Source organism: Paludisphaera sp. (genome assembly GCF_037189885.1).
Classification (GTDB): Bacteria; Planctomycetota; Planctomycetia; order Isosphaerales; family Isosphaeraceae; genus Paludisphaera.
This window is the reverse complement of sequence record NZ_JBBCIR010000030.1, coordinates 1-57,671: the sequence shown is the minus strand read 5'-3', so window position 1 is coordinate 57,671 and position 57,671 is coordinate 1. Positions and strand designations below refer to the sequence as shown.

46 protein-coding genes and 1 tRNA gene (1 of these 47 running past the window's edge) are annotated in these 57,671 nt (G+C 70.1%); 17 read left to right on the top strand and 30 right to left on the bottom strand.

The features are described from left to right. Positions 1–654, top strand: the 3' portion of a protein-coding gene (locus tag WG209_RS10835; RefSeq protein ID WP_337175055.1) for a MoxR family ATPase. Its footprint begins 357 nt before the window's first position; the window shows 654 of its 1,011 coding nt (coding positions 358–1,011); the start codon falls outside the window, past its left edge; it ends in the stop codon at positions 652–654. 12 nt (positions 655–666) lie between these two features. On the opposite strand, the gene WG209_RS10830 is transcribed toward WG209_RS10835, so the two are convergent. After that, positions 667–1,479 (bottom strand): NAD-dependent protein deacylase, encoded by an 813-nt coding sequence (locus WG209_RS10830; RefSeq protein WP_337175054.1) that lies wholly within the window; start codon positions 1,477–1,479, stop codon positions 667–669. Between the two features lie 911 nt (positions 1,480–2,390). After that, positions 2,391–2,813: a hypothetical protein gene (locus WG209_RS10825; RefSeq protein ID WP_337175053.1), complete on the bottom strand. Its 423-nt coding sequence runs from the start codon at positions 2,811–2,813 to the stop codon at positions 2,391–2,393. A gap of 189 nt (positions 2,814–3,002) precedes the next feature. Here WG209_RS10825 and WG209_RS10820 point away from each other — a divergent pair, with 189 nt between their 5' ends. After that, positions 3,003–3,569 carry an NUDIX hydrolase gene (locus WG209_RS10820; protein ID WP_337175052.1) on the top strand — a complete coding sequence of 189 codons (567 nt, stop codon included), beginning with the start codon at positions 3,003–3,005 and terminating at the stop codon, positions 3,567–3,569. Between the two features lie 305 nt (positions 3,570–3,874). Here the strand turns inward: WG209_RS10820 and WG209_RS10815 are convergent, their stop codons facing one another. After that, positions 3,875–4,288, bottom strand: a complete 414-nt coding sequence (locus tag WG209_RS10815) for a hypothetical protein (protein WP_337175051.1) — start codon at positions 4,286–4,288, stop codon at positions 3,875–3,877. 201 nt (positions 4,289–4,489) lie between these two features. On the opposite strand from WG209_RS10815, the gene WG209_RS10810 reads away from it, so the two are divergent. The 3 genes from WG209_RS10810 to WG209_RS10800 all read left to right on the top strand — a co-directional run bounded on the left by WG209_RS10810 (position 4,490) and on the right by WG209_RS10800 (position 9,221). Beyond that, positions 4,490–6,820, top strand: coding sequence for a PHB depolymerase family esterase (locus tag WG209_RS10810; RefSeq protein ID WP_337175050.1), 2,331 nt, complete (start codon positions 4,490–4,492; stop codon positions 6,818–6,820). Between the two features lie 137 nt (positions 6,821–6,957). After that, positions 6,958–8,421 carry a glycoside hydrolase family 13 protein gene (locus WG209_RS10805; RefSeq protein WP_337175049.1) on the top strand — a complete coding sequence of 488 codons (1,464 nt, stop codon included), beginning with the start codon at positions 6,958–6,960 and terminating at the stop codon, positions 8,419–8,421. Next, entirely contained in the window at positions 8,418–9,221 is an 804-nt protein-coding gene (locus WG209_RS10800; protein WP_337175048.1) for a class I SAM-dependent methyltransferase, read from the top strand. Before WG209_RS10805 ends, WG209_RS10800 begins: the two co-directional genes overlap by 4 nt. 40 nt (positions 9,222–9,261) lie before the next feature. Here the strand turns inward: WG209_RS10800 and WG209_RS10795 are convergent, their stop codons facing one another. The 4 genes from WG209_RS10795 to epsC all read right to left on the bottom strand — a co-directional run bounded on the left by WG209_RS10795 (position 9,262) and on the right by epsC (position 18,343). After that, complete coding sequence (locus WG209_RS10795) at positions 9,262–9,984, bottom strand: hypothetical protein (protein ID WP_337175047.1); 723 nt, start codon at positions 9,982–9,984, stop codon at positions 9,262–9,264. Positions 9,985–10,013: 29 nt separating this feature from the next. Beyond that, positions 10,014–12,389: a di-heme-cytochrome C peroxidase gene (locus tag WG209_RS10790; protein ID WP_337175046.1), complete on the bottom strand. Its 2,376-nt coding sequence runs from the start codon at positions 12,387–12,389 to the stop codon at positions 10,014–10,016. Positions 12,390–12,391: 2 nt separating this feature from the next. Further along, complete coding sequence (locus WG209_RS10785) at positions 12,392–16,918, bottom strand: patatin-like phospholipase family protein (protein ID WP_337175045.1); 4,527 nt, start codon at positions 16,916–16,918, stop codon at positions 12,392–12,394. Positions 16,919–17,359: 441 nt separating this feature from the next. Beyond that, positions 17,360–18,343 (bottom strand): serine O-acetyltransferase EpsC, encoded by a 984-nt coding sequence (gene epsC, locus WG209_RS10780; RefSeq protein ID WP_337175044.1) that lies wholly within the window; start codon positions 18,341–18,343, stop codon positions 17,360–17,362. Positions 18,344–18,550: 207 nt separating this feature from the next. Here epsC and WG209_RS10775 point away from each other — a divergent pair, with 207 nt between their 5' ends. Both WG209_RS10775 and WG209_RS10770 read left to right on the top strand, forming a co-directional pair. Then, the gene (locus tag WG209_RS10775) at positions 18,551–19,984 is read left to right on the top strand and encodes a sigma 54-interacting transcriptional regulator (RefSeq protein WP_337175043.1); all 1,434 of its coding nucleotides are present in this window, start codon (positions 18,551–18,553) and stop codon (positions 19,982–19,984) included. Between the two features lie 298 nt (positions 19,985–20,282). Further along, positions 20,283–21,425, top strand: coding sequence for a VWA domain-containing protein (locus WG209_RS10770; protein WP_337175042.1), 1,143 nt, complete (start codon positions 20,283–20,285; stop codon positions 21,423–21,425). Positions 21,426–21,428: 3 nt separating this feature from the next. Here the strand turns inward: WG209_RS10770 and WG209_RS10765 are convergent, their stop codons facing one another. Further along, positions 21,429–22,712, bottom strand: coding sequence for a hypothetical protein (locus WG209_RS10765; RefSeq protein ID WP_337175041.1), 1,284 nt, complete (start codon positions 22,710–22,712; stop codon positions 21,429–21,431). Positions 22,713–22,914: 202 nt separating this feature from the next. On the opposite strand from WG209_RS10765, the gene WG209_RS10760 reads away from it, so the two are divergent. Then, positions 22,915–24,621 carry a glycosyltransferase family 39 protein gene (locus tag WG209_RS10760; protein ID WP_337175040.1) on the top strand — a complete coding sequence of 569 codons (1,707 nt, stop codon included), beginning with the start codon at positions 22,915–22,917 and terminating at the stop codon, positions 24,619–24,621. Here the strand turns inward: WG209_RS10760 and WG209_RS10755 are convergent. From WG209_RS10755 to WG209_RS10745, 3 genes are read right to left on the bottom strand one after another with little or no spacing between them, the layout of a single operon-like run. Continuing rightward, a complete protein-coding gene (locus WG209_RS10755) occupies positions 24,577–25,746 on the bottom strand; it encodes a glycosyltransferase family 4 protein (protein ID WP_337175039.1) in 1,170 nt (389 codons plus the stop codon). The two genes, WG209_RS10760 and WG209_RS10755, sit on opposite strands and share 45 nt — an antisense overlap. Further along, on the bottom strand, positions 25,743–26,537 hold the full coding sequence (gene truA, locus WG209_RS10750) for a tRNA pseudouridine(38-40) synthase TruA (RefSeq protein ID WP_337175038.1): 795 nt from the start codon (positions 26,535–26,537) through the stop codon (positions 25,743–25,745). The genes WG209_RS10755 and truA overlap by 4 nt, the downstream gene beginning before the upstream one ends. Beyond that, entirely contained in the window at positions 26,534–27,550 is a 1,017-nt protein-coding gene (locus WG209_RS10745; RefSeq protein ID WP_337175037.1) for an aspartate-semialdehyde dehydrogenase, read from the bottom strand. The genes truA and WG209_RS10745 overlap by 4 nt, the downstream gene beginning before the upstream one ends. 263 nt (positions 27,551–27,813) lie before the next feature. On the opposite strand from WG209_RS10745, the gene purD reads away from it, so the two are divergent. Further along, positions 27,814–29,325: a phosphoribosylamine--glycine ligase gene (gene purD, locus WG209_RS10740; RefSeq protein WP_337175036.1), complete on the top strand. Its 1,512-nt coding sequence runs from the start codon at positions 27,814–27,816 to the stop codon at positions 29,323–29,325. Here the strand turns inward: purD and WG209_RS10735 are convergent. After that, positions 29,322–31,022, bottom strand: coding sequence for a hypothetical protein (locus tag WG209_RS10735; protein WP_337175035.1), 1,701 nt, complete (start codon positions 31,020–31,022; stop codon positions 29,322–29,324). The genes purD and WG209_RS10735 overlap by 4 nt on opposite strands. Positions 31,023–31,429: 407 nt before the next feature. Between WG209_RS10735 and WG209_RS10730 the strand changes: the two genes are divergently transcribed. Together WG209_RS10730 and ilvD are read left to right on the top strand one after the other, a co-directional pair. Next, on the top strand, positions 31,430–31,810 hold the full coding sequence (locus WG209_RS10730; RefSeq protein WP_337175034.1) for a hypothetical protein: 381 nt from the start codon (positions 31,430–31,432) through the stop codon (positions 31,808–31,810). Positions 31,811–31,971: 161 nt separating this feature from the next. Further along, positions 31,972–33,873 (top strand): dihydroxy-acid dehydratase, encoded by a 1,902-nt coding sequence (gene ilvD / locus WG209_RS10725; protein ID WP_337175033.1) that lies wholly within the window; start codon positions 31,972–31,974, stop codon positions 33,871–33,873. A gap of 319 nt (positions 33,874–34,192) precedes the next feature. Here ilvD and WG209_RS10720 read toward each other — a convergent pair whose 3' ends face one another. Next, positions 34,193–35,308: an aminopeptidase gene (locus WG209_RS10720; protein WP_337175032.1), complete on the bottom strand. Its 1,116-nt coding sequence runs from the start codon at positions 35,306–35,308 to the stop codon at positions 34,193–34,195. Between the two features lie 188 nt (positions 35,309–35,496). On the opposite strand from WG209_RS10720, the gene WG209_RS10715 reads away from it, so the two are divergent. After that, a complete protein-coding gene (locus tag WG209_RS10715) occupies positions 35,497–36,264 on the top strand; it encodes a glucose 1-dehydrogenase (RefSeq protein ID WP_337175031.1) in 768 nt (255 codons plus the stop codon). A gap of 25 nt (positions 36,265–36,289) precedes the next feature. On the opposite strand, the gene WG209_RS10710 is transcribed toward WG209_RS10715, so the two are convergent. The 10 genes from WG209_RS10710 to WG209_RS10665 form a co-directional block, all read right to left on the bottom strand. Next, a complete protein-coding gene (locus tag WG209_RS10710; RefSeq protein ID WP_337175030.1) occupies positions 36,290–37,456 on the bottom strand; it encodes a cupin domain-containing protein in 1,167 nt (388 codons plus the stop codon). A gap of 163 nt (positions 37,457–37,619) precedes the next feature. After that, positions 37,620–38,354 carry an ATP-grasp domain-containing protein gene (locus WG209_RS10705; RefSeq protein WP_337175029.1) on the bottom strand — a complete coding sequence of 245 codons (735 nt, stop codon included), beginning with the start codon at positions 38,352–38,354 and terminating at the stop codon, positions 37,620–37,622. Between the two features lie 56 nt (positions 38,355–38,410). After that, positions 38,411–39,325: an urease accessory protein UreD gene (locus WG209_RS10700; protein WP_337175028.1), complete on the bottom strand. Its 915-nt coding sequence runs from the start codon at positions 39,323–39,325 to the stop codon at positions 38,411–38,413. Next, positions 39,322–39,960 (bottom strand): urease accessory protein UreG, encoded by a 639-nt coding sequence (gene ureG / locus WG209_RS10695; RefSeq protein ID WP_337175027.1) that lies wholly within the window; start codon positions 39,958–39,960, stop codon positions 39,322–39,324. The genes WG209_RS10700 and ureG overlap by 4 nt, the downstream gene beginning before the upstream one ends. Before the next feature lie 12 nt (positions 39,961–39,972). Beyond that, a complete protein-coding gene (locus tag WG209_RS10690; protein ID WP_337175026.1) occupies positions 39,973–40,662 on the bottom strand; it encodes an urease accessory UreF family protein in 690 nt (229 codons plus the stop codon). 59 nt (positions 40,663–40,721) lie between these two features. Then, positions 40,722–41,294 (bottom strand): urease accessory protein UreE, encoded by a 573-nt coding sequence (ureE, locus tag WG209_RS10685; protein ID WP_337175025.1) that lies wholly within the window; start codon positions 41,292–41,294, stop codon positions 40,722–40,724. A 20-nt stretch (positions 41,295–41,314) separates the two neighbouring features. Next, positions 41,315–43,033 (bottom strand): urease subunit alpha, encoded by a 1,719-nt coding sequence (locus tag WG209_RS10680; protein WP_337175024.1) that lies wholly within the window; start codon positions 43,031–43,033, stop codon positions 41,315–41,317. 16 nt (positions 43,034–43,049) lie between these two features. After that, the gene (locus WG209_RS10675; RefSeq protein ID WP_337175023.1) at positions 43,050–43,538 is read right to left on the bottom strand and encodes an urease subunit beta; all 489 of its coding nucleotides are present in this window, start codon (positions 43,536–43,538) and stop codon (positions 43,050–43,052) included. Between the two features lie 22 nt (positions 43,539–43,560). Continuing rightward, a complete protein-coding gene (locus WG209_RS10670; protein ID WP_337175022.1) occupies positions 43,561–43,863 on the bottom strand; it encodes an urease subunit gamma in 303 nt (100 codons plus the stop codon). Positions 43,864–43,898: 35 nt separating this feature from the next. After that, positions 43,899–44,807 (bottom strand): urea transporter, encoded by a 909-nt coding sequence (locus WG209_RS10665; RefSeq protein ID WP_337175021.1) that lies wholly within the window; start codon positions 44,805–44,807, stop codon positions 43,899–43,901. Between the two features lie 208 nt (positions 44,808–45,015). On the opposite strand from WG209_RS10665, the gene WG209_RS10660 reads away from it, so the two are divergent. After that, positions 45,016–46,737 (top strand): porin, encoded by a 1,722-nt coding sequence (locus WG209_RS10660; protein WP_337175020.1) that lies wholly within the window; start codon positions 45,016–45,018, stop codon positions 46,735–46,737. Between the two features lie 7 nt (positions 46,738–46,744). On the opposite strand, the gene WG209_RS10655 is transcribed toward WG209_RS10660, so the two are convergent. The 3 genes from WG209_RS10655 to WG209_RS10645 are packed head-to-tail and all read right to left on the bottom strand — an operon-like array spanning position 46,745 to position 49,523. Continuing rightward, positions 46,745–48,100: an erythromycin esterase family protein gene (locus WG209_RS10655; RefSeq protein WP_337175019.1), complete on the bottom strand. Its 1,356-nt coding sequence runs from the start codon at positions 48,098–48,100 to the stop codon at positions 46,745–46,747. 47 nt (positions 48,101–48,147) lie between these two features. Beyond that, positions 48,148–48,813, bottom strand: a complete 666-nt coding sequence (locus WG209_RS10650; protein ID WP_337175018.1) for an alpha/beta family hydrolase — start codon at positions 48,811–48,813, stop codon at positions 48,148–48,150. A gap of 35 nt (positions 48,814–48,848) precedes the next feature. Next, positions 48,849–49,523 carry a phosphoribosyltransferase gene (locus WG209_RS10645; protein WP_337175017.1) on the bottom strand — a complete coding sequence of 225 codons (675 nt, stop codon included), beginning with the start codon at positions 49,521–49,523 and terminating at the stop codon, positions 48,849–48,851. A 265-nt stretch (positions 49,524–49,788) separates the two neighbouring features. On the opposite strand from WG209_RS10645, the gene WG209_RS10640 reads away from it, so the two are divergent. Continuing rightward, entirely contained in the window at positions 49,789–50,400 is a 612-nt protein-coding gene (locus WG209_RS10640; RefSeq protein ID WP_337175016.1) for a phosphoesterase, read from the top strand. Positions 50,401–50,411: 11 nt separating this feature from the next. On the opposite strand, the gene WG209_RS10635 is transcribed toward WG209_RS10640, so the two are convergent. Then, positions 50,412–51,035, bottom strand: a complete 624-nt coding sequence (locus tag WG209_RS10635) for a transglutaminase family protein (protein ID WP_337175015.1) — start codon at positions 51,033–51,035, stop codon at positions 50,412–50,414. Positions 51,036–51,114: 79 nt separating this feature from the next. Continuing rightward, positions 51,115–52,311 carry an alpha/beta fold hydrolase gene (locus tag WG209_RS10630; RefSeq protein ID WP_337175014.1) on the bottom strand — a complete coding sequence of 399 codons (1,197 nt, stop codon included), beginning with the start codon at positions 52,309–52,311 and terminating at the stop codon, positions 51,115–51,117. A 240-nt stretch (positions 52,312–52,551) separates the two neighbouring features. Between WG209_RS10630 and WG209_RS10625 the strand changes: the two genes are divergently transcribed. Together WG209_RS10625 and WG209_RS10620 are read left to right on the top strand one after the other, a co-directional pair. Next, on the top strand, positions 52,552–53,154 hold the full coding sequence (locus WG209_RS10625) for a LemA family protein (protein WP_337175013.1): 603 nt from the start codon (positions 52,552–52,554) through the stop codon (positions 53,152–53,154). A 76-nt stretch (positions 53,155–53,230) separates the two neighbouring features. Continuing rightward, positions 53,231–53,301 (top strand) — tRNA-Gln (locus WG209_RS10620). 136 nt (positions 53,302–53,437) lie between these two features. Here WG209_RS10620 and WG209_RS10615 read toward each other — a convergent pair. Together WG209_RS10615 and WG209_RS10610 are read right to left on the bottom strand one after the other, a co-directional pair. After that, a complete protein-coding gene (locus WG209_RS10615; RefSeq protein WP_337175012.1) occupies positions 53,438–54,223 on the bottom strand; it encodes a WD40 repeat domain-containing protein in 786 nt (261 codons plus the stop codon). Between the two features lie 350 nt (positions 54,224–54,573). Then, complete coding sequence (locus WG209_RS10610; protein WP_337175011.1) at positions 54,574–55,854, bottom strand: hypothetical protein; 1,281 nt, start codon at positions 55,852–55,854, stop codon at positions 54,574–54,576. Between the two features lie 295 nt (positions 55,855–56,149). Between WG209_RS10610 and WG209_RS10605 the strand changes: the two genes are divergently transcribed. After that, positions 56,150–57,511, top strand: a complete 1,362-nt coding sequence (locus tag WG209_RS10605; protein WP_337175010.1) for an SGNH/GDSL hydrolase family protein — start codon at positions 56,150–56,152, stop codon at positions 57,509–57,511. Positions 57,512–57,671: the final 160 nt, after the last annotated feature.

Sequence of the window (57,671 nt, the reverse complement as noted above, 5' to 3'; positions counted from 1 at the left end):
ATCAACCGCGCGCCGGCGAAGGTCCAGAGCGCGCTGCTGGAGGCGATGCAGGAGGGCCAGGTGACCGTCGGCGACGAGACGATCCTCCTGCCCGAGACCTTCTGGGTCCTCGCCACCCAGAACCCGATCGAGCACGAGGGGACGTACCCGTTGCCGGAAGCCCAGCTCGACCGCTTCCTGCTCAAAATCCTGGTCGGCTACCCCGACCGCGCGGCCGAGATCGCCATGCTCGACCTCCCCAGCGTCGCGGGCGGCCCGCGTCCCGACGCCCCGCCCGTCGGCGATGCCCCCCTGCTCCATCCCGCCGACGTGATCCGGCTGCGACGGCTGACGGCCGCCGTCCGCGTGGCCGACGCGATCAAGGAGTACGTCGTCGACCTCGTCCGGGCGACCCGCGACCCGGAGGCCTTCGGCCTGGGCCTCGCGCCGCTGATCGAGCTGGGCGCCAGCCCCCGCGGGACGATCTCGCTCGTCCGCGTCGCGAGGGCTCGCGCCCTGCTCTCCCGCCGAGACTACGTCACGCCGCACGACGTCAAGTCGCTGGCGCTGGATGTCCTGCGGCACCGGGTCATGGTCAGCTACGAGGCCGACGCCGAGGGCCTGTCGGTCGATGACGTGCTGCGGAAGATCCTCGACCACGTCCCCGTCCCGTGAGACCGGGGCCGCCTAGGTGTGGGGCCACCACTCCAGGTGGCCGTCCCAGATCGCGTCGAGCGCCACGGCCGCGCGGGCATGCAGCTTGACCTCGACCAGCCCGGACATGGCGGTCTGGTCGGGGTTGATCTCGACGGTCGTCTTGCCGGCCGCCTGCGCGATCCGCAGCGGGGCGACGATGTAGTCGAACAGGTTGCTGGTGCCGATGCTGAAGACCACGTCGAAGCCCCGCGCCATCTCGGCTTCCAGCCGGCGTAGCTTCGCCGGGTCCAGGCTCTCGCCGAAGAGGACGACGTCGGGCCGCATCACTGCCCCGCAGTCCGGGCAGAGCGGGGGCGTCCCCAGGCCGTCGTAGTTCCCGACGCGCTCGCGGCGAGTGCAGGCCGTGCAGCGGATGTCGTGCAGATCGCCGTGGATTTCCAGCACGTTCCGCGACCCCGCCGCGGCGTGCAGGCCATCGACGTTCTGGGTCAGGATCCAGATGGCGTCGAAGTGCTCCTGCATCTCGGCCAGGACCTGATGCCCGCGGTTCGGCCGCGCGCCGCGGCTGGCGCGCTCGATCTCCTTGAGGTACTTCCACGTCACCTCCGGGCGCGCCTCGAACATCGGCCCGGAGAGGATCTCCTCGATCGCGACGCCGGCCGGCGTGAGGCGATCCGACCGATAGAGGCCGCCGACGCCGCGGTAGGTGGGGAGGCCCGAGTCGGCCGACATCCCGGCCCCCGTCACCGCAAGGACTCGCCTCGCCTTGCGCAGCTTCTGGACGACCCGGGCGACGCCGCGCGTGTCGTCGGCGGAGAGTTCGTCGGGATGGACGGGGTCCATGCTCGGCCTCGCGTGCGCCGCGCCGGGGGCGGCCGTCGGTCGGGGTGTCGGGAGCCTCCAGTATGCCACGACGCCCCCCGCCGCCGCCATCCCGACGACACGCGAAGCTTGGGTTCGTTCGCGCGCCGCGTCTCCCGCCTCCGTCTCCACAAGTTGTTGACTGACTATTGGTTAATGATGAACTCAGTTGGCTTCGTTCGTCGGTTTCGTGGTGATATTTCCCCGACGCCGCGTCCGTCGGTCATGCTAGAGTCGGTGCCACCCCGACCCGACGTGGCTCGCCCGAAGGACTGGCATGAAAGTCGTCGGATCGTCCGTGGCGAGGGCATGCGAAAGTTGGCTTCGTTCGCGCGCCGCGGCAACCGCCGCGGTTTACACAAACCTATAACCAAAATGGACTTAACCCCTTTTCGCGTTGGCTTCGTTCGTCGAACTCCATTCTATTTTTCGGCCCGACGCCACATCCCTCGACACCGCCACGCGCGTCCCTCCTTCGCCGCGCGCGGGAGGACCGGACGACAGGGGGAAATAGTCGGGCCGTGGCAACCGCGAGGGTTCACGACCGACGCGGCAACCCCCTCTCGGAAGCGCGGAGGTCATCCACCATGGCCCGCGTAACGAATCTCTCCTGGGGAGGCCGGGTTGACGTACGTCGTGAGCCACGGAGACCGTCGCTCCCTCGATCTTGAAGTGCTTCCGGGTTGTCAAAGAGCACCTTCATCAAACAACCGTATGGTCCGCGTCCGCGTCCGGGAGATTTCAAGAATCTCGGAAATTTCTCCGGGCATTCGGATAACGGCCGTCGGCTCGCGAGTCCATTCTTTTCGCCGGCGCATCGGAAATCCGATCTCCGGGTTTCGCCCCGAGACGGCATGCGGCCTCACTCCGACGGTCGGCGGGGCGAACCCGACCTAGGTCGCATGCCGTTCGAGGAGCCCTTGTGCCGTCCCTCGGATATCCGGCGCGATCTCTTCATTGTCCTCCACTTCACGCAGCAGCGATGTCAACCGGATTCCACCGACCTCCGCCGCCCCAGCGTTGAGCAGCCGACCAATCATGACCAGGGAAAGAGCCGCCGGTGCTCGCCGGACGGATTCAACAAGGGCCGGCTCGTAATCGGGCAGGGATTCGAGTCCATGGACGATCGACCAGAACACGCCCGCGCCATCCTCCGTGGGGTTCCGCTCCAGGAGGGCGAGCATGGCCTCGATCCCCTCCCGACCGACCCCAGTCTCGAACAGCTTGTCTAGCAGTACTTCCAGACCCAACCAGTTGCCGTCCTCCGACTCGAAGTCCCGGATGGCAGCCATCACCTCCTCGCTCGATCTGGCCATGAAGACCTCGAAGCTATTTCCGCGGCGGGAAAGTCCGTGCCTGCTGGAGAGACCAGGCTAGCGTCCCCCAGGCCTCGAATCGCCTTGACCTCCCGGACGCGCCGGGCCTACAGTCGCTCCCTCGCGACGGCCGCGCCGGCGGCCCGCGTTCATCGCCGCAAGGAAGAAACCGTACGAAGGGGCCGCGGCTTGCTGAAGGAAGACGACCAGGACCCGCGCCCGTGGGACGTGCTGGAATCGCGCCACCTAATTCAGCGTCCATGGCTGACCGTCCGCCAGGACCGCGTCCGGCTGCCCAACGGCGCGATCATCGATGACTACAACATCCTCGAGTATCCCGACTGGGTGAACGTCGTCCCCATCACGCCGGACGGACGCGTCGTCCTGATCCGCCAGTACCGGCACGGCTCCCGACGGGTCCACTACGAACTCCCGGCCGGCGTCGTGGACGCCACCGACGCCGACCTTGAGCAGACCGCCCGCCGCGAACTCCTGGAGGAGACGGGGCACGGAGGCGGCGAGTGGTCCCGCCTGACGACGCTCTCGGCCAATCCCGGCACCCACACGAACCTCAGCCATACGTTCCTGGCTCGCGGCGTCGTCCCGTTGGGGGAGCCCGCCCCCGAGGAGACCGAGGAGATCCGCGTCCATGCCGTCGGCCTGGACGAACTGCGCGAGATCCTCGCGTCCGGCGGCGTCCTCCAGGCCCTCCACGCCGCGCCGCTGTATCGATATCTCCTGACGCTGGGGGAATAGCCCGGCCATTGGACCTGTAGAAAACGACGCCAAGGAGATGAGCGTCCCCCCTCCTCCCCCCGTGGGAGAAGGGGGCCGAAGGCCGGATGAAGGGGGCGTAACAGAGGGATTGTTGTGGTGCGGCCTTTTCGGCCGCGCGCGCCGGCCCGCGACGCGCTGGCGGGACGCCCGCGCCACGAAAGACGCTCCGACGCTCCCCGGTCGCGTCCCCCCTCATCCGCCCCTCCGGGGCACCTTCTCCCACGAGGGGAGAGGGGATGCTCGTCACCGCTATCTCGTCCGGTTTTCCACAGAGCGCCGGCCATTCACTTCCAGATGAAGTGACCCACGAGCAGCCCCGCCACGAAGGCCATCGGGATCGCCATCAGCACCAGCAGGGACCACGCCATCACCACACCGGGGGGCAGGATCACGTCGGCGGGCCGTGGCGAGGGAGGGGTCGGCGCCAGCGCGGGGGGGTCGGCGTCGATCCGGATCGGCGGGATGTCGGGCTCGACGGTCGTCGTCCCCACGATCGCCGAGAAATCGGGCTCGACGGCGACCTCCTCCTCGCCCGCCGTCGTCGAAGTCGCGGGCCCCGGCTCCTGATCGGAGGGGGCGGGCACTTGCAGCTCGGCGCGGCAACGCGGGCAGGATACCACGGCCCCCACGCGCCGAGGCGAGGCGCCCAGCAGCTTGCCGCAGCGATAACACCGGAACTTGATCGGATCGTCGTTCATGCTTACCAGAATAACGGCGGGCGCGCGAACGTCTAGATAACCGCCACGACCGCGACCCCGGTGGGCCTCGCGCCCGCTTCGCCGCGCCCCCGCCGGGGGCCGTCGGGTATGATGGAGGTCGCGGCGGCGCGCGATGGACGCGGGTCATGCTCGGATTTGGATCGGTTCGATCGACCCAGCTCAGGGAGGCGGCGGAGCCTGATGCAAGACTCGATGCGGTCCCGCACTCGGGGGGGGCTCGCCTTCGCGCCGGCGTGCCTCGCGATGATCTCGGCCTTCGCCCTCGGGGCGGGCGCCGACACCGTCATCATGAAGAACGGCGTCTCCTACCGCACCGTCGCCGCCCCCGACCGCGACGGCGAGACCCTGCTCTACCTCTGGGACGGCACCAAGAAGATCGTCGTCCGGGACTCGAAGGTCGACCGGGTGATCGCGGACAACTCCCTGCGGACGGGCGAGAAATTCTCCCTGGTCCAGCCGCTGACCGTCCACGCCGGCGCCATGCCTCGCGAGGTCGTGAGCGTCGCGGCGGAGCCCTGGGACGAGAAGGGCCGGCGGAAGTTCCGCTACATCGGGCGGTCGTCCAAGCCCGTGGTCATGGAGCAGGCCATCAACGAGATCGGCCCGCACGTCGTGCGCTTCCGCGGCGTCGACGGCTTCTGGCAGGGCCAGGCCGCCACCCGCGCCATCCCGCGCGACGTCCTCCTCAGCCTCCTGCACCGGGTGGAGCGGGACAACCAGGCCGAGCGCGAGCGCGTCGTCCGGTTCATGATGGAGGCCGGCTGGAACGCCGAGGCCAGGGCCGAGTTGGAGCAGGTCGTCAAGGAGTTCCCCGACGGCGACCTCGCCGAGCGCGCCGCCAACGCCCGACGGTTCATCATCCAGGCCGAGGCCACCCAGCGCCGCTCCGACGTCGACGTGTTCCGCCGCGCGAAGCGGTTCAAGGCCGCGGCCGAGCTGCTGAAGACCTTCGACGACCCCGAGATCGACACCGACATCCAGGTCGAGGTCCGCGAGCAGATCCGCCGCGAGGACGACCAGCGTCGCGACGACCGGGAGACCGCCCACGACCTCCTCCGCCTGCAACTGGGGCTCTCCCCCTCGCTCCGCGAGACCTGGAAGGGGCGGCTCGCCGAGGTCCGCAAGGCGCTCGACGAGGCGCCGGACGCCGTCCGCGACCGCCTCGCCGCCTGGCGCCGGGCCAAGGCCGAGTCGAGGCCCAGCGTCGAGGCGCAGCTCGCCCTGGCGATGTCGGGCTACGTCGTCGGCATCGAGTCGGCCGTCCCCCACCTGGCCGAGGCCGACGCCCTCTGGACCGCCCGCGACCTCATCGCCCGTTACCTCCGCTCCGACGACGAGCCGACCCGCGAGGCGATCCTGGCGGATCTCGACGCCCTCAAGTGGCCGCCGGGCCCGCCGGAGTCCCCGGAAATCCCGAGGCTCGAACTGGCCCAGAAGCTCTGCCGGCTGATGCCCCCCCCATTCCGCCGCCCCTCCGACGAGGCGGCCGAGGGCGTGATCGTCAACCACGTCGAGGCCGAGGACTCCATCCCCACGACGTACCACGTCCAGCTCCCCCCCGAGTACCACCCCCTGCGGTCGTACCCGGCCGTGGTCGTGATGCACTCCGGGGACGGCCCCGAGGCGGCCGTCGCGGCCTGGGGCGGCGAGGCGGCCCGGCGCGGTTACATCGTGATCGCCCCCGAGCACCGCGCGACCGACGGGACGTCGCGATACCAGTACACCCCGGGCGAGCACGCGGCCGTCGAGCTGGCCGTCCGCGACGCCCGCCGCCGCTACGCCGTCGACTCCGACCGCGTCTTCGCCGTCGGCCAGCTCGGCGGCGGCGAGATGGCCTGGGACGTGGCCCTGGGCCATCCCGACCTGTTCGCAGGCGTCGCGGTCGTCTCCGGCCTCCCCGGCAAGTACGTCCCGCGCTCGATGGGGCAGCACGAGCGCCTCCCCCTGCTCTGCGTCATCGGCGACCTCGCCCCGGCCTCCACCGAGGTCGTCTTCAACGGTTACGTCAAGCCGATGATCCAGAAGGTCTGGGACGTCACCTACATGGAGATGAGCCGTCGCGGCCTGGAGGAGTTCCCCGAGGAGATCCCCACCATCTTCGACTGGATGGAGCCCCGCCGTCGCGACCCCTACCCCAAGGCATTCGACGCCAACGCCGCCCGGAGCTGCGACGACCGCCGCCACGGGATCGTCGTCCGCGCCTTCGCCGAGGGCCGGACCACCGCGCCCGAGGCCGTCGAGCCCCTGGGCCGCAACCTCTCCCCGGCGACCATCAAGCTGAAGACCAGCAGCCTGGGCAACCTCCTGGACGTCACCGTCTCCGGCGTCACCCGCCTGGACGTCTGGGCCGGGCCCGAACTCGTGGACTTCCGCCGCAAGCTGGAGGTCCGCGTCAACCGGAAGACCGTCCACAAGACGATCCCCCGCCTGGAGTTCCGCCCGATGCTGGAAGACCTCCGCGTCCGCGGCGACCGCGGCCAGATGTACTGGGTGAAGATCGAGGTGGGGTGATCGTATAGAATGGGAGCGGGAGCCCGCCGATCCGCCCCCTCTTCCGGCCCCTCTCCCCCTGGGAGAGGAGATGACGAGTTTCGCTCCTCGATTCCATCATCCCGAGTCCTCCCGCCCGAAGACCGCCGGAGCGCCAAGTGACGACCGAGAGACCCGACACGCCCGACTGGGTGCGCGACGCCGTCTTCTACCAAATTTTCCCCGACCGCTTCGCGCGCGGCCGCAGCGTGCCGAAGTCCAAGCACCTCGACGAATGGGGAGCGGCGCCGACGTACAACGGCTATCAGGGGGGGGACCTCGTCGGCGTGGTCGAGCACCTCGACCACCTGCGTGATCTCGGCGTCAACGCGATCTACTTCACGCCCATCTTCCAGTCCGCCTCCAATCACCGCTATCACACCCACGACTACGAGAAGGTCGACTCGATGCTCGGGGGCGACGCCGCGCTGCGACGCCTGCTCGACGCGGCCCACGACCGCGGCATGCGCGTCGTGCTCGACGGCGTCTTCAACCACGCCAGCCGAGGATTCTTCCAGTTCCACGACATCCTGGAGAACGGGCCCGATTCCGCCTACCTCGACTGGTTCAAGGTCGCCGGCTTTCCCGTCAACGCCTACCACCTCGACGTCGCGCCGAACTACGAGGCATGGTGGAACCTCCCCGCGCTCCCCAAGTTCAATATCCAGAATCCCGAGGTCCGCGAGTACCTGCTGGGCGTCGCGGTGAAGTGGATCGAGTTCGGCATCGACGGCTGGCGGCTCGACGTCGCCAACGAGATCGACGACGACGAATTCTGGCGCGAGTTCCGCCACCGCGTCCGCGCCGCAAACCCCGAGGCCTATATCGTCGGCGAGGTCTGGACCGACTCCCAGCACTGGCTCCAGGGGGACATGTGGGACGCGGTGATGAACTACCACTTCACCCGCGCCTGCCTCTCGTTCTTCTCGCGGGGCGAGGTCCAGTTGGACGAGTTGAAGCGGACCAGCCTGTTCCCCCTCCCCGAGCCCGGCGCCGAGAGCTTCGCCCGGTCGATCGAGCGGCTGCACGGGATCTACGAGCCCGAGATCACCGCCGTCATGCTCAACCTGCTGGGGAGCCATGACATGGCCCGGTTCGTCACCCTGGCGAACGGGGACGTCTCCGCGCTGAAGCTCGCCACCCTGTTCCAGATGACCTATCTCGGCGCCCCCTCGATCTACTACGGCGACGAGATCGGCATGCAAGGGGGCCACGACCCGGCCAACCGCGGCGCGTTCCCCTGGCACGACCGCGACTCGTGGGACCTGGACCTGCTCCACGAGACGCAGCGCTGCGTCGCCTTGCGACGCTCCCGCGCCGCGCTGCGACGGGGCTCGTTCCGCGTCCTGCGCGCCGTCGGCGACGTCTTCGCCCACGCGCGGAAGCTCGGCGACGAGACCGTCGTCGTGGCCTTCAACGTCGGCTCGTCCCCCGCGCGGATCGACCTGCCCGTCCACGATCAGGCCGCCGACGGCGTGGAGCTGGCCGACCCCTGGACGCACGCCCGCCGCCGCGTGGAGGCCGGCGTGATCCGCGATCTGGAGATCCCGGCGCGCTCCGGGAAGGTGCTGGCCACCCCATGAGCGCCCGACGCCCTCCCCCCGCCTGGCGGCTGCCCCCCGGCGTGAACGCCCCGCTCTGGGAGTACCTGAACACGCCCCGGCTGGCCGCGGAGGAGGACGCCTACTTCGCCGACCACCCGCTGTTCGACGCCGACGCCGAGGCCCTCGACGCCCGCTTCCGGGACCCCGGACGGCTCGTCGACCTCGGCTGCGGCGCGGGGCGGCATTCGATCCGCTTCGCCGAACGCGGGTTCTCGGTCGTCGCCGTCGACCTGGCCCGGCCGATGCTGGAGGTCGTCGCGCGCAAGGCCGAGGAGGCCGACGCGGCCGATCGGCTCCTGCCGGTCCAGGCCAACCTCTGCCACCTGGGCTGCTTCCCGCCGGAGACCTTCGACTACGCGTTGTCGATGTTCAGCACGCTGGGCATGATCCGAGGCCGCGACGCCCGCCGCCAGGCGTTGGCCGAGGCCGCCCGGATCCTCAAGCCCGGCGGCAGGCTGGCCCTGCACGCTCACAACGTCTGGCTCAACCTCCGCGACCCCCAGGGCCGCAAGTGGCTGCTCCGCCAGGTCCCCCGCCTGTTGCGATCCCGCCGCGAGGAGTTCGGCGACCGACGAATGACGTACCGAGGCATCCCCGGCATGGAGGTCCACCTCTACCGCTGGGGCGAGCTGCGTCGGGAACTCGCCCTAGCCGGCTTCCGCGTCGACGAGTCGATCCCCCTCGACGAGGTCACCGCCGCCCCCATCCCCAACCCAGGCCGCTTCCCCAGCCTCCGCGCCGGCGGCTGGCTGGTCTTCGCCTCGCGCCACGGTCGCTGAGCGGCTTCGGGTCCGATCAGCGCGATCGGATAGCCACGGCTCACCGGGCCGGTCGGGCTTCGTGGCCCTTCTCCAGCGCGTCGGGCCAGACGGCGATCATGACCAGGGTCGTCAGGAAGCCGAGGGAGGCCAACCACAGGGCCCGATGGAGCATCGTCGGCCAGATCAGGCCGATCGCGCCGAGCCCCGAGGCGGACAGGAACAGGAGCCCGGCGGATCGGGCGAGGTTGCGGCCCCCTCGAGTGGTCGTCCCCGCGGTCAGGAAAATCGCGGAGATCACCCCGATCGCCCCGAAGAAACAGCCCCACTTCGCGAGCGAGGCCGATCGGACCACCTGGGCCATCTCGTCCGTGAGGGCGTGAGAACGGGTCTCGATCAGCGTCAGGATGCCGCGGTTCTCCCTCGCGTCGAACCGGGCGGCCCCGATCGCCAGGGCGATGACGAGCGCGGCCTGGCCCTTCCCCCCGATCCCGCGCCGGAAGGCGGCGGTCAGCCCGAGGCCCACGAGCAACGAGGCGTAGCAGATGATGAAGGGCCCGTCCCATTCGAGCAACTCGCGGAAGACGTTGCGGTTGCGGTAGCCGAGGGGATCCCGGAATACCGAGCGGACCTCGCTCGCGGTCGCCGCGAGTTCGAGGCCCAGGATGGGCTTCTTGAGCCCCCGCGACGGCTCCGGGTCGAAGTCGCTGGTCCAGGCCATCCGGGCGGCCAACGCGGCCAGGACGACGATGAGAACTCCGCACACGTTCATCAGGGCTCTCATCGCGGTCCTTCCCCACGCCATCGGGCCGATCAAAGGGTCTTGAGGTACTCGATCAAGGCTGCACGCTCTTCGGGCGTGAACTCCGGGTCGAGCACGCCGCGGACGCCGACGAAGTCGGGGTCCTTGATGATCGCGGGGCCTCCCGCCGACCGTCCCTTCTCCCCATCGTGGTTCCGACCTCGCAACTCTCTCAGGATGCGGCACGTCCGGTCTCGGGCGGCTTCCCAGATCTCCTGGTCGGAGAGCTTGCGGGCATCCTTACCGAGCACCCTGGACCAGCGGACCTCCCAGCTCTGGCCCTCGCGTCGGTCTTCAGGGGCCACCAGGGCCGATTCCAGCTCATCCAGGCTGAAGTTGCGGAATTCGTGGCCGGAGTTGCTGTTGCCCGGGAGAGTGGTGTCCATCAGGAAGGCGCCGTCGAAGTGCTCGGTGTGGTAGCCCACGCGGACGGGGTCGTAGCGCGTGCTCCCCAGGTAGAATTTCCTGGACCGGCCCTCGGCGGGCGTGAGGACCTCCTCAAGATTCGGGACCGAGCCGTTGTGAAAGTACGGGGGCGTGGCCCAGACGCCGTCGAGCGGCCGGGCCTTGTAGCCCAGGTTGCCGCGGATGATGTCCTCGATCGCCTTCCTGTCGAGGATATTGTTGACATCGGCGAGGAGGATTTCGTCGCCGGAAAAGATCGGCAGCGTGCGGTGGCGGTCGAGCTTCCATCGCTCCTCCTCCATCCCCGCTTCGAACAGGTTTCTCACCTTGCCGCCGACTTTCTTCTTCTCGAAGTGCTCCTTTCGAAGGATGGAGGTGATGCGATAGAGCCCCTCGGCGGCGGAGATGGTCTCGCGGGTGCCGGCGCGAGGGTATCCGACGGCGAGGCGGGCGGGGTTTTCGTCATTACGCCGGTACCCACGGACGTTGAAGCGGGGGTTCGGCACGGTGGCGAACCGTCGGTAGAAGTTGGTGGCCTGGTTGGGGTCGGTGCCGACCTCGCTGAGGTCGACGACGTTGAGTCGCAGGAACTTCCTCCCGCTGCGCGCGTCCTCCTGCCAGTACTTCGAGTCCCCGAGGCTCCATTCCTCGCGCAGCGTGGCGCGAGGGGGGAGATGGCAGCGGGAGCAATGTTCCATGTAGAGCCTGGCCCCATCCGCCGCCAGCTTGGGATTGATGGTCATCGCCGCGACGGCCTCGGGGGTGTCCAGGCCCCCGGCCTTGGCGACGGCCCTGGCGAGATCCTCCCAGCGCGGGGGACGAAGGCCGCCACCGGGGACGCCGCCCTCGGCGTGCCGGGGGAGGGGCTCGTCGCCCCCGAGGAAGTCTTCCATCCAGGCCATGTTGCCGATTCGGACGGTCGTCCTGGTCGTCTCGTCCGCATTTCGCGCGGGCTTAACGGCCGCCCCCACGCCCAGGGCCTCGCCGATGTTGCGGGCCAGCGGCATCCGGATCGAGGCGTTGTACTGGACCCAGTCGAACCAAGAGGTGTCCCACAGGGCGGGGAAGTTCACCGGCGCGTCGGTGACCGATTGGTTCTCGTTGTTGAGCGGGCCGAAGACGCGGTTGCCGATGAGCCCCAGGGCGTCGGTCCGGGAGAATCCGCCCGCGATGCGGTGGAGCTTGCGCTCCTTGGCGTAGCTCCGGTCCGTGATGCCCGACTTGATCAGCCGTTCCAGGTCCGCCTTGATCTCCTCCTTCAGCGGTACCATTTCCTCGGAGGAGGGCACACGATCGTTCTCATCCCGGAATTGCGCGATCGCCACCTCCTCGGCGAACCTGTCCGCGCGATAACGGTTCGTCCAGAAGAGGGCCTGGCCGACCGCCTCCTGGAACTTGCCGAGGTCGATCATCGCCGACCCGCCCTCGATCAGTACGCCCACCACGGGGCCCTTCTCCGTATGGAAGTCGAGCCGGCCCGTGTGGCAGGCGGCGCAGGTGAGGCCGACCATCCTCGTCGGGCGTCGGATGGGGGGGTCGATATAGTTGACCTCGTCCGTCCAGGTGTCGATGGCGAAGCCGATGGGAAGATCCATCTCGTTCGCGCGGGAATTCGTATGTGGGTCGGGCCTGGCGGGCTCGTCGGGCCTGGCGGGCTCGTAGAGGAATCCGAACCGCGAGAGATACTCGCGCGAGGCCAACTTCGTCCCCTTGAAGATCGGGTCAGGGCTGGGCGCCTCCAGGGCCATGAACCAGTGGAGCGGGAGGAACCGCGTCCCCTGGGTCGTGTAGTGATACTCGCTGGCCTCCCGGGGCGACCATCCCTGGGGCAGGGAGACGATCTTGGGCACTCGCGGGGGCCTGGGCAACGCGACCCCGCCGGCCTCGCGGCCGCGCACGACGCTGTAGTAGAGCACCGTCAGAACGAGGAGGCCGACGACGAGGAGGATCGTCGGGACCGGATTCACGCGCATGATTTTCATGATTAACCCCTCCGCAACAGAGTGGACGACCATCGCTGACCGCCATTCGGGGGGATCCGTCGGAAGTCGAAGCGCGCCAGGAAATTCAACCAGGTGGTCCGCTCATGATCGTCGTCGCCGCGCTCGCCCGTCTTGGGGTACCGGGACCAGAGGGTCGGCGGGGTCGCGACCCCTAGAGCCGGCGCGAGCCGCTTCTCGATGATCTCGCGGACCGCCGGCGAGCCGAACTCGCTGGAGCGATAGCCCCGGCGCACCCAGACCACGAACTCGACGTGCATGCCGTTGTGCGGCGTGGCGGACGCGAGCCCAACGCCGGGGAAGTCCTGGGCGAGACGGTGGAAGTCCGCCGCCAGGACGATGCCCAGGACGTAGGTGCTTCCTCCGGGTTTCGGGGGCCAGGCCCCCTGGACGATCAGCCAGGCGGGCCGGGATCGCCCCGGCGCGAGGTCCCGCGAGCGCGCGAGCTGGTCGTCCAGCTTCGGGGCGTCCGGGTCGGTCGCCCATTCGCGCCGGTACTCTTCGAGCAGCTTCGCCAGCACCGCCCCCCCGCGCGGACGATGACCCCGGCGCCCTCGCGGGGTCGGCCCGCCGCCCAGCCGCCTGATCACCGCCGGGGTGAACGACCGACGGTGGCCGTCGAGCGGGACGATCCTAGCCCTCTCCGGGATCATGTGGAGTTCGTCCTCGCAGAAGCGGACGAACTCCGCGGCGTACTCGGGCCGGAGCGACGGCCAGAAGGCCTGGAAGGCGGGCGTGTTGGCCCAGCGGCGGAAGGTGTTCAGCCAGCCGCGGTTGATGGGCAGCCCGGAGTTGCGGCGGAGGGCCAGGGTCAGCCAGGCGTTCTCCATGATCTGGAGCATGCGGATGACCGCGTGCAACTCGGCGCGCTCGTAGTCGGGAGTGGGGGTGCCGGGGGCGGGGCTGGAGAGCGGCGGCAGCTCGGGGTAGATCTGGCGGCTGAGCCGCGCCAGGGCCGGCTCGCTTTCGAGGTCGCGTTGCAGGGTGATCCAGTCCTTGGCGGATTCCAGGAACTCCTCGTCCAGGGCGTGGGCGGCGTCGCTCCAGCGGGCCTGGAGCCTGGCGAAGAGGCGCGGGACGTACTCGGCGTGGGGGGCGTCCGCGTCGTCGCGCAGGCGGTGGACGGCGTCCTGGAGGACGTCGGTGGCGATGTGGTCGCCGAGGCAGCGGTAGCACTCGAACTGCTCCTCGTCGAACGACTGGCGGATGTCGGTCGGCTGGTAGGGGAAGTTCGAGTCGCCGCGCGCGTAGTTCTGGAGGTCGGGGGGCTCGTCGCCGGTCATCGAGGTCCGGACGTAGACGAGCACGCCGGGGAGCTGGCCGTGGTCGACGTCGTCGTAGCGGATGCTCCCGACGACGGCGTGGGCGCGAGTCAGCCGCTCGTCGCCTCGGGGCCGCAGGGGCTCGGTGTCGATCTGGATGCGGACGCCGAAATCGATCCGGCAGAGGCGGATCAGGGTCGCCAGGTTCGAGTTCGACGAGTCGGACTCCCCCCCCGCGTCGACGGCGACGATGTAGCGGCATCGGCGGCGGATCAGCTCATAGACGCCCGAGTTGTCGAAGTGGCCGCCGTCGGAGAGGTGGACGTAGTCGCCCGTGCCGTGGGTCTTGCCGAAGAGCTCGTTCACCAGCCAGCCGCCGAACCGGGGGCCGCGCGCCACCCACCGTCGGGCGTCGCGCGGGTTCTGCACCCACCAGCCGAGCCTCGCGTTGAACACGGCGAGGAGCGCCGTCAACGCCCCGGACTGGTAGACCCCCATGTTCGGGTCGACCGCCGCCCCGGAGACGGACATCGCGCGGCCGAGGGTCAGGTTCCGCGACGCCTGGCCCGCCTCCGGGAGCTTGCGAAAGCCGACCGACTTCGAGCCGCAGTAGAGCGGGGAGAGGAGGAACGACTCCCCCTTGCGGCTGCGCCAGGCGAGGTCCTCGCCCGCGACGAGGTTCAGCGTGGTGTTGATCAGCAGGTGAGGGCCCCAGTAGGGCCGGTCCGACGTCGTCGACCCGTCCCTGCCCCGATAGGCGAACCGGCGGCCGATCATCAGCCGGGCCAGGGGGAGGTCGTCCTCCTGGTCGAGGCCGGTCACCGGGTTCGGGTCTCGCTCCGGCGGCCACGACCGCGTCCCCGGGCCGCTGATCGAGGGGGCGCCGGCCGGCACGGTCGTGTCGCGGGGCGTCGCGTCCCAGCGCTCGCGCCACGCCGCCACCGGCCGCGAGGCGCCCAGGTAGCACCGCGCGAGGCGGTTGGCGTACATCGCGTTGAGCGAGAACAGGTTCACGTCGATCAGGTAGAAGCCCAGGAGCGTGAGGGCCCCGAACACGATGATCCAGGCCACGATCGCCCAGCCGGCCGAGCCGACGACTCCCCGCAGGTAATAGTCGAAGCCGACCGGCGTGCGGACGTTCTCCGCGGTCAGGGACGGGTCGTTCAGCATCAGCGACGCCACCAGGCCGACCGCCCCCCCCAGGCCGATCAGGAAGACCGGCGGCGCCAACGCCGCGAGCCTCGCGATGGCCCGGCCGCCCCCCCGCCCCTGGACGCTCGGCAGGACGAAGCGGCCCGTCAAGACCCCCAGCAGCGTCGTGCCGATCCAGCCGGACGCCAGGAGCCCCCTCGCCATCCCGCCGAGCGACAGGATCAGCCCCGGCAGGTGGATCAACGAGCCCATCAGGACCATCCAGGACAACGCCATGAGGCCCAGCTTCGCGGCGTAGCGGCCCCACCATTCCCGCTCGGCCTCGGTCATCGCCCGGCCGGCCATCGCCACCTCCACGATGAGCGTGGCGATCACCACCCCCAGCGCCCCCGGGACCGCGAAGGTCGCCATCAGGTCCGGTCGATCGACCCGCGCGAACCCTCGGATCATCGCGAGCAGGAGCACGAACAGCACCCCGCCGCTGGCCCCGGCCAGGAACGCCGCCCTCGCGAACTCCCATCTCGCCCACCCCTGGCGCAGGCCGATCGCCACCGAGCCGCTCGCCATGAAGAGCCCGAAGACCGTCGACATGAACAGGAACGAGGGGAGGTGCAGCAAGTCCAGGTGGTTGGTCGCCAGCTCGACGAGGTTCCCGACGACCGACGAGCTGCCCGGCAGATACTCCGACGCCGGTTCGTCGAGGAGCCGCGTCACTCGCCCCGCCTGACCGGGCCGCGCGAGCCACTCGCCGAGGTTCCAGAGGAACCATCGCGAGCAGGCGGCCAGGCAGAACGCCGCGACCAGCGTGGCCCCGGCCACGATCAAGGCCCTCCGCTCCGCGCGCGGGGGCCGCCGTCCGCCCCGGACCCGGAATTCCGCGAGGGACTGCGCGTTGAGCCGCATCGCGAGGCTCGCCGACACGACGCCCGCGACCAGGAAAAGCCAGGCCACCTCCCAGCCGTACAGGGAGTCCGGCGAGGATTCGGCGTTGATGTAATCGAACCCGAAGACGGCCAGCCGGGCGGCCAGCGCCAGGACCAACGCCAGCGGGAAGAGCATCATCAGGTTGATGACGACGTTCCGGATCCAGATCATCACCACGGTCCACACGTCCGCGGAGAGCGGGTCGGGATTCGGGAAGAGGTAGCTGCTGAACGACCGCAGGTGCCGCAGCGGCTGGGGCTCCTCGTCGACCACCGGCAGGGGCCGGGCGGCCGGGTTGAAGGACCCTCGCTCCGCGGTCGCCTGGCGGATGCGGCCGTAGTCGAGCTGCCGCTCGACATTCTCCACGTCCCCCTCTCGCTTCAGCCATGCGGCGAGCCAGCCGCCGGCGTAACCGCCTCCGGAGACCGTCGAGAGGTAGTCGAACCGCTTGAGCAGCCCGAGGTTCGCCAGCCCCTGGAGGAACCCCACCGCGAACGTCGCGCTCCGAATCCCCCCCCCCGAGATCGCCAGCCCCGTCACGTGCTCCTCGAGCATGGCGACCCGCGCGTCCATCAGCGCGGAGTCGGCGTCCGGCGGCCCGGTGGGAGGCGTCGATGCGGAGTCGGCGCCCGTCGGCCCGGGGGGAGGCGGCAATTTCGCCTGACCGCCGCGGGGGATCGTGCTCTTGGCGGGGGGCTCGACGAAGCCGACGGTCAGGCCGAGATCCTCCAGCAGTCGCCGCAGGGAGGCCCAGAACCCCGAGCGGCCCGCGTCCGGACGCGACGGCGCCGGGGGGGTGCCCGTCGGCCCGAAGGCCTTCTTGCGATACCTCGCCATCCGGGCCCGGCGGAGGGCTTCTGTCTCCGCTTCCGGGGGGGAGCGTCGCGGCTTGTCCGGGGACGGGCGGGAGCTTTCGTCGGCCGATCTCGACGCGGTCTCGCCCGGTGCCGGTCGGCCCTCGCGGGCACCCAGCCCGAGCCACGCCAGCGGCCGCCCCAGGACGGCCCAGACCCCCGAGCGGCCCGGCGCGTCCGCGCGGCCGGTTGACCGGTCCGCATCGTCGCGAGCCCGATCCGGAACGCTCGCGGGGGGATCTCGGCGTTGCAAGATCAGGTCCAACTCCGCGAGGATCACTTCCGTCAGGCTCGCCGGCGAGTTGTCTGGCTTCGGCATCACCCGATTCCCTTCTTGCATCGAAGGAGCGAACTCTTGGCCGGCATCCGACTAATTCTTGCTTGATGGCGGCGAGTTCCGGCGATTTTACGCAATCATGATACGATCGCAAGCGGCCAGTTTTACAAGGATGCGCACCTTCCGCTTATTACGAAAGCGTCGACCGAGTCCAGGACGGCCCGGGGGCCAGGCATTTGACTCGCGCGAGGGAGGCGCGGGTGTCGCGTCGGCGGGGGAAGCGCGTGGACCCGCCGCGGCGCGTCGCGCCCCAGGTTGATGAAGCGGAAAGTCCTGGCCGCGAAAAGTCTTCGGTCGCGAGCTGGGCCCTGCGCGACGGCGACCGTGGGAGTCGACGACGGTCGCGCGCCGCCCTCGCCCGCCGAGCGGCGGAGGTGGGGAGAGGGATTGCTTTCCCCTCGCGGGAGCGGAATCCGCGATCGGTCAGATCTGGTAGTTCAGGCGCTGGGAATAGGCGTCGTCGGGGCGGACTTCGCCGGGGGCGCCTTCGCGATAGCGGAGGTTGGGGGCCTCGATGGTGACGGTGGTCCCGGGGGCGACGCTGCGGGTGATCCACGCGGACGAGCCGATCACGGACTTCCGGCCGATGACGGTGTCTCCGCCCAGGATGGTGGCGTTGGCGTAGATCACCACGTCGTCCTCGATGGTCGGGTGCCGCTTGCGGCCCCGGACGATGTCGCCGGTGGACTCGTCGCGGGGGAAGCTCAGCGCCCCCAGGGTGACCCCCTGGTAGATCTTCACGCGGTCGCCGATCTCGGTCGTCTGGCCGACGACCACGCCGGTGCCGTGGTCGATGAAGAATTCGCGGCCGATGGTCGCGCCGGGGTGGATGTCGATTCCCGTCTTGCCGTGGGCGTACTCGGTCATCATCCGGGGGATGAGCGGCACGCCCAGGTTGTACATCTCATGGGCCAGGCGGTAGACGACGATCGCGGCGACGCCCGGGTAGCAGAAGACGATCTCGTCGCGGCTGGATGCGGCCGGGTCCCCCTCGTAGGCCGCCTTCACGTCCCCCGCCGCCATGGCGCGGAGGTCGGGGATCCGCTCCAGGAACTGGAGGGCGAAGACCTCGGCCCTGGCCTCGGAGTCGGCGAACGGCTCGCGGGCCTGGCAGTCGTGCTGGAAGGCGCGGGTGATCTGCCGACGGAGCCGGTCGAACAGCCCGTCGACGAGCGCGCCGACGTGGTAGCCGACGTTCCCCATGTGGAGGTTCTGCCGCCGGCCGTACCCCGGGAAGATGATCTCGCGCAGGTCGCCGAGGATCTCGACGACCTCGCGGTAGCTGGGGAGCGAGGAGTGGCCGAGGTGGTTGATCGACTGGCAGCCCTCGTAGGTCGCCACGATCCTGGCGGTGAGGCCAGGGAGCCTCTCGCCCAGCCTCCCGTTCGCGTTCACGTCCGTCGCCATGTCGCGCCTTCCCCATCCGCCGCGGTCAGGAACCATCCCAGCATCTTACGGCATCGCGACGGCCGGCGGCAACGCGACCGCCCGCGCGGGGGACGCGTCGGCCGCCCGCGTTGACTCGCCCCCGGCGCGCCCCTAGCATGACACGGGCGCCCCCGCCCACGTGGATCGACACCCCGCGCGACGACCTGGCTGGGAGGAACGCATCGTATGGCGACGGATCGGCCCCGGACGCTCGGCGAGCTGCGCGAGAGCGGCCACCGGCTGGAATCGGTCAAGGAGGAGATGAGGCGCAACCTCGTCCGCAAGCTCCGGGCCGGCGAGCCCCTGTTCCCCGACATCCTCGGCTACGAGGAGACGGTCGTCCCGCAGATCCAGAACGCGATCCTCTCGCGGCACGACATGCTGTTCCTCGGCCTCCGCGGCCAGGCCAAGACCCGCATGCTCCGCCAGCTCGTCCACCTGCTGGACGACGCCGCGCCGATCGTCGAGGGGTCGGAGATCAACGACCACCCGTACCATCCCATCTCCGCCTTCGCCCGCCAGCTCGTCGCCGAGCGGGGGGACGAGACGCCCGTCGCCTGGATCGGCCGGGAGCATCGGTACAACGAGAAGCTCGCCACCCCCGACGTCACCATCGCCGACCTGATCGGCGAGGTCGACATGATCAAGCACGCCGAGGGCCGCTACCTCTCCAGCGAGGCGACGATGCACTACGGCCTGATCCCGCGCACCAATCGCGGGATCTTCTGCATCAACGAGCTGCCGGACCTCGCCCCCAAGATCCAGGTCGGCCTGTTCAACGTCCTGGAGGAGCGCGACGTCCAGATCCGCGGCTACCCGATCCGCATGGAGCTGGACCTCTGCCTGGTCTTCTCGGCCAACCCCGAGGACTACACCAATCGCGGCCGGATCGTCACGCCGCTGAAGGACCGCATCGGATCGGTGGTGCGGACCCACTACCCGCTGACGCGCGAGATCGGCATGGCCGTCAACGACGCCAACGCCGAGCTCGACCGCCCCGAGGGGGGTCCCGAGGTCGTCGTCCCGCTCTACATCAAGGAGGCCGTCGAGGAGGTGGCGCGGCTGGCGAGGACCTCGCCCCACGTCAACCAGCAGTCGGGGGTGTCGGTCCGGATGTCGATCGCCAACCTGGAGAACGTCGTCTCCAACGCCGAGCGCCGGGCGCTCGTGACCGGCGAGGACGCGATCGTGCCGCGGATCGGCGACCTGGCCTCGGCCCTGGCCAGCTCGCGCGGGAAGCTGGAATTGACCATGGCCGAGGAGGACGGCCACGAGGATAAATTGATCCAGCGGATCATCGACGAGGCGGTCAAGAACGTCTTCGCCCTCCACTTCGACGCCCGCGAATTCCGGCCGATCGTCCAGTACTTCGAGTCGGGCCAGACGGTCGAGACCGGCGACATGCTCGACTCCCGCGCGGTCCTGGACCGCGTCGCCAAGGCGCCAGGCCTGCGCAAGCGGGCCGAGGAGGCCGCCCCCGAGCTGGCCCCCGAAGCCAGGTCCCCGACCGCCAGGCTCGCCGCCGCGGCCGGCGTCGCCGAGTTCATCCTCGAAGGGCTCCACGTCCACAACAAGCTGAACAAGGCGACGAAGCAAGGCGGGACGTCGTACCGGCGCTGATCGTGGCTCGGTCCGAGCAGCATCCTAACGGCCTTCCCCCCTGGAGGGGGAAGGTGGCCCGGAGGGCCGGATAAGGGGGGGACGAGCGAGACGACCTCCGGAGTTTGTAGGGGCCTTCCCCGGCCGACGGCCTGGGCACTGGCCGCGAATTCCGGCACTGCGTGGGCAAGCTCCCCCTCATCTGACCGCTTCGCGGTCTGTCTTCCCCCACCAGGGGGGAAGATCGTCCGAGCCGACGAACTCCGTGGCGATCATCCGTCATCATCCCGCACGTCCCGCGCGGAGGCCCCGACCGATCATGGCGAACTATGAATACTCGAAGTGGGACGGCTCGCAGGAGTTCCAGCCGCAATCGGCGGACAAGCTGTTCGAGCAGATCTCCGAATATCTGATGCAATACGGCGAGGACGTCCTACGCAACCTGGACGACGTGGACGACGAGGACCTGCCGGAAGTCGTCGAGATGATCCAGAAGGAAGGCCTGATCGAACGCGACGAGGAAGGTCGCTGGACGGTGACGCCGAAGGGGATGCGGAAGATCCAGGACAAGTCGCTCCACGACCTGTTCCTGACCTTCAACCGCGACGCCCTCGGCCGCCACGAGACGCAGCAGAAGGGCGAAGGGACCGTCTCGCTGGAGGACACCCGCCCCTACGTCTACGGCGACCCCCTCTCCAACATCAACATGCACGAGACGCTCAAGAACGCCTACATCAGGCAGGGGGGCGGCCTGCCGATCCGGCTGAGCCAGGACGACTACGTCGTCCACGAGACCGAGTATCAGACGCGCTGCGCCACCGTCGTCCTGATCGACATGAGCGGGTCGATGGGGCGTTACGGCAAGTACTACACGACCAAGAAGGTGGCCATCGCGCTTCAGGCGTTGGTGCGGGCGCAATATCCGCAAGACTCGATCCAGATGATCGGGTTTTACACCTTCGCCAACAAGATGACCGAGCGAGAACTGCTGAACTCGGCCCCCAAGCCGGTGAGCATGTACGACAGCCGCATCCACCTGCGATACGACATGGACGAGCCGCGCGGCCGCGTGCCGCAGCACTTCACCAACATCCACGCCGGCCTCCGCCTGGCGCGAAATCACCTGCTGAAGCAGGCGGCCGGGAACAAGCAGATCATCGTCATCACCGACGGCGAGCCCACGGCCCACATCGAGGGCCGCGAGGTCGTCCTGATCTACCCCCCCGCCGAGAAGACCGCGGCGCACACGCTGGCGGAAGCCCGCCGCTGCTCCGCGGCGGGGATCCGGATCTCCAGCTACGCCCTCATCGAAGATTACTTCTATCTGGGCCTGGTGAACTTCGTGCAGGAGATGGCCCGCGTCTCCAACGGCGTCGCGGCGTATTGCTCGTGCGAGGACCTCGGCAAGTTCGTCTTCGAGAGCTTCGTCGGCGGTCGCCACACCAAGCGATACGGCGCGTGAGGCTCATCCCGACTGCTTGACCATGCTGTACGGGACCACCTTGACCCCGCGCTCGCGCAGCCCGGCAAGGCCCCGACGCAGCTCGGCGAGTTGCTGGGTCCACTCCGCTTCGTCGAGGGGTTCGAACCCGACCGCGGCGCCCGCGGGGTCGGCCAGCTCGCGCTCGTCCATCAGGAAGACCAGGTCGCCGCGCGACAGCAGCAGCGACTCGATCAGCCGGCGGGTCCCCTCGACGTGCTCCGATCGCCGTTCCCGACCGCCGGCCCCGACGAGGGTCAGGACGCTCAGCCCGATCCCCGCGTCCTTGGCGGCGGCGGCGAAGGCGTGGAGGTCGGCGTCGCACCAGTCCTTGCCGTAGGCCCGACGGACCTCGGGCGCGCCCGACTCCACCCCGAGCGCGATCCGAGCGAGCCGACCCCGACGCGCCTCGCGGAGCCCTTCCAGGTTGAGCACCGGGTCCTGGAACTCGTCGAGGAAGGCGTGGACGTCGTCGATCGCCGGGCCGTCCTCGTCCCGAAGCTCTCGCTCGATCGACTCCAGGTAGGCCGTCACGTCCCCGCCCGGGAGTCGCAACACGTCCGAGCCGGCCAGGAACGCGGTCCGGGTCTGGGCCAGGCGGCCCCCTATCAACGCGGCGATCTCCCGCGCGTGCGCCGCGAACTCCTCGGGGTTTCGGGCCTCGTGGTCGCGGGCCGCCCCGCCGGCGAACCCACGGCCGTCGCGGTCGCCGACGGTCGCTTGCAGGACCAGGGCGTTCGGGCAGTCCGGGGGGATGAACGCCTGGGGCCGGTAGGCGCGGCGGTATCGGGCCTCGAAGTCCTCCCAGGCGGCGGCGTCCCAGGAGGCGACGCGGCCGAGGAACTCGCGCAGCTCGGCGTCCTCGATCGGCCGGGCCTTGTCGTCCGGCGGGTCGAGACGGCGGCCGCCGGCCAGGTCGGCGAGGAGGGTCTCGGCGACGCCGCGGATCTCCTCGTCCAGTCGGCGGGCCTCGGCCGGTTCCAGCGTCCTGCGGCGCATGACGAGGTTCGCCCCGTCGCGCACGCGGTCGACCTCCTGGATCGGGCCGTCGAGGCGGCGGATGAAGTGGCGGTCGCGCAGGTAGGCCCGCTGCCAGCGGCCTTCCAGGTCGAAGTGGTAGATGGGGGCGTCGCCGTAGTAGAGCGAGAAGACCCCCTGCTTGAAGCCGGCGAAGACGAGGTCGCGGCCCTCCCACAAGAGGCCCTCGCGGCGGGTGTAGAGGGCCCCTTTCTCCAGCAGACAGGCGGCTTCGTTCTGCTGCGTCGTCATCCTGCGTCGTCCTCCGGACATTCGGGCGGTGGTCGGCCCGCGAGGGCGTCAACGTCGACGGCGGTCGGCGCGGGAAACGCTCTCGCCCGATTCGGTCACCCGATTATACTAGGCCCCGAACGGGAAACCGGGGGCCGGGCCCCTTCGCGCCCGACTTCGACGAGCCGGGAGGGCCCGCCTCCCCCCCGCATGGAGGATCGCCATGGAGCCGGACGCTCCCCCCCCCGCCCTCTCCTCGCCGAGAGCCCCCAGGGCCTGGATCGAGCCGATCGCCCTGGTCGCCGTCTGCCTCGCGCTGTTCCTCGCCGGCAACGGCCGCACCGGGCTGTGGGACCGCGACGAGCCCCGCAACGCCGTGGCCGTCCACGAGATGCGCGCCCGGGGCGACTGGCTCTATCCCACGTTCAACGGCGAGCCCCGCCACCACAAGCCGATCCTCTCCTACTGGCTCATGGGCCTGGCGACGGCCGTCATCGGCGAGGGGCCCGCGGGGATGCGCCTGCACTCGGCCCTCGCCGGGACCGGGACGTGCCTGCTGGTCTGGCTGCTGGGGCGAAGGATGCTCGGCGCCCGCGCGGGATTCCTGGCGGCGCTGATGCTGGCCGTCTCGCCGATCATGGTGGCCGAGTCCAAGCTCGCCACGACCGACGCCACGCTCTCGTTCTGGCTGATGGCCTGCCAGCTCTGCCTGTTCGAGCTGACCCGGCGCGAGTCGCGACCGATCGCGACGGCGTTCTGGGTCTCCCTCTCGCTGGCCATGCTGACGAAGGGGCCGGTCGCCCCGGCCATCCTGGCCGCGATCGCCCTGCCCGCCTGGTGGTGGGGATGCCCGGTGGCGACGGTCTGGCGGCGGCTGGAGTGGCGTCGGGGGGCGTTGATCTGCCTGACCCTCGCCGCCCCCTGGTTCGTCCTGATGATCGGATCGACCCGTGGCGAGTTCATGGAAGTCGCCATCAAGCAGCAGCTACTCCAGCGCGTCTCGACCGAGATGGAGGAGCACGGCGCGTATCCCGGCTACTACGCGGCGATGTCCACGGTCCTGTTCTTCCCGTGGTCGTGCCTGGTCCCGATGGCGCTCGTCGCCGCGTGGAAGCGCCGGAAGGTCGACCCGAACCTGGCGTACCTGATCGCCTGGGTCGTCGGGCCCATGATCATGCTGGAGTGCGTCCGCACCAAGCTGATCCACTATTACTTGCCGGCCTTCCCCGCCTGCGCGCTGCTGGCGGCGTGGGTGGTGAAGTCGGTCGCCCGGCAGGAGGTGACGCTCCGACGCTGGCCGCTCGGAGGATTGGCGCAGGGGATGATCGCCGGGATCGGCGTCGTCGCGGCGATCGGGACGGCGGCCTCGGCGGTGGCGGCGCCGAGCGGCCTCGGCCTCCCCTTGATCGCCTGCGGGCTCGTCCTGGGGATCGGGACCGTCGGCGGCCTGCTCCAACTCCATCGCGGCCAGACCTGGCGCGGGGCCTGGTGGCTCGCCGGGGGCGTGGGGGGGATGATGCTCCTGCTGGGCGGCTGGCTGCTGCCGGCGGCCGAGCCCCAGCGGATCTCGCGGATCGTCGGCGAGCGGATGGCCGACCTACGGGCCAGGACGGGGCTCGACCCCCTCTTGATGGGATACCAGGAGCCGGGCGTCATCTACGCCTACGGATCGCCGATCGCCCTGACGCGCGGGGCCGACGCCCTGCGCGAGCGCCTGGCGGAACACGGCGCGATGATCACGGCGGTCACGCCGGCCGAGATGTCGGTGTTCGAATCGAAGTTCGGCGTGACGTTCGAGAGGATCGAGGATGTCGTCGGCTTCAACCCGGCCAAGGGGACGACATCGACGCTTCACCTGGCCGTCATCCGGCCCGCCCCGGCCGACTCAACGGCCCGCGCCTCGTCCGGCGAGGAGCCGCTCGTAAAGTGAGCGGAGTTGCGACGTCATCGTCTCGTGGCGGAACTGGTCGGCGAAGCGGCGGCGGCCCTCCGCGCCCAGCCGGTCCCGCAGCGAGGCGTCGGCGGCGAGCCGGAGGACGGCCCCGGCCAGCCCGTCCAGGTCGCGCGGCCTCAGCAAGACCCCGGTCTCGGGGGTGACGACCTCGCGGGCGCCGTCGATGTCGTAGCTGATCGCCGGTCGGCCGACGAGCAGCGACTGCGGCAGTACCCGCGCCAGCCCTTCGCGGAGGCTGGGATGGATCACCGCGTCCACGCCGTTCAGCAACTCGGGGATGCGGTCGGGGGGGACCAGCCCGGTGAGGATGAAGGCGTCGCGAATGCCCCGGGCCTCCAGGTCGGCGATGAGCTTCTCCCGCAGGATGCCGTCGCCGATCCAGACGAAGCGGACCTCGGGATTCGCCCGGAGGATCGCCGGGGCGGCGGCGATGATGTCGTCATGCCCCTTCAGCTCGAACAGCCGCGCGACGGTCGCGAACGCGACGTGTTCCGGCGACAGCCCCAGTTCGCGACGGACGTCCTCGCGCGATCGGCGAGGGTTCAGGAAGGCGTCGGCGTCCATGCCGCTGTAGACGGTGCTGAACTGCTCGGGGCGGCCGACGCCCGCCGCGAGCGCCTGCTGGGTCATGGCGTCGCAGACGCTGACGATCGCGTGGCAGCGTTTCGCCGCCCATCGTTCCAGCCCGATGTACAGCCGGTTGCGACGGGCCGTCTCGAACGGGCCGAACGGCAGCCCGTGGATCGTGTGGACGACGGCCGGCACCTTCTCGTGCCAGGCGGCGGCGCGGCCGACGATGCCGGCCTTCGAACTGTGCGTGTGGACCACGTCCGGCCGGAGCCGACGGAACGCCAGGCGCAGCTCGCGATACGCCTTCCAGTCGGTGGCCGGGCTGACGGCTCGGATCAGGTGGGGCGTCAACTCCACCTTCAGCCCCTGCTCCTCCGCGCGGCGGAACAGGTCCCCCTCGGGCCCCTCGGCCGGGCCGGTGATGAGGGTGACGTCGTCGCGATGGCGGTGATGCAGGCCCTCGACGGTCAGGAGGGTGTTCTCCTGCGCCCCGCCGAGGATCAGCCGGGTGATGACGTGGACGATCTTCATGGGGAAGGGGCTCGGACCAGGGGCGCGCGGTCGTAGTTCACGCGGAGCAGGAACAGCCCGCGCGCGGGGGCGTTGGGGCCGGCTTCCTCGCGGTCCTGGGCGCGGAGGACCTCGCCGACCCACGCCTCGGGGCGCTTGCCCGCGCCGACCAGCATGAGCGTCCCGGCGATGGCCCGCACCATGTTGTACAGGAAGCCGTCGGCCTCGGCCTCGATGTGGACGATGTCGCCGTGGCGGGTCGCCTCGACGTCGAATATGGTCCGCACGGAGCTGAGCCGGTTGGGCCAGTCGGTTTCGAAGCTGCGGAAGTCGTGACGCCCCAGCAGCGCGGCGCCGGCGCGGTTCATGGCGTCGACGTCGAGCTTGTGGAAGACGTGCCAGGCGTGCCGCAGCTCGAACGGGCTGGCGTACTGGTCGTTGTCGATCCGGTAGCGGTAGCGCTTGGAACGGGCGTCGAGCGTGGCGTGGAACGCCTGGGGGACCTCCGCCGCGGCGCGCACGCGGACGTCGCGCGGGAGCGTCGCGTTGAGCGCCCGGACGAAGACCTCCGGGGGGTGGCGCGAGGCGGTCAGGAAGTGGACGACCTGGCCGATCGCGTGGACCCCGGCGTCGGTGCGGCCGCTGGCGTTGGTGTTGGGGGCGGCCCCGGTGAGCCGCCCGATCGCCTCGTCCAGCACGGATTGCACGGTGCGCAGGCCGGGCTGGCGCTGCCAGCCGTGGAAGTCCGTGCCGTCGTAGGCGATCGTCAGCTTGATGTTGCGCATGTCCGGCGGTCGGTCCGGTCGGCTCACGCGCGGGCGGGTTCGAGGGTCAGCAGGACCTCGGCGATCTGGACGGCGTTGGTGGCGGCGCCCTTGCGGAGGTTGTCGCTGACGCACCAGAACAGCAGGGCGTTGGGATCCTTCAGGTCGTTGCGGATCCGGCCGACGAAGACGTCGTCGCGCCCCTCCGCGGAGGCGGGGAGCGGGTACTGGCGGGCCGTGGGGTCGTCCACGACGGTCACGCCGGGCGCCTTGGCCCAGAGTTCCCGCGCGGCGGCGGCCGGGATCGGGCGCTCGGTCTCGACCAGGATCGACTCGCTGTGCGAGTAGGAGACCGGGACCCGGACGCAGGTGGGCACCACGTCGATGGAGTCGTCCCCCAGGATCTTCCTGGTCTCGTTCACCATCTTGATCTCCTCCTTGGTGAACCCGTTGGGGAGGAAGTCGTCGATCTGCGGCAGGCAGTTGTTGAAGATGGGGTGGGCGAACTTGGCCGGCGACGGCGCCGCCTCGCCCCGGCCGAAGGCGCGGGCCTGGGCCTCGTACTCGTCGATCCCCTTCTGGCCGGCGCCCGAGGTCGACTGGTAGGTGCTGACCACCACGCGCTTCACCTTGAAGGCGTCGTGCAGCGGCTTCAGCGCCACGACCATCTGGATCGTCGAGCAGTTGGGGTTGGCGATGATCCCCCGATTCCTGGCCACGTCCTGGGGGTTCACCTCCGGGACGACCAGCGGGACCTCGGGGTCCATGCGGAAGGCGCTGGAGTTGTCGACGACGACCGCGCCGGCCGCGGCGGCGATCGGGCTCCACTCCAGGGAGACGCTCCCGGGGGTGCTGGAGAGGACGATGTCGACGCCTTCGAACTCGGCCCGCTCGAGCTTGCGCACCGTATGTTTCTCGCCGCGGAACGTCACCGTCTTGCCGGCGCTCCGCTCGGAGGCCAGGAACTTGATGGAAGCCAGGGGGAAGTTCCGCTCCTCAAGGAGCCGGATCATCCTCTCGCCCACGGCGCCGCTGGCGCCGACGACGGCTACGTTCTTCACGGTCGGGGACTCCGGACGTTGAAACTCGGACGCGTCTGCCCCCCCATCTTACGACGGCGCGACGACCTACGCCACGCGAACCGCGCCGTCGGGGGTCGCCTCCGCGGAACGGTCCTGTGCGCCGGGCGGGGTCGGCCTTAGAATATCAGCTTGGGAGACGGCGGACCCTCGGCCCGAGGCGCGAAGGGGGCCTCCGGTCGCGTTCGGACGCGATCGTCGCCCGAGAGGTTCGCTCCCGCGCTTTTATCCTAGGGGTCGACGTCGTGAAAGTCCTGGTCATCGGCAAGGGGGGGCGGGAGCACGCCCTCTGCTGGAAGCTCAAGCAGTCGCCGCGAGTCACGGCGGTTTTCTGCGCCCCCGGGAACGCGGGCACCGCGCTGGACGTCCAGAACGTCGCGATCGAGGCGCACGACCTGCGCGGCCTGGCCCAGTTCGCCCGCCGCGAGGGGATCGACCTGACGGTCGTCGGCCCGGAGGAGCCGCTGACGAAGGGGATCGTCGACCTCTTCCAGCGCGAGGGGCTGCGGATCTTCGGCCCGCGGCGCGACGCCGCGGAGCTGGAGGGGAGCAAGGTCTTCGCCAAGGAGCTGATGCGCCAGGCCGGCATCCCCACGGCCGACTATCGCATCTTCCGGAGCGCCCCGGACGCCGAGCACTACGTCCTCTCGCGCGAGGTCGCCCTGGTCATCCGGTCGCGCGGGCGGTCGACGATCCGCAACACGATCCACGCCCGGACCGCCGCCGAGGCCCTGGACGCCGTCGAGCGGATCCTCGACCCTCGCGAGATGATGGGGCCGGGCGTCCAGGTCGAGATCGAGGACCGGGGGACGCGCAAGGCGTACTCGTCGGTCGTCGAGGCGCGGGATGCGGTCCTCTCCTGCCCCGTCGGCCTGGTCGTCAAGGCCGACGGCCTGGCGGCCGGCAAGGGGGTCTACGTCTGCGGCACCGTCCGCGAGGCGCTCACGGCCATCGACCAGGTCATGATCCGCCGGGTCTACGGCCAGGCCGGCGACCGCCTGCTGATCGAGGAGCGGCTCGACGGCCGCGAGACGAGCATCCTGGCGCTCACCGACGGCCGGACCATCGTCCCGCTGGCCTCCAGCCAGGACTACAAGCGGGCGCTCGACGGCGACCAGGGCCCCAACACCGGCGGCATGGGCGCCTTCTCCCCCACCCCGATGGTCACCCCCGAGCTGATGCAGCAGGTGGAGCGCGAGATCCTCGTGCCGGTCGTCCACGCCCTGAAGCGGGCGCGGCGGCCGTTCCGGGGGGTCCTCTACGCGGGCCTCATGCTGACGAACCAGGGGCCGAAGGTCCTGGAGTTCAACGTCCGGTTCGGCGACCCGGAGACCCAGGTCATCCTCATGCGGCTGAAGTCCGACCTCCTCGACGCGATCGAGGCCGTGGTCGACGAGCGGCTCGACTCGACCGCCCTGGAGTGGGACTCGCGGCCCTCCGTGACGGTGGTCATGGCCGCCGAGGGCTACCCCGGCCCTTACGAACGCAACCGCGTCATCCAGAACCTGCCCCAGGTCGACGCGATGAAGGACGTGAAGGTCTTCCACGCCGGGACCAAGCCCCGGCCCGACCCCGAGCCAGGCCGCGGCCCCCGCGTGGTCAGCGACGGCGGCCGCGTCCTCAACGTCACCGCCCTGGGCGACGACCTGGCGGCGGCCCGCGACCGCGCCTACCAGGCCGTCCGGGCCGTCCGCTTCCCCGGCGGCATCTACCGCCGCGACATCGCCGAGGGGATCGACGCGACGCCGACCGCTTAACGCCTCGGACGCCCCTGGCCCACGTGCCAGAGCCCCTTCAGGGCGTCCTGGGCCTTGCTGTACTGGAGCTTCCGGCTGAACGGCGCGGTGTCCACCTTCGGCGGCAACGCCGCGCCCTTCTCCACGCTGACGCGCTTCGCGAAGAACGCCGCGTCCGACGGCGCGTCCGGGGAGACGATGTACCCCTTCAGGCCGCTGTTGTCGATCTCGCCCTCCACCTTGGCGAAGATGTACCCGCGCGGCAGGACGATGTTCTGCGGCGCCCCGAAAGGGAACCGCTTGGTCGTCACCTGCTCGAACTCGCCGGGGTCGTTGATCCCGGACGGGTCCGGGTCGACCGACACCGAGATCACCGAGTTCAGCACGTTGCCGGCGATCTGCGCGTTGATCCCGCCGCCGCCGTGCGCCGCGGGGATCGCCTGGCCGGCGAAGTTGCTGAACGTCCGGTTGTCGATGAACAGCGGCGCCACGCCGTTGAACGCCCCGCCGCCGCTCTGGAACGAGACCGCCTGCGACGTCAGCGACTGCTGGTAGCCGGACTGGATGAACGAGTTCACCAGGTCGCCGCCCAGCTTCAGGTTATCCAGCGTCCGCGAGACCGTCACCCGCGAGTTCACCGCGCCGCGGTTGGCGTGCAGGTGCTCGATGAAGTGGCTGTTGATGATGACGTTGTCCATGCCGCGGCCGAACGAGACGTCGCGCGAGCCCGCCGGGGCGATCAGCATGACGTTGTTGGTCTCGCCGCCGATCATGAAGTTGGTGATCTTGGGATCCAGCGTGTCCCCCGCGCCGCTCGCGAAGATGCTGCTGGCGGTGGCGAAGGTCGTGAAGTTGGTGGCGTCGCCGCCGACGCGGACGTAGCCGATCTGCCCGGTGACCTCCGCCCCCTGCGAGACGACGTAGGTCCCGCCGGCCATCGGCGAGGTCGACCCGGGGATGAACTGCGTCGGGATCAGGCCGGGGTCGGTTGCGCCGGTGATCTGGTTGGCCTGGAACAGGTTCAGCCGGCCCGAGACCAGGAACGTGACGCTCTGCTGGTTGACCGCCGGCTGCCCCTGGCTGTTCGTCGTGGCCGCGGCGTTGGTGTGCACGGCGTCGACGATGATGCTGGCGCCGGTGGTGACCGGCAGGCCCAGGTTCACGAGGAACTCGTTGTTCTGGCCCGAGTTCACCAGCCCGGTCCCGCCGGGGGGCGTGTAATTCACGTCCACGCCGCCGAACCGCAGGACGTTGATCCCCTCCGGGGCCGAGATGCCGCCGGCCTGCCGGAACCCGGCGTGGATGTCCGACTGGGTCGTCGGGGCCGTCGTGCTGGTCCGCCCCAGCCAGAAGGAGGGCATGTCGACCAGCGAGATGCCGTTCTGCGCCAGGGTGCCCCGACGCTGGACCCAGTTCGGGTCGATCTGGTCGAAGGCCCCGTTGTTCTGGACGTTCAGGTTCTGGAAGAAGACCTTGCCGTCGCCCCCGTCGGCCGCCTCGACCCGGCCCACCAGCCGGCTGGAGTGCGTGACCGTCCCGGCCACCGTGATCGTGTTGATCAGGTTCGGCGTGTCGGCGTTGGCCCTGGTGAATGCCTGGCCCTGCTGGTCGACGACGTTCATCGTGCCGGGGCCGAACAGGGTCAGGGTCCACCTGTCGCCGTCGGCGTCCGTCCCGGAGACCGTCGCGGTCGGGATCGTCGAGTACGTGGAGAGCACTCGGCGCGTTTCCAGCCCCTCGGCCGAGGGCCGGTACGATCGTCTCGAGGGCGTTCGCTTGCTCGTCGACATTGGATCAATTCCCCTATGCCAGGAGGCGCTCCTGGGCGTCGGTCCCGCGGGCCCCTCGTGCGGTCGCCCAGGGCGTCGGCCCCATCCGGCTCGATCCCCCGGGACGAGAAGACATGCGTCCCGCGCCGATCGACGGACGGCGGCGGTCATCCCTCGCGGGTGGATGACCCTGGAGATTCGGCACACCTTGTTCGATAATCGGGTCGGACGACCGGCGCCCTTGAGCAATTCGTCAGAATCGGCGCATCCGTCGCAAGGCGAACCGGGTCACGACTCATATCGGACGTCGGCGCCCCCTTCATGAGCCGCGGCGCGGCTTCACCCCAGGAGTCCCGATGAGCGACACCGGCGGGCGGCGGCGCCCATGGATCCACATCACCCGGCGCCGAGCCTCCCGGCTGCACGCCCTGGTCCGACTCCTGGAGGAGCGGCCCCGCCCCCGCGACGAGATCCTCAAGGCCCTGGAGATCGGCCTGCGCACCTTCTACCGGGAGCTTGACCTCCTGAAGCGCCGGGGCGTCAAGATCCGCCACAAGGACCGGCTCTACTCGCTCGCCCCCGACCCCCGGGACCCCGCGGGCAAGCTCCCCTTCCCAGACCCCCAGCTCAGCTTCGCCGAGATCGCCGAGCTGGCCCGCTGCGACTGCGACGCCGGCCGCCGCCTGGCCGCCCTGCTGGAGTCCGTCACCGCCCTCGCCCTCCCCGAGGGGCGTTGACGCCGGCCCGCGACGGCCGCCGCCGACCCGTCGCGACCGACACGACCGGCCTCGATCCGGCCGGCGCGACTTGGAGGGCCGGGCGGCCTTCTGCTACCATCGAGGGTCGTGGCAGGGCCCCAGCAAAGTAGAGACGGTTCGCCGACCGAGGACGATCCCCAATGCGTTCCGACACGATCAAGAAGGGCGACGCGCGCGCCGGACACCGGAGCCTCCTGCGCGCCACGGGCGTCCGCGAGGACGACTGGAAGAAGCCGTTCATCGCCATCTGCAACAGCCACGTCGACATCATCCCCGGCCACGTCCACCTGCAGGCGGTCGGCGACTTCATCAAGGAGTGCGTGCGCGCGGCCGGCGGCGTGCCGTTCATCTTCAACACGATCGGCGTCGACGACGGCATCGCGATGGGCCACGCGGGGATGAAGTATTCGCTCCCCTCGCGCGAGCTGATCGCCGACTCCGTCGAGACGATGATCAACGCCCACATGTTCGACGGGATGATCTGCATCCCGAACTGCGACAAGATCGTCCCCGGCATGTTCATGGGGGCGATGCGCGTCAACATCCCGACGATCTTCGTCTCCGGCGGGCCGATGGAGGCCGGCAAGACGGCCGACGGCAAGACGGTCGACCTGATCGACGCCTTCATCGGCGGCGTCCAGAAGGCCCGCGGCCAGATGTCGGCCGAGGAGCTGGACGCCATCGAGAAGGCCGCCTGCCCCACCTGCGGCAGCTGCTCGGGCATGTTCACGGCCAACAGCATGAACTGCCTGGCCGAGGCCCTGGGCATGGCCCTCCCCGGCAACGGGACGATCCTGGCCACCTCCGCCGACCGCAAGGCCCTGTTCGAGGCCGCCGCCAAACGGATCGTCGAGATGGCCAAGGAGTTCTCCCGCGTCGGCGAGGGCCACGGCCTGCTCCCGCGCGAGATCGCCACGGCCGCCGCGTTCGACAACTCGATGATCCTGGACATGGCGATGGGGGGGAGCACCAACACGGTGCTGCACATCCTGGCCATCGCCCACGAGGCCCGGGTCCCATTCACGCTCGACCGGATCGACGAGCTGAGCAAGAAGACCCCCAACATCTGCAAGGTCAGCCCGTCCAGCAGCTACCACGTCGAGGACGTCGCCCGCGCCGGCGGCATCCACACCATCCTCGGCGAGGTCGCCCGGGGGCTCCCCGGCCTGCTCGACCTGACCACCCGGACCGTCACCGGCAAGACGCTCGGCGAGAACATCGAGGCGTATGACGTCCGGAGCCCGCACGCCGTCCAGGCGGCCCACGCGCTGACGCGCGTCCGCCCCGGCGGCGAGCGCACGAACCAGGCGTGGACCGTGGCCGCCGTGGCCGACGACCCCCGCTCGCAGTCCGCCGGCCTGGAAGCCCTGGGCTCCGAGGGCGAGTCGGTGGCCGTGGCCGTCGAGGGGGGCGGGCCGGGCGAGCCCGACGACGGCTTCGACGCCTACGACGTGATCCGCACGGTCGAGAACGCCTACTCGGAGACGGGGGGCCTGACGGTGCTGAAGGGGAACCTCGCCCCCGACGGCGCGATCGTGAAGACGGCCGGCGTGAGCCCCAAGATGTTCGCGCACTCCGGCCCGGCGGTCATCTTCGAGAGCGAGGAGGACGCCTACAACGGCATCGTCTTCGGCAAGGTGAAGCCCGGCGACGTCGTCGTCATCCGGTATGAAGGCCCCAAGGGGGGCCCCGGCATGCAAGAGATGCTCGCGCCCACCACGGCCATCAAGGGCGTGAACCTGGACGACAAGTGCGCCCTCATCACCGACGGCCGCTTCTCCGGCGGTACCGCCGGCGCGTCGATCGGCCACGTCAGCCCCGAGGCCGCCGCCGGCGGCCCCATCGGCCTGATCCGGGACGGCGACATCATCGAGTTCGACATCGCCGCCGGCAAGCTCTCCGTCCGCCTCTCCGAGGAGGAGCTGGAAGCCCGCCGCGCCGACTGGAAGCCCCGCCCCTCCAAGTACCAGACCGGCTGGCTCGCCCGCTACCAGCACCTCGCCACCAGCGCCGACAGCGGCGCGGTGCTGAAGTACAACTGAGGCGTAGCCGCCGCTCGACGACGGGTTGTCATCACGCCCTTCCCCCCTGGTGGGGGAAGGTGGCCCGAAGGGCCGGATGAGGGGGGGACGAGCGGCACAAGCGTCGGAAATCGTAGGGGCCCTCCCGCGGCCGTTGGCTCGGGCTGGGCTTCCGAATTCCGATGCTCTCCGGACGGCTCCCCCTCATCTGACCGCTTCGCGGTCTGTCTTCCCCCTCCAGGGGGGAAGACCGTTTGTGTTTCGACCTGTCCTCTACCTCCCTCATGGACCGTAGGCGTATAGGGCCCCCTGCCAGGAAGCTAGGCCCTGGCCCCCCGCCTCACGCCACGTCCAGCGGCTTGAGGTCGTCGACGACGAACCTTCCGTCCACGCGGATCGGGACGCCGTCGAAGGCGATGGTGCCGCCGCCGTACTCGGGGCGCTGGATCTGGACGAGATCCCAGTGGATCTTGGAGCGGTTGCCGTTGTCGGCCTCGTCGTAGGCGTTGCCGGGCGTGAGGTGGAAGCTGCCGGCGATCTTCTCGTCGAACAGGATGTCGCGCATCGGCGTGAGGATGCGCGGGTTGCAGCCGATCGACCATTCTCCGGTGAAGCGGGCGCCCTCGTCGGCGTCGAAGATGCGCTGAAGCTTCTCCGCGTCCCCGCCCGAGCAATCCGCCTTCACGACCTTCCCCTCGCGGAACTCCAGCCGGACGCCGTCGAACGAGGCCCCCTGGTAGATCGTCGGCGTGTTGAACCGGATATGGCCGTTGATCGAGTTTCGCACGGGCGCGGTGAAGACCTCGCCGTCGGGGATGTTCATCGTCCCGTAGCACGGCACGACCGGGATGCCGGCGATCGAGAACGCCAGGTCGGTCTCCGGGCCGGTGATCCGCACCTCGCGAGCGGCCTCCATCCGGGCGACCAGCGGCGCCTGGTCCTTCGCCATCTGGGCGTAGTCGAGCGTGCAGACTTCGAAGTAGAAGTCCTCGAACGCGCCGGTGCTCATGCCGGCCTGCTGGGCCATGCTGGCGTTCGGCAGCCGCAGGACGCACCACTTGGTGTGCGTCACCCGGCGCTCGAAGTGGACGGGCTTCTGATAGAGGGCGTTGTAGGCGTCCAGCTTCTCGGGGGGGACGTCGGCCATCTCGCTGATGTTCCAGGCCCCGCGCAGGCCGATATACGCCTGGACCTGGTCCATCCGGGCGCGGTCGATCCGGCCCCACTTCTCGACGGCCTCGGCCGACCCGCGCATGACCAGCTCCCGGATGATCCGGGCGTCGCGCGTCTCCACCAGCGCGATCCCGCCGCGCCCGGCCGCCTTCTCGACCAGCAGCCTGGGCAGGGTGGAATCGGGCAGGTCGAAGCACTCGATCAGGAGAGTCTCGCCGGCCTGGAGGCGGACGGAGTGGTCGATGAGGATGTCGGCCAGGGTCTCCCAGCGCGGGTCGGGCATCGGGGCGGTTCTCCGGGACGCCCCCGCGAGGGCCGGGCCGGGGCTGGCCCGGCTTGCCCGCGAGGGGGGCGTCGTATAGCCTGGAAAAAGCGAACGGGGCGGGCGATGGGGCCGCGGCCCCGCCTCCATGATCGAGCCTACGCGCCGCGGCCGCAAGCCTTCCGCCGGCCGGGATAAGGGAGCGTTCCTTGAGCCTGTTCGACCTGTCGGGAAAGACCGCGATCGTCACCGGGGGCAACGGCGGGATCGGCCTGGGCATCGCCCTGGGGCTCGCCGAGGCCGGCGCGTCGGTCGCCGTGGTGGGGCGCAACGAGGAGAAGACCCGCAAGGCCGCCGCCGACATCGAGAGCCAGACCGGGGGGAAGGCCCTGGCCGTCGTGGCCGACCTGAGCAAGCCCGAGGAGGTCAAGCGGGCGGTCGCCGAGGCCGGCGAGCGCTTCGGCCGGATCGACGCCCTGTTCAACAACGCCGGCATCAACATCAGGCGCGCCCCGCAGGACTTCACCCTGGAGGAGTGGAACGAGGTCCTCAACGCCAACCTCACCTCGGCGTTCCTGGCGTCGCAGGCGGTCTATCCCTGGATGAAGCGCCAGGGGGGCGGGAAGATCATCAACACAGGCAGCATGACGTCGGTCCTCGGGTCGTCGTTCGCCGCCCCGTACGCGACGTCCAAGGGGGCGATCGTCCAGCTCACCAAGAGCCTCGCCCTGGCCTGGGCCCCGGACGAAATCCAGGTCAACGCCATCCTCCCCGGCTGGTTCGACACCGAGATGACCTTCGCCGCCCGCGAGCAGATCCCCGGCCTGCACGAGCGCGTCCTGGCCCGCATCGCCAAGGGTCGCTGGGCCAACCCCGCCGACATGGCCGGCGCCGCCGTCTTCCTCGCCAGCCGCGCCAGCGACTACATCACCGGCGTCGCCCTTCCCGTCGACGGCGGCTACCTCGCGACCCTCTGACGCGGGGCCGCGGGGTGTCTCCCGGTCAATCCTCCTTCGCGGGGGCGACGAACACGTCCTCGCGCGGGAACTTCTCGAACAGCTCGGCCGGCTTGCCGAAGTTCTTCGCGAGGATGTCGGCCGGATTGCCGGCGATCCACTGCGAAAGGTCGATTGCCGCGTAGATCCCCGAGTTGAAGCCGATCAGGACCCGGCACGGCCCCTCGCCGACGTTCTCGATCGAGTGCCCGTAACCCTGGGGGATGTAGCCGACGTCCCCCTTCGAGAGCGTCTCGGCCCGGTATCGCCCGCGCGAGCCGAACATCGTGACCGAGACCTCCCCTTCGATGACGTACTGCCACTCGTCGGCCGTCGGGTGCCAGTGCAGCTCGCGCAGGCCCCCCGGCTCCAGGTCGAGGACCACCCCCGCCACGGTCGTCGAGATGGGGAACGTCGAGGAGTCGACGCGCCATTCCCTCCCCCCCTGGAACGTGCGGTGGGGCGGGCGCTTCAGCAGCTCGTACCGGTGCGTGAGGGCCGGCGTCTTCCAGCCCTGGAGCGGCGGTCGCGAAACCTCGGGCGGGACGGCCCCCCTGGCGAAGTAGACCTCGCCCTTCGGGAACCCGTCGAAGGCGGATTCCGGCAGTCCGAAATTCTTGGCGAGCAGCGGCCTGGGCACGAGGCCGAGCCAATCGGAGATGCTGAACGTCCCGAACTCCGAGAAGTACCCGTTGTCGAAGATCAGGATGAAACGCGCGGGCTCGTCCCCAAGGCATTCGAGCACGTGACCATGCCCGCGCGGGAAGTACCAGACGTCTCCGGGATTGAAGTCGTTGGTCTCGGCGGTGCCATCCGGCGCGATCACGGTCGTGCGGACGCGTCCCCCGACGATGAAGGCCCATTCGGCGGCCGTGGCGTGCCAGTGCAGCTCGCGCATGGCTCCCGGCTCCAGCTTCATGGAGACCCCCGCGAGCCCTTTCGAAATCGGGAGCTGCTCGACGGTCGCCTCCTTGCCGTGGCTGCCGCCGATCACCTTCCCCTCCGACTTCTCAAGCTCGTACTTGAACGTCGGCAGTTCGTCGCCGTCGAGGATGGAGTCGGGGACGTTGTTCATGAAGCTGGGATCGCCGGCCCGCGCGTCCCTCGCCGCCGTCATCGCGGCGGCGGCGAGGCCGGCGGCCGCGAGGAATTCTCGCCTCGGCAGGTCGGTCATGCGAAGCTCCATCGGTGAGGACGCGGGATGGCGAGCGTCCCGCGACGCGCGGGCGGCTCCGTGAAAAGTCGCGACGAGAGGCCGGTGCCCGGCTCACGGCGGCGATCCGGGTTGTGGAAGGACGAGTCGACATGGCCATGCCTCAAGGCCACCTCCGCGACACTCAGGCCGCCACGGCCCCCGCGCGGAGCACGTCCAGGACCTCGACCGGATCGCAGCCATAAAGCCCCGACCCCGAGACCTCGTTGGCCTCGACGACGGCCGGGCCGACCCCGCGGATGACGCCGGCGTCGATCACCACGGCGGGGGGCAGGTCGATCGAGCCGTCGGCCAGCAGGCGGTCGACGAGCGTTCGCGTCCGCGCGGCCGCGTCTCGATCGATCAGCCATTCCTCGCCCCGACGGGCCAGAGCCCCATGCAGCCAGTAGGGGGACCAGGCCCGGACTCGCCGGTCCCGGACGAAGTAGCGGAACTCGGCCTCCCAGGCCACCGGCTCGGCGGCCAGCACCGGGTCGTCCGCCGGGAAGTCGGGCAGCTCCGCCCCGCTCGCGTAAACCCTCGCAGGGAACAACTTCCGATTGGGAGGCTTGAGGAAGACCGGCCCGGCCAGCGACCGCGCCTCGGCGGCGGTCATGAGCCGCACCTCGCGAGAAGTGTACTCGCGGGGGAGCCGGGGCAGGAAGTCCTCGGGGGGCCCGATGATCCGCAGGCCGAGCCGTTGCGCCACGGCCTCGTTGAACAGGGGCTCGGCGAACAGGACGGGCTCCCGGGGCGTGAAGTCGTCCGGCACGCGCCAGGACGGGAGGCGCGTCACGTCCCAGCCCCGCGCGACCGCCGCGCGCCAGAGGTTGACCGAATCGGCCGTGTATCGCGGCGACAGGATGAGCGTGGGCGTCATGGGTCCTCCCGCCGATAGGACCCGAGGCCGGACGAAAGGGTTCGCGAGCCCGGCCCTCATCGCCAGGCGAACTCGGGCGGGACCGGGCGGCCGACGACCTCGGGGCGGACGATCGACCAGAAGTCGCGGATCTTGGAGCGGACGACGGCCGTCTCCCGCGCGAGGACCTTGTAGACCAGCCCCGCCCCGTTGGGCAGCCGCCCGACGCCGGCCGCCCAGCCTTCCTCCTTGTTCCAGGCCGAGACGGCGCGGGCCGCGACGGCGTCGGCGACGGCCGGCGGGGTCAGGAGCAGGACGTTGCCGAAGACGTCGAAGCCCCCCATCACCCCCGGCCGCGCGACGGGCGAGCGGCCGGGCTCGATCAGGAACTTCTCGACGAACAGGGGCGTCCCGTCCGGGCGCTCGGCCGCGACGGTCGACGAGAAGAGGTCGAACCGGAACAGCTCCCCCTCGCCGTAATACTTCCGGCCCCCCATCAGCGTCTCGGAATAGAGCAGCGTCGCCGACGGCGCGACGCGGATCCGCGTCTTCGTCAGGAACCGCGAGCGGGCGAACGGAATCACGGGCTCCGGGATGTACTCCAGATAGGCCCCCTCATCCAGGACGATCTCCTGGGCCTGGGAGGCGTGGTTGGCGTCCATCTCCTGGATCTTCGTCGCCGACTGGGTCGTGACGTGGGCCCGCGCCCCCTCGGCCACGGTGAAGTCCATGGTGTAGCGGTCTCCCTGAAGGATCCCGCCGGAGTTCGCGATGATGAAGACGACGGGCATCTCGGGCATGCCCTCGTCGCAGTAGAGCGCCTTCTGCACCAGCAACGGCGCGCGACGCCGCATCACGGCCAGGATCGACCGGTCGCGGCGGCGCTCGAAGCCGAGGCGCAGGTGGGGGACCTTGCCGAACGACCCGCTCGGGAGCTGCGGGGGCTCGTCGAGGTACGGCAGCAGTTCGTGGGGAGTCGACGCGGGGCTCACGCCGGGGCCTTCAGGTTCAGGTCGAACAGGACGTTCTCGCGGATCAGATCCACCAGCCGGTCGATCCCCTCGCCGGTCTTGCAGTTGGTGAAGACGAAGGGCTTCTCCCCCCGCATGAGCCTGGAGTCGGCGTCCATCACCTCCAGGCTGGCGCCGACGTGGGGCGCCAGGTCGGTCTTGTTGATCACCAGGATGTCCGACTGCGTGATCCCCGGCCCGTTCTTGCGCGGGATCTTGTCGCCGGCGGCCACGTCGATGACGTAGATGAAGAAGTCCACCAGCGCCGGGCTGAAGGTGAGCGTGAGGTTGTCGCCGCCGCTCTCGATCAGGACGACGTCGGTGTCCGGGAAGCGGGCCTCCATGTCCTCGACGGCGGCGAGGTTCATGCTGGGATCCTCGCGGACGGCCGTGTGCGGGCAGGCACCGGTCTCGACGCCGATGATCCGCTCCTCCACCAGGATCCCCTTGAGCGTGCGCCTGACGTGCTTGGCGTCCTCGGTCGTGACGACGTCGTTGGTGATGATGAGGATCCGGACGCCGAGATCCAGCAGCCTGGGCGTGATCGCCTCGATGATCGCCGTCTTCCCCGACCCCACCGGGCCGCCGACGCCGATCCTCGTGATGTTCTTGGCCATGCGAGCGAAACCTCAGTTCATGAACATGCGGACGTGGGCCCCGACGTGCAGCGACGCCAGGACGTCGAACTCGGGCGCGAAGGCGGCCATGTCGTCGAGCCCCAGGCGAGAGGCCCGGTCGTACGCCTCGGCCGCCCGGCCGTTGACGTCGAACAGGATCGCCTGGGCGTCCAGGTAGTGGATCCTCATCAGCCGAAGCGCGGCGTTGACCATCATGCTCGCGACGCCGTACTGGTGCACGGCGAAGGCGTCCCGCCCCGAGAGGCCGAGGTCCGCGAAGACCAGGGCCTGCCCCACCGGCAGGCAGCCCGGCGTCGTCCCGGCGCGGATGCGGGCCAGCCAGTCGGCCGAGGCCGAGGGGCCGAGGATCCGTTCGGCCATCTCCGCGAGCTTCCGGCCCATGCGGACGGTCATGGTCCGCATCTCCTCGTTGAGCTTGCGATTGAACGCGGCTTGGTCGGCCGCGTCGACCCCGTCGGCGTCGCCGGCCGCCGCGGCGCGGGTGGCAGCCAGGAGGGCCACGCCGTCGGAGGTCGCGGCCTGCTCGACGGCCGCCCGCACGAATTCTCGCAGCGTCTCCACGTCGCGCACGACGCCCGCCTGCACGGCCGTCTCCAGCCCGTTCGAGAACGAGAAGGCGCCGATCGGCAGCAGCGAGTCGCCGAACTGGAGGACCCGGGTCAATTCCGCGATCGTGGACAAGCCTGCTCCTGGGCTGAGTGGTGGGGGGGCCGCCCCGGTCGTCCTCTCGCGCGGACGCCCTACCCCTCGGCGGGCACCGGGGCGTGCGAATGGGGCGTGGAGTCGGCGCCGCCGAAGAGCCGACGGGCCTCGTGCGGAGCCAGGTACGGGATCACCTCGGAGCCGGCGAGGAACTCGCACGCGACCCCCTCGAAGGCGTGCGTCCTCATCACCGAGGCCATGACCTTGCGGTCGACGGTCAGAGGGACGTACACGGCGGCCCCCTTCACGACGGCCGGCCAGTGCTGGTTCCCCAGCGCGTGGCCCAGCTCCAGGCAGGCGCGGGCCAGGTCCTGGGGGGGGCGACCCAGGAGGCCGTCGAGCCGCAGGACCATGACCTCGTTCAGGCTCACGCGCGCGACGATGGCCCGGAGGTTGGGCTCGTCCCAGACCAGGACGTCGCCGTCCCGGAGGTGGGTGTTTCGCCCGAGGGCCACCGCGACTTCCACGCCGGCGGCCGTCCTGAGGCGGAAGCGGTTCTTCTGGGCCTGCCACTGGTCCAGCTCGAGGGGGTCGATCGCGGCCCCCTCCAGGACCTGGGCCCACGCGGGATCGGCCGCGTTGCCCAGCGGTTTCTCGACGAGGATCATCATCCCTCCGCCCACTCGCGGGATCAGCAGAAGTAGTAGAGCTGGTTCAGCGAGATCGACTTCGGGGGCTTGACGGTCGCGTGGACGCCGTCGACCTTCACGGCGAAGGTCTGCGGGTCGACCTCGATATGCGGCACGAGGTTGTTCCGCACCATGTGGTGCTTGGTCAGCACCCGGGTCCCCGAGACCGGCTCGACGATCCGCTGGAGCCCGTACTTCCCCTTCACGTCCAGGTCGTAGGCCGCGCGCGAGACGAACGAGACGCAGGTCCTGGCCAGGGCCGAGCCGAAGGCCCCGAACATGGGGCGGTAGTACATCGGCTGGGGGGTCGGCAGCGAGGCGTTCGGGTCGCCCATGTTCGCCCAGACGACGAAGCCCCCCTTGATGACCATCTTGGGCTTGGCCCCGAAGAAGGAGGGGCTCCACAGCACCAGGTCGGCCATCTTGCCCGGGGCTATGGAGCCCAGGGTCTGGGAGATGCCGGCGGTGATGCAGGGGTTGATCGTCACCTTCGCCAGGTAGCGCAGGACGCGGGCGTTGTCGTTGCCGGGGGCGTCCTCGGGGAGCGGCCCCCGCGCCTTCTTCATGGCGTCGGCCGTCTGGAAGGCCCGCAGGAACGTCTCGCCGATGCGCCCCATCGCCTGGGAGTCGCTGCCGATGATGGACAGGGCGCCCATGTCGTGCAGGACGCTCTCGGCCACGATCGTCTCGGCCCGGACCCGGCTCTCGGCGAAGGCGACGTCCGAGGGGATGCGCGGGTTGAGGTTGTGGCAGACCATGATCATGTCGAACAGCTCGGCCACCGAGTTGACGCCGCAGGGGAGCGTCGGGTTGGTCGAGCTGGGCAGGACGTTGGGCTGGCCCACGACCTTCAGCAGGTCGGGCGCGTGGCCGCCGCCGGCGCCCTCGGTGTGGTACGTGTGGATCGTCCGCCCGTCGAACGCGGCGATCGAGTCCTCGACGAAGCCGGACTCGTTGAGCGTGTCGGTGTGGACGGCCACGCTCACGTCGTACTCGTCGGCCACCGACAGGCACGACCGGATCGCGGCCGGCGTGGAGCCGTAGTCCTCGTGGACCTTGAACCCGGCGGCGCCCGCCCGGAGCTGCTCGATCAGCGGGCCGGGGGAGGCGCAGTTCCCCTTCCCCTGGAACCCGAAGTTCACCGGCAGCGACTCGACCGCCCGGAGCATCATCTCCAGGTTCCACGGCCCGTTGGTCGACGTGACGCCGTTGGTCCCGTCGGTCGGCCCGATGCCGCCGCCCCAGAGGGTGGTGATCCCGTTGGACAGGGCGTCCCAGATCTGCTGCGGGCAGATGTAATGGACGTGCGTGTCCATCCCGGCCGGGGTGAGGATCAGGTGCTCGCCGGTGATGGCGTCGGTCGCCGTGCCGGTCGTCAGGCCGGGGGTGACCCCGTCCATCGTGCTGGGGTTGCCCGCCTTGCCGATCCCCACGATCCGCCCGTTCCGGATCCCGACGTCCGCCTTCACGACCCCCAGGATCGGGTCGAGGATGGTGACGTTGGTGATCACCAAATCGAGGCAGCCCGCCTCCTGCGTCAGGTTGTTGTCCGACCCCATGCCGTCCCGGAGCGTCTTGCCGCCCCCGCAGACCAGCTCGTCGCCGAGCGTGCGCAGGTCGCGCTCGATCTCGACGTACAGGTCGGTGTCGCCCAGGCGGATCTTGTCGCCGACGGTCGGCCCGAACAGGTCCGCGTACTGCTTCCGCGAGATCTTGGACAATGGACTTCCCCCCGGGTCAGGATCCGCTCGACTTGAACCCCTGCTCCCGCGCCCGCCGCGCGGCCGCCTCGCGGTTGGGCCGATAGTCGGGGGTCGGGCCCTCGCCCGTCCAGCCGTCGACCAGGTTGTTGAACCCGAAGCAGAACCGCTTGCCCCCCATCGGCACGAGCGTCACCTCCTTCTCGTCGCCGGGCTCGAAGCGGATGGCGGTCGTGGCGGGGATGTCCAGGCGCTTCCCGAACGCCGCCTCCCGGTCGAACTCGAGGTAGCGGTTGACCTCGAAGAAGTGGAAGTGCGAGCCGACCTGGATCGGGCGGTCGCCCGTGTTCCGCACCTTGAGCGTGGTGGTCGGGCGCCCGGCGTTCAGCTCCAGATCCCCGTCGGCCAGGACCACCCCCCCCACGGGGACCTCGGAGGTCTTGGCGCCGACGTGCTGGGTCGCGTCCGGGTGGGCCTTCCAATCGGTCTCGACGGGCTCGTCCGGCCTGTTCGCGGGCTCGGCCATGGGGGACCTCCAATCTCGCGGGTCACTTGATCGGGTCGTGGACGGTCACGAGCCGGCTGCCGTCGGTGAAGATCGCCTCGAGCTGGACGAACGGGATCAGGTCGGCGACCCCCTCCATCACGTCGTCGCGGGTGAGGACCGTCGCCGCGTCGTTCATCACCTCCTCGACGGTCTTCCCCTCGCGGGCCCCCTCCAGCGCCGCGGCGCAGATGATGGCCATCGATTCCGGGTGGTTGAGCTTCAGCCCCTTCGCCTTGCGCCGCAGGGCGACGTCGGCGAGCTGATGGATCATCAGCTTCTCGATCTCGCGGGGTGTCAGGTGCATGCACGACCTCCGATTTCCAACGAGCCACGAACCCGTCAGTCTCGCGCCACGAACAGCCGACGCTCGGCCCACAGCGCGGCGAGCATGATCCAGGACGCCGCCACGAACGGCGCGGTGAGGGCGGGGATGCCCAATTCCTTGGGGAAGTACTCCGTCAGCGGGGTCGAGATCACGGCCGCCAGGAGGGGCAGCGTCAGCGAGGGACGCGGCAGGAACAGGGCTATCGCCGCGAGCGCCCCGTTGTAGCCGAACAGGCCGATGGAGACGTCCGCCTCGGGGTCCCCGTGGTAGACGCCCACGGTCGTCCCGACCAGCGACCCCAGGAAGGCCATCGCCGCGTGCCAGGGGTTGCTGATCGCGATGCCGACCAGGAACAGGACCCCCGACATCTGGTTGGCGCCGAGCATCACCTCGGACTCGCCGCGGAGCACGGCCGCCCAGAAGCCCCCCTCCTCGACCGCCGGCGGCGGGGCGGGGGCGTCGATCGAATGGCCCATCGCGCCGTGGATCGCCAGCAGGAGGAGCCACGTCGACACGACGAAGGGCGCGGTGTACGCCGGGAACCGCAGGAAGCGGATCCCCAGCCGCGTGATGATCGTCGCGAGCACGCAGCCGACGACGTCCGCGGCCCAGGTCAGGGGGTGCGAGGGGAGGAGCAACGCGGGGAGCGCCAGACCGACCAGCGTCGAATTGAATCCGTAGAGCCCCTGCTCCACGTCGCGGCGGTCGTAGCCGGCCAGGTGGGCGAACAGGGGGCCGATGACCGCGCCCAGGACCGCCCCCGCCAGCATCGCCGGCGACGTCATCGCGATGCCCGCGAGGAAGAACAGGCCGGTCCCCGCGTGGCCCTGGAACATGATTTGACCGACGCCTCGGAGCGCGATCCGCGCCGGGGCGAGGAAGTCCTCGGTCGTTCGCGTGATGGGGGTATCGACTTGAGCCATGTGGAAGACGCGAGCCCAAAGATAGAGAAAATCTCGTCAGCTTCGGGGAGTATTTCACACCCCGGACTCGCCTTCAACTGGGTGCAGCCTAGTTTTCCTTAATCATTGAACCCCATCCCGATCGATATATCCGCCAGAATCGTCGCGCCCAGAAGGCTCCGTCGATGACGCGGAGACGGGCCGGTCCCGGTAACGAGGGGGGGTCACCATGGAGTTCGGAGTCGCGCGGCGGGGCCTGGCCCTGGCGATCATGCTGGCGTCATGGCAATGCGGGCCGCCGGCGCGTGGGCAGTCGCCGGAGGTCTCGCCGATCCCGGACGGGACGCCGGCCCCCGCGGCCCCGGCGGATTCCGAGATTCTGTCCGAGCTGCGCCGCCTGCGCGAGGAGGTCGCGGAGGCCCGCCAGCTCAAGGCGCAGGTCCAGGCCCTCCAGCAGCAGTTGGGGACGATGCCGTCCTACGGGGTGCCAACGTCGGGCGCGGGCGGGATGCCGGCGTCGGGCGCGGGCGGGATGCCGGCGCAGGGCGCGGGCGGGGCGGCGGGAAACGGGTCGGGCTTGACCGCGGCCGAGAGATTCCAGGGGGGCGACAACGGGGTCCCGAACCGCTTCCAGTCCGGCGCCTTCGGCCCCGATACCGACGAGCGCGAGGACGCCGACATCCACCCCCTGAAGAGCCGCTACAAGTACCACCACGACGGCACGGGCCCGCTGGGCGGCGGCGGCTTCTTCAGCTTCAGCGACGTCGACGACGAGTTCTCGCTGAACGTCTCGCACCAGATCACCGTCGACGGCACCTTCTTCGACCGGGCGAACCTGCCCACCATCGAGCAGAACTTCAACATCCCGTTCGCTCGTCAATTCTTCTACGGGAACATCACCAAGGACTGGAGCTACCAGGTCGGCACGCAGGGGTTCCTCGGCACCTATAACCTGCTCGACCTGTTCATGACGTGGCACCTCTCCAATAATATCTCGCTCCGGGCCGGCAAGGGGCTCGCCCCTCCGCTCTACGAGTACTACGCCTTCACCCCCGCCTTGGAGCCGGTGATCACGAACTCGCCGCTGTTCCAGCTGGCCGCCAAGCGTCCCATCGGATTCATGTTCAGCGGCGCCACCCAGGACAACCGGATGCAGTGGTGGTCGGGCGTGACCAACGCCGGCACGGCCCTCTACGGCGACCTGAACCGGAACGTCGAGTATAACGGCGCCGTCGACTTCACCCCGTTCCGGGGCGACCGGTGGAAGGACTCCATCTTCGAAGGCCTCGGCGGCGGCATCGGCCTGTCCGCGGGCAAGCAGCAGTACGCCCTGCACCAGTCGGGGATCGCGTTCACGAACAACGGCGAGGCGACCACGAACCCGGCCTTCGTGACCTCGGTCGGCCTCCCCTTCTACGTCTACAACCCCAACATCTGGGCCGACGGCATGCGGTCCCGCGTCGCCCCGCACATCTACTGGTTCGGCCGGTTCAGCGTCCTGGCCGAGATGATGAACCACAGCCGCGAGCTGACCGACGGCCGCACCTCCGGCCGGTCCACCCAGTGGGCCTACTACGTCAACGCCTCGTACTGGCTGACGGGCGAGCGCGACTTCATGCCCACCGGGTTCCAGGGCTATACGACGATCGAGCCGCTCCGCCCGTTCATCCTCAGGAAGGGCGAGTACGGCCCGGGCGCCTGGCAGCTCGCCGGCCAGTGGTCGGAGTTCAACGCCGGCCGCGGCGACATCGACCGCGGATACGTGGACCCCGCCCGCTCCACCGAGCGGTCGAATCAGTTCATGGGGGGCGTGAACTGGTGGCCCAACAAGTACACGCGCCTCAGCTTCAATTATGTGTGGACCGGGTTCAACAACCCCATCCAGCTGGTCGGCCCCGGGAGCATCGACAACTACCAGACCTTCTGGATGCGGTTCGCGATGTTCTTCTGACCCTCGCTCAGACGCCCGACGGGTACGTCTCCGGCACCTCCCCCCCCTCGCGGACGGGGACGCCCGTCAGCGGCCGGAGCGCCCGGGCGTGGTCGATGTACAGCAACGCGTCGTAGCGGCGCGGCAGGACGGTCGGGACGTAATTGCCGTACCGCTCGTGCTCGGGGCGATAGACAACGCCGATCGCGCGATGGCCGCGGGGCTCCAGGGCCTCGGCGGCCGTCGCGACTTCGTCGAGGATCAAGAGCGCGTCCGCGCCGATCGCGCGGCGGAGCACGTCCTCCCAGCTATCCTCGCGGCCGGGGGGGACGGGCATCCTTTCCATGGGGGTCTCCCACTCGCGACCGGCGATCACGCTCCCCCGGTTCGCCGAGAAGCCGACGAGCACCACCCCCTCCCCTTCATGACGCTCGCGGACGAGCTGGCCGACGTTGATCTCGCCGCGCCCCTCCATGTCCGTGAACCGCGCGTCGCCGATGTGGGTGTTGTGCTCCCAGACGATGGCGCGGGCGTCCGGGCCGTGGAAGTCCATCAGCCGCTCCAGCGTCTCGACCATGTGGCGGTCGCGGAGATTCCAGGTCTCCGACCCGCCTCGGACCATCGCGCGGTAATACGCCTCGGCGTCGCGGAGGACCAGCGCGTTCTGCTCCGCCACGAACCGGGCCTCGCGCTCGTCGTTCGAGGGGGGCTCGTCGCGGCCCTTCGCCTGGCGAAGTTCCCTAAGGAGCTCGACCACCTCGTCCTCGCACGAGTTGGGCGCGAACCGGGCCGCCCGCGCGTAGTCGTGGACGTCCTCCGCGTACGGCTCGAAGCAGCGGAGCGCGGCCATCGCCGTCGAAAGCGCCGCGGGGTCGTGCCCCCTCAGGTACTCCATCACCGCGTACAGGGATTCCCACAGGCTGTAGACGTCGAGCCCGTGGAACCCGACCTTCCCCCCGCCCGACGCCGAGTCGTTGCGCCGGCGAAGCCACTCGGCCAGCGCGACGACCTCCTCGTTCGCCCACATCCACGTCGGCCAGCGCTCGAAGGCGTGGAGCGTCTCGCGGGCCGAGCCGCGGGCGTCGGCCCGGCCCTTGACGTAGCGGTCGACCCGGTGGCAGTCGGGCCAATCCCCCTCGACCGCGATGAACGAGAAACCCTTCTCCTCGATCAGCCGCCGCGAGATCGCCGCGCGCCAGGTGTAGAACTCCGACGTCCCGTGAGACGCCTCGCCGAGCAGCACGAAGCGCGCGTCGCCGACGCGGTCGAGGAGCGGGTCCAGGTCCCGCTCGTCGCGCAACGGCCTCGCGATCCCCCCGACCAGGGCGATGAGCCCCTTCGACGCCGTCGGCTCCCGCCACGTCCCCAGCCTCGTACGCGCCATGACGTCCTCCCGACCGAACGCGCCCGCCGACGGCGTGCCGGCGCGGCTCAGGTTATGTAGCGTTCGAACCACTCCCCCGCCAGCTCGGCGACCCGCTCCAGCGCCCCGGGCTCCTCGAACAGGTGGGTCGCGCCCGGCACGACCTCCAGCTCGACGTGGGCCACCATCCGGGCCATCGTCCGGCGGTTCAGGGCGAGCACGGTCCCGTCGGCCCCCCCGACGATGAACAGCGTCGGCGCGCGGACGTCGCGCAGCTCGGCCTCGGGGGTCAGGTCGGGCCGACCGCCGCGCGACACCACCGCGGCGACGTGGTCGGAACGCTCGGCCGCCGCCCCCAGGGCCGCGGCCCCGCCCGTGCTGGCCCCGAACAGGCCGACCCTCAAGCCGCGGGTCTCGGGCCGGGCACCGGCCCAGTCCACCGCCGCGACCAGGCGGCCGACCAGCAGGTCGATGTCGAACCGCAGGTGGCGCGTGAAACGTTCCTCTCGCTCCTCCTCGACGGTCAGGAGGTCGAACAGCAGGGTCGCGAGGCCCCCCGACTGGAGCGAGTCGGCCACGAAGCGGTTCCGCGAGCTGAGCCGGCCGCTGCCGCTGCCGTGCGCGAACAGCACGAGCCCCCGAGGGGCCTCCGGCACGGCCAGATCCCCCACCAACCCGACCCCGCCGGCCGAGATCTCCACCTCGATCATCGAGACGGCATGCGCTCGGTTCAAGTCTAGCCCCTCCTCATCGCGACGAGTCCGCCCGCTCAGGCCGGATTCGACGGGCCCGCCCGCTCCTCCTCCGCGCGACGCAACAGCTCGCGCACCTCGTCGTCGCTCGTCTGCGAGAAGTCCTCGTACCAGAGGCCGACCGCGCGGAACGGCTCGGGGGCGAGGGGGCAGACGACGCGGTCCACGAGGCGGCCGAACTCCTCGACCGTCGAGGGCGCGGCCACGGGGACGGCCACGACGATGCTGGCCGGGCCCAGCCGGCGCAGGGCGGCGACCGCGGCTCGCATGCTCGCCCCGGTGGCCAGGCCGTCGTCCACGAGGACGGCGGTCTTGCCGCGCACCTCTGGCGGGGGACGGCCGCCATGATAGGCGCTCTCGCGGCGAGCCAGCTCCTCGGCCTCCTCGGCGGTCACCTCGTCGACCACCTCGCGCGAGATCCTCAGGCCGTCGACGACGTCGCGATTGAGCATCCGCACGCCGCCGGTGGCGATCGCGCCGAAGGCCAGCTCGGGATGGCCGGGGACGCCGAGCTTGCGGACGAGGAAGACGTCGAGCGGCCCCTTGAGCCGCCGCGCGACCTCGTACCCGACGGGCACGCCGCCCCGCGGCAACGCCAGGACCACCGCGCCCGACAGGCCCTCCAACCCCTCCATCCGGTCGGCCAGGATCCGCCCGGCCTCGCGACGGTCGCGATAAGCCTCGTGTTTCATGTCCCCCTCCTTCGTCGAGTCGGGACAGTCGCCGGCACCCCTCCGGGCGGACCGGCCATCGAGCCGTTCGCCCGCCCTGTCCTCTCCATCCTGGAATCTTCATGCAAATATGAATCCCGGCGACGGCCAAACGTCGCGCCGGATCAGGCGGCGAGGCCGCCGAGGCGTAGCGGGCCGCCGGCCCCGCCCGCCGCCCGGCCGGAATGGTGATAGACTGGCCGTCGGAACGTCCGTCGACCCCGATCCCGTCCCCGAGGCCCCCGCCGTGAGCGCGAAATCGAGCGAGCGTGTTTTGGTCGTCCCCGCCGCGGAGTTGGACAGGCTGGGCCGATTCCAGGGTTTCCACGCGGACGCCGAGCGTTACCTCTCGGTCCTGCTCCGGCCCGAGAACACCTCGTTCCGCCCCCGGTCCGAGGTCGAGACCGACCCCACCCTGAAGCAGATCATCCCCTACGTCGTGCTCCGCTCGCGGGGCTCCGTCTTCCGCTACACCCGGGGGGGCTCGCAGGGGGAGGCGAGGCTCCATCGGCTCCGATCGCTGGGCGTCGGCGGGCACGTCGACGAGGCCGACGCCGGGGGCCGCGACGGCTTCGAGGCCTACGACTTCGCCATGAGGCGCGAGCTGGCGGAGGAGGTCGAGGTCCGGAGCCCCGGCACCCTGCGGCTGGCCGGGCTCATCAACGACGACGCGACCCCCGTCGGCGAGGTCCACCTGGGCGTCGTCCACCTCTACGACCTCGACGAGCCCGACGTCTCCCCGCGCGAGTCCGGCCTGGCGGACGCCGAGTTCGTCCCGATCGCCGGCCTGGCCGCCGAGCGCGACCGCTTCGAAACCTGGTCGCGATTCTGCATCGACGAGCTGCTGAACGACGGCTGACGCCCGGCGGCCTAAGCGGCTGGACCGGGTTCCCCCGAACAGTCCGGTGGCTCGTGGACCATCGCCCCATCGAACGCCAAATCGGGGAGGCGCTCCAGAAGTTGGGCGCGACCTCGGGAGCCTCTCAACGCCTTCACCACGACCGACAGGGGTCCGGGCAGCATGAGCTTGAAATCCGCCTCGCCCGCGAGCCTCGGCTCGAAGGCCAATCGCTCGGTCGGCGGGTCGAAGGCGGTCACGATCCCCTCGCGGTCTCCCCTCGCATCGACCCGATACCAGCCGATTCCCGGCAGGTGGACCGAGTTGAGGCCGTGCAGGCAGAAGGACAGCCCGTCCTCGTCGACGCTCAACCGCTGGTAGCAGAAGGCCGCCGGGATCGCGTTGGCCCGCAGCAACGCGGCCAGCAAGTGGCTCTTGGAGTAGCAGAAACCCGTGCCATGCCGCAGGACCTGCGAGGCGGAGCAGGTCACGGGGTCGAGGCGGTAATCTCCGCTGTGCTTGATCTCGTCCCGGACCCACTCATAACACCGCCGCGCCGCCACGAACGGGTCGCCGTGCGACAGTCGCCTCGCGAGGGCGAGGACCTCTCGATCTCGCCAGTCGACCACCGGTGTCGCTTCGAGATATGCACGCACGCGACTGCTCCGTCCGCCCGCCCGCCAGGACGGCTGGTATCTGGCCTGGGAGGATTATAGCCCAGCCGCGTCCGGTGGCTTAGCCGCCGGCTTGCGGGCTGGGCAGGGGCTGCGCGCTGGGGAGCGCCTGGGGGCTCGGCGTCGGCGTCGGCTGGCGGGCGTCGAGCCATTCGATGACCGCCGGGAAGATCTCGACCGGCGCGTGCTTGCTCCAGACGAGGTCGCAGTGGCCGTAGCGACCAAGGCTCCCCTGCCCCTCGCCGAAGATCAAGAGGGTCTTGTCCGGGCTCCCCAGGCGGTCGAACGTCATCTTCGTCGACGGCACGTCGGAGATCAGGTCGGACTCCCCGGCGATCATGAGCGTGGGGACAACGACCTCGGGCAGGTGCTCGGCGTAGTCCATGCGGTCGTCGGCCGAGAGCAGGTGGCCGTGTCGGAGGTACGGGGCGAACTGCCTCAGCGCCGCCGGGCCGGGGTCTTCCAGCGTGTAGCCGTAGAACCGCGCCACGGTGCGCGGCTCGACGTTCTCCGCCGTGTAATAGAAGCGGTCGATCTTCTCCATCCCCGGCATGCGGTAGAAGGTCAGGGGACGCCCCAGCCTCCCCGCGCTGGCCACGCGCAGCAGGCTCCGGATGCCGCCGTTGGCCGAGAGCATCTGCTTCTGGGGGGTCGTCGCCTGGATGATGGTGCTCCCCATCCCGACGAAGTTCGCGATCCGATACGGCTCGTTGCTGAGCTGCTGGAAGGGGAACATGACCATCCCCCCCAGGCTGTGGCCGATCCAGTTGACCTGACCGTGGCCCGTCTGGCGCTGGACGTGGTCCAGGATCGCCGGCATGTCGTGGCGGACCACGTCGTCGAGCGTCCACGACGACTCGCCGCTCTCGCGGAACGGGGTCTCGCGCAGGAATCGGTTGACGCGATCCTGGGCCCCCACGCGCGAGTTCTCGCCGGAGGCCCGGAGGTCGAACAGGAAGACCTCGTAGCCGGCCTCGACGAGCTTCGATGGCAGGTGGTCGTCGGTGATGGTCCAGAAGGTGGCGTTGAGCCCGAGGCCGTGGCAGAGGACCACCGGGAGCTTGCCCGGCGAGGGCCGGTCGGGACGGAAGCGACGGACGCCCAGCCGCCAGCCGTCGTCCGTGTAGGCGTATTCGTCCGTGCAAGGACGCAGGTCCGGCGACGGGGCGTTCCGTCGCATGGCGGCGCAGCCGGAAAGACCGGAGAGGCCGAGGGCCAGGGCCGCGGCCGCCCATTCCCTGCGCGACAGTCGATCCATGCGTTCTGGATTCCTTCCGACGACGACGCTCGCGGTCCTCCCTGACCGCGGGGGCGGATTCTAGCCCAGCCGGCCGGGCGAGGGAACGCGAGATTGCCGCCAAGCGCCGAGGCCCCCGTGGAATCCGGCCCGGCGGGACTGCTTCCGCCTTGAAACGGGGACCGACGGGCACCAAGAATCGAAGGCTCGCGGCACTTGGTCGCGAATTCATTCCGTGCGATGCGGCGGGGGGAGGCGATCATGCCGTCGGGAATCCTGGGCGTCGTCATCGTGGCCGGCGTGGTCCTCCTGCTGGTGCTGGGGTGGATCGCCGCGGCGTACAACAGCCTGGTCGCGCTGAGGAACCGTTACCGGACGGCGTACAGCCAGATCGACGTCCAGCTCAAGCGGCGGTACGACCTGATCCCGAACCTCGTCGAGACCGCCAGGGGCTACCTGACCCACGAACGCCAGACGCTCGACCTGGTGACGCAGGCGCGGAACACCGCGCTGGCCGCGAGCCGAGAGGCGGCCGCGAACCCGGGCGACTCGGCGTCGATGGCGGGCCTGGCCGCGGCCGAGACCCAGCTCGGCGGCGTGCTCGGCCGGCTCTTCGCCGTCGCCGAGGCCTACCCCGACCTGAAGGGGAGCCAGACCATGACGGCCCTCCAGCGCGACCTGAGCCAGACGGAAGACCAGATCGCCGCCTCCCGCGCGACCTTCAACGAGGACGTCAGGCGCTACAACACGGCCCGCGAGAGCTTCCCGACGAACCTCGTGGCGAACGCCACCGGCTTCGCCCCGGCCCAGCTCTTCGAGCTGGAGACCGAAAAAGAGCGCGAAGTCCCCGGCGTCTCCTTCTGACCGGGCTTGCACGATCGGCCCGAGATCTCTATGATGCCTCGGTCGGGTCGAAAACGACTCCCGACGCCCGCCCATTTGGGGAATGGTGTAACGGTAGCACGACTGACTCTGGATCAGTTAGTCTAGGTTCGAATCCTAGTTCCCCAGCTCCCGCGAAAGCACGACAGAGAAGGCCGCCCAGACGGCCACGATTCCAAGGGCCGGTCGGGCGCGAGTCGAATCGAATGCGACTCGCGCCCGACCGGCCTTTTCGTCGTGGCCGGCGGTTCCCCGGGCGTCGCCCTCACCGCCCGGCCAGCCGGCACACGTCCCACAGCTTGATCGTTCCGTCGTAGCTGGCGGAGGCCAGGGACTTCCCGTCCGGCGAGAACTCGACGCGGCTGATCGCCCCCCAATGGCGGTCGAACGTCGCCAGGAGCCGCCCCGTCGCGAGGTCCCAGAGCCGGACGTCGCCCGCCGCGTTGACCGGCCACGGATGGTCGGTGTAGCCTCCTCCGGTGGCCACGAGCGAGCCGCCGGGCTCGAACGCCCAGTCGTTGATCTGGTCGGGATGCCCCTTCAACGTGGCGAGTCTCCGCCCCGTGGTCGCATCCAGCAGGGCAAGCGTCCCGGATTCGGGACGCCGCTCCGTCTCGATCCGGACGCGACCATCAGGGCTGACGAGTCGATGCCGGATCGCCCACTCCGGCATCTCGTCCCTGGGGACGATCGCGCTGGCCGCGCCGCTGGCAACGTCCCACAGCCGGACTTCATGCCCGTCCCACGTGGCGAGCGTCGCGCCGTCGGGCGAGAAGGCCGCCAGGCCGATGAAGCCCGCATGGCCGGTCAGGGCCGCCCGTTGCCTCATCGTGTCCAGCTCCCAGAGTCGGACCACATGGTCGGCCCCTCCGGAGGCGAGGAGCTTCCCGTCCGGGGAGAACGCGACGGCATACACGGGACCATCATGGCCCCGGAGCGTGGCCTTGAGCCGACCCGGGAGGTGCCGCCAGAAGAGCATGGCGGCCGCGAGCGTCAGGACGGCCAGCGTCGCCGCCGCGGCCCGCGCGTATCGTCGCCGACGGCCGTCCATCGGGCGTGATCCTCTCCGAATGGCGACGGCCGGCGTCGCGCGGAGGCGCGACGCCGGCCGAGGGCGTCTCGGTGGCGCGGGGCGTTACTTCTTGTCGGCCTTGGCGTCGGCCTTGGCGGGGGCGGGGGCGGGCTTGCCGGACTTGCCCCGCTTCTCGTCGGCCTTCTTCTTCTTGGCGGTGTCGCGCGCGTCGCCCATCGGTGGCTCTCCTTCGGGATCGAGGGCCGGACGGCCCGGGGGGATGGGGCGTCGCCGTCGAAGGGGGCGGCGACGTCCTAGAAGATGCCCAAGCCACCGATGCGTTTCAAGCCCCTCGGGGGGATTTCCCCCCGGATTTCCGCGCGGGGGCCTCAGCGGCCCTCGCGCCAGTAGTCCGGCAGGTCCGGCTTCGTGGCCAGGAGGATCTCCAGGATGGCCTGACGTTCCTCCGACGTGCGCCTGGCGTAGTCCTCGGACTGGTCCTTGCCGGAGAGGACTTCCCAGAGGCGGCGGTACGCCCGGTCCTTCACCGGCGCGGGGAGGGCGTCGAACGCCTTCGAGTAGATGAGGTAGCTGCAGGGGTACTTGAACATCCGCGTCGTCAGGTCGAAATCGCGCAACGACCGCCCTTGCGGGTCGCGCGGGCCGCGCCCGGCGAACTCGGCGGCGAATTCGGACGTCCCCTCGATCTTGCCCTCCAGCTCGGTCTCGTCGATGAACAGCATGTAGCGGACCAGCTTCTCCGCGGGGCCGTCGAAGCGGCGGGCCGTCGTCTCGGAGATCGTCCCCTCGGGCTCGCCGAACGCCTTGTTGATCTCTCGGGCGTACTGGAGGGCCAGCTTGGCCTGGTAGTTCGCCACGGTGATCAGGTTGTGCATCTTGACCTGATGCTCAAGCACCATCAGCGCCACGATGTCGCTGTGCGGCGAGAGGTACGGCTTGAGGTTGAGCCGGGCGCCGAGATCCAGGACGTCCTTGGCGATCGGCTTCGGGCCGTCGCGCGAGGTCGGGTCGGCCAGCAGGTTCCCCAGGTGGGCCTGGCCGCTCGCCTTGCCGGTGACGTACCAGCCCCCCCAGCGCTCGGCCAGCGGGCTGTCGTGGGTGGTCACCGAACTCCCCGCGCTGAACAGAAGGCGCCCCGATGGCTCCGTCGGGATCGACCGGACGAGGTGGCCCGGCACCCCCTCCGTGCGGCCGGAGAAGTGGCACTGGAGGCAGTCGTGCGTGCGACGCTCCAGCAGCGGCGTGCCGTCGTCCCGCTCCTCCTCCTCGCTGAGGAAGTAGAAGACGCCCCCGAGCTGGGAGTCCGCCGCCGACAGCTCGATCCCCTCGCCGTTCTGGCAGTAGCCGACGTAGATGTCGTCGTTGAAGTAGATCGCGCGGGGCCGCTTCGGCGAGATCTTCGAGATCTGGAGGCTGGACTTGGAGAAGACCAGCACCTGCGACGAGACCGGCACGTCGAGCGCCTTCAACAGCGCCTTGAGGTAGCCCGTCGGCCCCTCGCGCTCCAGCACGACCTTCTTCGACTCGACGAGCTTTGCCAGCTCGCCGACCGGGTCGGTCGCCTCGGCCGAGAGGTAGTTGATCGGCTCGCGATCGAACGGCAGGTCGGCCCTCGCCGCCAACGAGGTCGCCAGCGCGACGGCCGCCACCAGCCCCCCCGCCGCGAATCGTCGCGCCGGGGTGCCGAGGGCCGTCCGTCGCCGGCTCGCGCGTGATCCGTCCCCCGCGGCCGGGGTCGAGGACGGCTGCGTCGCTTTCGCAAGGCGGACATTCTTTACCATGACATAAAGAATACCCGCGCCTCGCGCGACTGGGAAGGAGAAACTTCGGGTCGCCCCCGTTTTCGCCCCCGTCGAACTGTACAGGCGAGGTCCAGTCGCCGTTGACAGGAATCGGCCGTCCATCCCTAATCCGCGTTCGGGGCAACCGATGCGGAGGGGCGTCATGGCACGACGAAGGCGGGCGCTCCGGCTGGCGGCCTGGGCGGGATGGTTGGCGTTGGTGTACCTGGGCGTGAAGGCCGGCGCGACCGCGCCCGACACCAACCCGGAACACCTGGCCGGGCTCCTGGCGTTGGGCTATCTCGCGGCGTGGGGGCCCTTCTTCGTCTTCTCGCCCCACGGCGCGGCGGGGACGCTCGGCCGGTTCGCGCTCGGGACGACGGCCGTCCTGGCGACCTTCGCCGCGATGGAGGCGCCGGCGCGGCTCGGGCTGCTGGACTATCGCGAGGTCTTCGCCACGCCGACCCCCTCGTGGCAGCGCCGGGGGAACGCCCCCGACGCCGATTTGATCTACGTCCGCGAGCCGAACCAGCGGGCCCGGCTCCGATACGTCGGCGGCGACCTGTACGGCCTGCGCGGAGCGAGGCCCTGGAAGCATTACGACCGCGAACTGGCGACCGACTCCCACGGCTTCCGCAACCCGATCGACATGGATTCGGCGGACGTCGCCGTGGTGGGGGACTCGTTCGTCGAGGGCCTGCACGTCGAGGCGGCCGACCTCATGACCGCGCGGCTGGCCGACCTCATGGGCCGGAGCGTCGCGAACCTGGGCCGCAACGGCTACGGGCCCCAGCAAGAGATCGGCGTCCTGAAGCGGTACGCGATGCCGATGAAACCGGCCGTCTGCGTCTGGTCGTTCTTCGAGGGGAACGACCTGCACGACCTCCACGAGTACGACGACCACCGAAAAAACCTGCCGCGCATCCTGGACACGCGACGGTCCCAGAGCCCATACGCCCGGAGCTTCGCCCGGAACAGCCTGGCGTTCGTGCTCCGGGAGCTGATCCGACCCGCGCCGACGAAACCCGCCGATGCCCACCTCGGGATGTTCACCGATCGCGAGGGCCGCGAGGTCCCCTTCCACTTCAACTCCGGCATCCAGTTCGACGTGGCGGTCCCCAAATTCCCGCGCGGGAACTCCGACGAGATGAAGCGCGTCGCCGCGATCCTGGCCGAGGCCCGCGACGTCTGCCGCGCCAATGGCGTCGAACTGGTGGTGGCCTTCGTCCCGGCCAAGCTGCGGATCTATCGCGACCTCTGCCGGTTCGCCCCCGACTCCCCCTGCCCCGATTGGCCGACCGACGACCTGCCGGACGACATGCGCCGCGTGGTGGAAGGGCTCGGCCCCGACGTCGGCTACGTCGACCTCACCCCGGCCCTCCGCGCCGCCGCCGAGTCTGGCGAGATCGTCTACCTCCCCGACGACCCCCACTGGGCCGAAGCCGGCCACCGCGTCGCCGCCGAGGCCCTCGCGCCCGAGCTGAGCCGCCGCTTCGCCCAGAATATCCGGGCAGAGCCTCGATGATCGCTCCTCCCAGCAGCCTTCTCCCTCGATTACATCGCCAAGGACAAGCCCCCCTTCTCCCCTGGTGGTGCTCCGTCGAACACGTGACGGCACGGGCACCGACTCTCATCCCTTCTCCCCTCGTGGGAGAAGGTGCCCCGGAGGGGCGGCTGTGGGGGCG

Coding starts and splice junctions, on each gene's coding strand:
- WG209_RS10675 (WP_337175023.1), bottom strand. CDS start 43,538: ATGGCCGAGCCCGCGAACAGGCCGGACGAGCCCGTCGAGACCGATTGG.
- WG209_RS10800 (WP_337175048.1), top strand. CDS start 8,418: ATGAGCGCCCGACGCCCTCCCCCCGCCTGGCGGCTGCCCCCCGGCGTG.
- WG209_RS10770 (WP_337175042.1), top strand. CDS start 20,283: ATGGCGAACTATGAATACTCGAAGTGGGACGGCTCGCAGGAGTTCCAG.
- WG209_RS10730 (WP_337175034.1), top strand. CDS start 31,430: ATGAGCGACACCGGCGGGCGGCGGCGCCCATGGATCCACATCACCCGG.
- WG209_RS10790 (WP_337175046.1), bottom strand. CDS start 12,389: ATGAAAATCATGCGCGTGAATCCGGTCCCGACGATCCTCCTCGTCGTC.
- WG209_RS10710 (WP_337175030.1), bottom strand. CDS start 37,456: ATGACCGACCTGCCGAGGCGAGAATTCCTCGCGGCCGCCGGCCTCGCC.
- WG209_RS10665 (WP_337175021.1), bottom strand. CDS start 44,807: ATGGCTCAAGTCGATACCCCCATCACGCGAACGACCGAGGACTTCCTC.
- WG209_RS10615 (WP_337175012.1), bottom strand. CDS start 54,223: ATGGACGGCCGTCGGCGACGATACGCGCGGGCCGCGGCGGCGACGCTG.
- WG209_RS10830 (WP_337175054.1), bottom strand. CDS start 1,479: ATGGACCCCGTCCATCCCGACGAACTCTCCGCCGACGACACGCGCGGC.
- WG209_RS10645 (WP_337175017.1), bottom strand. CDS start 49,523: ATGAAACACGAGGCTTATCGCGACCGTCGCGAGGCCGGGCGGATCCTG.
- WG209_RS10720 (WP_337175032.1), bottom strand. CDS start 35,308: ATGCCCGACCCGCGCTGGGAGACCCTGGCCGACATCCTCATCGACCAC.
- WG209_RS10755 (WP_337175039.1), bottom strand. CDS start 25,746: ATGAAGATCGTCCACGTCATCACCCGGCTGATCCTCGGCGGGGCGCAG.
- ilvD (WP_337175033.1), top strand. CDS start 31,972: ATGCGTTCCGACACGATCAAGAAGGGCGACGCGCGCGCCGGACACCGG.
- WG209_RS10810 (WP_337175050.1), top strand. CDS start 4,490: ATGCAAGACTCGATGCGGTCCCGCACTCGGGGGGGGCTCGCCTTCGCG.
- WG209_RS10775 (WP_337175043.1), top strand. CDS start 18,551: ATGGCGACGGATCGGCCCCGGACGCTCGGCGAGCTGCGCGAGAGCGGC.
- WG209_RS10655 (WP_337175019.1), bottom strand. CDS start 48,100: ATGGCGCGTACGAGGCTGGGGACGTGGCGGGAGCCGACGGCGTCGAAG.
- WG209_RS10660 (WP_337175020.1), top strand. CDS start 45,016: ATGGAGTTCGGAGTCGCGCGGCGGGGCCTGGCCCTGGCGATCATGCTG.
- WG209_RS10765 (WP_337175041.1), bottom strand. CDS start 22,712: ATGACGACGCAGCAGAACGAAGCCGCCTGTCTGCTGGAGAAAGGGGCC.
- WG209_RS10760 (WP_337175040.1), top strand. CDS start 22,915: ATGGAGCCGGACGCTCCCCCCCCCGCCCTCTCCTCGCCGAGAGCCCCC.
- ureE (WP_337175025.1), bottom strand. CDS start 41,294: ATGATGATCCTCGTCGAGAAACCGCTGGGCAACGCGGCCGATCCCGCG.
- WG209_RS10605 (WP_337175010.1), top strand. CDS start 56,150: ATGGCACGACGAAGGCGGGCGCTCCGGCTGGCGGCCTGGGCGGGATGG.
- WG209_RS10630 (WP_337175014.1), bottom strand. CDS start 52,311: ATGGATCGACTGTCGCGCAGGGAATGGGCGGCCGCGGCCCTGGCCCTC.
- WG209_RS10670 (WP_337175022.1), bottom strand. CDS start 43,863: ATGCACCTGACACCCCGCGAGATCGAGAAGCTGATGATCCATCAGCTC.
- WG209_RS10795 (WP_337175047.1), bottom strand. CDS start 9,984: ATGAGAGCCCTGATGAACGTGTGCGGAGTTCTCATCGTCGTCCTGGCC.
- WG209_RS10705 (WP_337175029.1), bottom strand. CDS start 38,354: ATGACGCCCACGCTCATCCTGTCGCCGCGATACACGGCCGATTCGGTC.
- ureG (WP_337175027.1), bottom strand. CDS start 39,960: ATGGCCAAGAACATCACGAGGATCGGCGTCGGCGGCCCGGTGGGGTCG.
- WG209_RS10785 (WP_337175045.1), bottom strand. CDS start 16,918: ATGCCGAAGCCAGACAACTCGCCGGCGAGCCTGACGGAAGTGATCCTC.
- WG209_RS10825 (WP_337175053.1), bottom strand. CDS start 2,813: ATGGCCAGATCGAGCGAGGAGGTGATGGCTGCCATCCGGGACTTCGAG.
- WG209_RS10625 (WP_337175013.1), top strand. CDS start 52,552: ATGCCGTCGGGAATCCTGGGCGTCGTCATCGTGGCCGGCGTGGTCCTC.
- WG209_RS10815 (WP_337175051.1), bottom strand. CDS start 4,288: ATGAACGACGATCCGATCAAGTTCCGGTGTTATCGCTGCGGCAAGCTG.
- epsC (WP_337175044.1), bottom strand. CDS start 18,343: ATGGCGACGGACGTGAACGCGAACGGGAGGCTGGGCGAGAGGCTCCCT.